The 57671-nt window shown below is 42.0% G+C and carries 48 protein-coding genes and 1 tRNA gene (1 of these 49 running past the window's edge); 21 read left to right on the forward strand and 28 right to left on the reverse strand.

Features of this window, described 5'->3' with window-relative positions:
- Positions 1-822: 822 nt before the first annotated feature.
- Complete coding sequence (locus ACFSYC_RS03650) at positions 823-2028, reverse strand: hypothetical protein (protein WP_377123638.1); 1206 nt, start codon at positions 2026-2028, stop codon at positions 823-825.
- A 350-nt stretch (positions 2029-2378) separates the two neighbouring features.
- Here ACFSYC_RS03650 and ACFSYC_RS03655 point away from each other — a divergent pair, with 350 nt between their 5' ends.
- From ACFSYC_RS03655 to ACFSYC_RS03695, 9 genes are all read left to right on the forward strand, one after another.
- Complete coding sequence (locus ACFSYC_RS03655; protein ID WP_377123640.1) at positions 2379-3980, forward strand: DUF6377 domain-containing protein; 1602 nt, start codon at positions 2379-2381, stop codon at positions 3978-3980.
- 433 nt (positions 3981-4413) lie between these two features.
- Complete coding sequence (locus tag ACFSYC_RS03660; protein ID WP_377123642.1) at positions 4414-7677, forward strand: SusC/RagA family TonB-linked outer membrane protein; 3264 nt, start codon at positions 4414-4416, stop codon at positions 7675-7677.
- A gap of 10 nt (positions 7678-7687) precedes the next feature.
- Complete coding sequence (locus ACFSYC_RS03665) at positions 7688-9256, forward strand: RagB/SusD family nutrient uptake outer membrane protein (RefSeq protein ID WP_377123644.1); 1569 nt, start codon at positions 7688-7690, stop codon at positions 9254-9256.
- A gap of 93 nt (positions 9257-9349) precedes the next feature.
- Entirely contained in the window at positions 9350-10705 is a 1356-nt protein-coding gene (locus ACFSYC_RS03670) for a Gfo/Idh/MocA family protein (protein ID WP_377123646.1), read from the forward strand.
- 16 nt (positions 10706-10721) lie between these two features.
- Positions 10722-11435 (forward strand): 3-keto-disaccharide hydrolase, encoded by a 714-nt coding sequence (locus tag ACFSYC_RS03675; RefSeq protein ID WP_377123648.1) that lies wholly within the window; start codon positions 10722-10724, stop codon positions 11433-11435.
- Between the two features lie 58 nt (positions 11436-11493).
- Positions 11494-12030 (forward strand): gluconate 2-dehydrogenase subunit 3 family protein, encoded by a 537-nt coding sequence (locus ACFSYC_RS03680; protein WP_377123650.1) that lies wholly within the window; start codon positions 11494-11496, stop codon positions 12028-12030.
- Positions 12030-13718, forward strand: a complete 1689-nt coding sequence (locus ACFSYC_RS03685) for a GMC oxidoreductase (RefSeq protein WP_377123652.1) — start codon at positions 12030-12032, stop codon at positions 13716-13718. Before ACFSYC_RS03680 ends, ACFSYC_RS03685 begins: the two co-directional genes overlap by 1 nt.
- A gap of 326 nt (positions 13719-14044) precedes the next feature.
- Complete coding sequence (locus ACFSYC_RS03690; RefSeq protein WP_377123654.1) at positions 14045-15163, forward strand: beta-propeller domain-containing protein; 1119 nt, start codon at positions 14045-14047, stop codon at positions 15161-15163.
- Positions 15164-15832: 669 nt separating this feature from the next.
- Positions 15833-16831 (forward strand): IS110 family transposase, encoded by a 999-nt coding sequence (locus tag ACFSYC_RS03695; protein WP_377123656.1) that lies wholly within the window; start codon positions 15833-15835, stop codon positions 16829-16831.
- Between the two features lie 672 nt (positions 16832-17503).
- Here ACFSYC_RS03695 and ACFSYC_RS03700 read toward each other — a convergent pair.
- The 4 genes from ACFSYC_RS03700 to ACFSYC_RS03715 form a co-directional block, all read right to left on the reverse strand.
- Positions 17504-18562 (reverse strand): IS110 family transposase, encoded by a 1059-nt coding sequence (locus tag ACFSYC_RS03700; protein WP_377123658.1) that lies wholly within the window; start codon positions 18560-18562, stop codon positions 17504-17506.
- 292 nt (positions 18563-18854) lie between these two features.
- Entirely contained in the window at positions 18855-19424 is a 570-nt protein-coding gene (locus tag ACFSYC_RS03705; RefSeq protein ID WP_377123660.1) for a hypothetical protein, read from the reverse strand.
- Positions 19421-20305, reverse strand: a complete 885-nt coding sequence (locus ACFSYC_RS03710) for a relaxase/mobilization nuclease domain-containing protein (protein ID WP_377123662.1) — start codon at positions 20303-20305, stop codon at positions 19421-19423. Before ACFSYC_RS03710 ends, ACFSYC_RS03705 begins: the two co-directional genes overlap by 4 nt.
- Positions 20302-20676 (reverse strand): plasmid mobilization protein, encoded by a 375-nt coding sequence (locus tag ACFSYC_RS03715; protein WP_377123664.1) that lies wholly within the window; start codon positions 20674-20676, stop codon positions 20302-20304. Before ACFSYC_RS03715 ends, ACFSYC_RS03710 begins: the two co-directional genes overlap by 4 nt.
- Positions 20677-21310: 634 nt before the next feature.
- Between ACFSYC_RS03715 and ACFSYC_RS03720 the strand changes: the two genes are divergently transcribed.
- Entirely contained in the window at positions 21311-22186 is an 876-nt protein-coding gene (locus ACFSYC_RS03720) for an IS110 family transposase (RefSeq protein ID WP_377123666.1), read from the forward strand.
- A gap of 272 nt (positions 22187-22458) precedes the next feature.
- Here the strand turns inward: ACFSYC_RS03720 and ACFSYC_RS03725 are convergent, their stop codons facing one another.
- The 5 genes from ACFSYC_RS03725 to ACFSYC_RS03745 form a co-directional block, all read right to left on the reverse strand.
- A complete protein-coding gene (locus ACFSYC_RS03725; protein WP_377123668.1) occupies positions 22459-23433 on the reverse strand; it encodes a DUF5712 family protein in 975 nt (324 codons plus the stop codon).
- 27 nt (positions 23434-23460) lie between these two features.
- Positions 23461-24012: a BfmA/BtgA family mobilization protein gene (locus tag ACFSYC_RS03730; protein WP_377123670.1), complete on the reverse strand. Its 552-nt coding sequence runs from the start codon at positions 24010-24012 to the stop codon at positions 23461-23463.
- A gap of 505 nt (positions 24013-24517) precedes the next feature.
- Complete coding sequence (locus tag ACFSYC_RS03735; RefSeq protein WP_377123672.1) at positions 24518-24778, reverse strand: helix-turn-helix domain-containing protein; 261 nt, start codon at positions 24776-24778, stop codon at positions 24518-24520.
- Positions 24779-24791: 13 nt separating this feature from the next.
- Positions 24792-25064 (reverse strand): helix-turn-helix domain-containing protein, encoded by a 273-nt coding sequence (locus ACFSYC_RS03740; RefSeq protein ID WP_377123674.1) that lies wholly within the window; start codon positions 25062-25064, stop codon positions 24792-24794.
- A gap of 157 nt (positions 25065-25221) precedes the next feature.
- Positions 25222-25677, reverse strand: a complete 456-nt coding sequence (locus tag ACFSYC_RS03745; RefSeq protein ID WP_377123676.1) for a hypothetical protein — start codon at positions 25675-25677, stop codon at positions 25222-25224.
- A 493-nt stretch (positions 25678-26170) separates the two neighbouring features.
- Here ACFSYC_RS03745 and ACFSYC_RS03750 point away from each other — a divergent pair, with 493 nt between their 5' ends.
- The gene (locus ACFSYC_RS03750; protein WP_377123678.1) at positions 26171-26470 is read left to right on the forward strand and encodes a peroxiredoxin family protein; all 300 of its coding nucleotides are present in this window, start codon (positions 26171-26173) and stop codon (positions 26468-26470) included.
- Positions 26471-26582: 112 nt separating this feature from the next.
- Here the strand turns inward: ACFSYC_RS03750 and ACFSYC_RS03755 are convergent, their stop codons facing one another.
- The 4 genes from ACFSYC_RS03755 to ACFSYC_RS03770 all read right to left on the reverse strand — a co-directional run bounded on the left by ACFSYC_RS03755 (position 26583) and on the right by ACFSYC_RS03770 (position 28893).
- The gene (locus ACFSYC_RS03755; RefSeq protein WP_377123680.1) at positions 26583-26885 is read right to left on the reverse strand and encodes a helix-turn-helix domain-containing protein; all 303 of its coding nucleotides are present in this window, start codon (positions 26883-26885) and stop codon (positions 26583-26585) included.
- Positions 26869-27219 (reverse strand): type II toxin-antitoxin system RelE/ParE family toxin, encoded by a 351-nt coding sequence (locus ACFSYC_RS03760; RefSeq protein ID WP_377123682.1) that lies wholly within the window; start codon positions 27217-27219, stop codon positions 26869-26871. The genes ACFSYC_RS03755 and ACFSYC_RS03760 overlap by 17 nt, the downstream gene beginning before the upstream one ends.
- 83 nt (positions 27220-27302) lie before the next feature.
- The gene (locus tag ACFSYC_RS03765) at positions 27303-28532 is read right to left on the reverse strand and encodes a site-specific integrase (protein ID WP_377123684.1); all 1230 of its coding nucleotides are present in this window, start codon (positions 28530-28532) and stop codon (positions 27303-27305) included.
- Between the two features lie 287 nt (positions 28533-28819).
- Positions 28820-28893: transfer RNA gene (locus tag ACFSYC_RS03770), tRNA-Pro, on the reverse strand.
- A 248-nt stretch (positions 28894-29141) separates the two neighbouring features.
- On the opposite strand from ACFSYC_RS03770, the gene ACFSYC_RS03775 reads away from it, so the two are divergent.
- The gene (locus tag ACFSYC_RS03775) at positions 29142-29936 is read left to right on the forward strand and encodes a hypothetical protein (protein ID WP_377123685.1); all 795 of its coding nucleotides are present in this window, start codon (positions 29142-29144) and stop codon (positions 29934-29936) included.
- 52 nt (positions 29937-29988) lie between these two features.
- On the forward strand, positions 29989-32754 hold the full coding sequence (locus ACFSYC_RS03780) for an outer membrane beta-barrel protein (protein WP_377123687.1): 2766 nt from the start codon (positions 29989-29991) through the stop codon (positions 32752-32754).
- Positions 32755-33042: 288 nt separating this feature from the next.
- Here the strand turns inward: ACFSYC_RS03780 and ACFSYC_RS03785 are convergent, their stop codons facing one another.
- From ACFSYC_RS03785 to kduI, 5 genes are all read right to left on the reverse strand, one after another.
- Complete coding sequence (locus tag ACFSYC_RS03785) at positions 33043-34194, reverse strand: aldose epimerase family protein (RefSeq protein ID WP_377123689.1); 1152 nt, start codon at positions 34192-34194, stop codon at positions 33043-33045.
- A gap of 14 nt (positions 34195-34208) precedes the next feature.
- Positions 34209-35003 (reverse strand): hypothetical protein, encoded by a 795-nt coding sequence (locus tag ACFSYC_RS03790; RefSeq protein WP_377123691.1) that lies wholly within the window; start codon positions 35001-35003, stop codon positions 34209-34211.
- A gap of 92 nt (positions 35004-35095) precedes the next feature.
- Positions 35096-36406, reverse strand: coding sequence for an MFS transporter (locus tag ACFSYC_RS03795; RefSeq protein WP_377123693.1), 1311 nt, complete (start codon positions 36404-36406; stop codon positions 35096-35098).
- A 57-nt stretch (positions 36407-36463) separates the two neighbouring features.
- The gene (locus ACFSYC_RS03800; RefSeq protein ID WP_377123695.1) at positions 36464-37282 is read right to left on the reverse strand and encodes an SDR family oxidoreductase; all 819 of its coding nucleotides are present in this window, start codon (positions 37280-37282) and stop codon (positions 36464-36466) included.
- Between the two features lie 17 nt (positions 37283-37299).
- Complete coding sequence (gene kduI, locus ACFSYC_RS03805; protein ID WP_377123697.1) at positions 37300-38130, reverse strand: 5-dehydro-4-deoxy-D-glucuronate isomerase; 831 nt, start codon at positions 38128-38130, stop codon at positions 37300-37302.
- A gap of 59 nt (positions 38131-38189) precedes the next feature.
- Between kduI and ACFSYC_RS03810 the strand changes: the two genes are divergently transcribed.
- Positions 38190-38900, forward strand: coding sequence for a YhcH/YjgK/YiaL family protein (locus ACFSYC_RS03810; RefSeq protein WP_377123699.1), 711 nt, complete (start codon positions 38190-38192; stop codon positions 38898-38900).
- A 1-nt stretch (position 38901) separates the two neighbouring features.
- Here ACFSYC_RS03810 and ACFSYC_RS03815 read toward each other — a convergent pair whose 3' ends face one another.
- Together ACFSYC_RS03815 and ACFSYC_RS03820 are read right to left on the reverse strand one after the other, a co-directional pair.
- Positions 38902-39285: a DUF3037 domain-containing protein gene (locus ACFSYC_RS03815; protein WP_377123701.1), complete on the reverse strand. Its 384-nt coding sequence runs from the start codon at positions 39283-39285 to the stop codon at positions 38902-38904.
- A complete protein-coding gene (locus ACFSYC_RS03820; RefSeq protein WP_377123703.1) occupies positions 39275-40039 on the reverse strand; it encodes a HipA family kinase in 765 nt (254 codons plus the stop codon). The genes ACFSYC_RS03815 and ACFSYC_RS03820 overlap by 11 nt, the downstream gene beginning before the upstream one ends.
- A gap of 434 nt (positions 40040-40473) precedes the next feature.
- Here ACFSYC_RS03820 and ACFSYC_RS03825 point away from each other — a divergent pair, with 434 nt between their 5' ends.
- From ACFSYC_RS03825 to ACFSYC_RS03840, 4 genes are read left to right on the forward strand one after another with little or no spacing between them, the layout of a single operon-like run.
- Positions 40474-40980, forward strand: coding sequence for a DNA alkylation repair protein (locus ACFSYC_RS03825; protein ID WP_377123705.1), 507 nt, complete (start codon positions 40474-40476; stop codon positions 40978-40980).
- Positions 40980-41231 (forward strand): hypothetical protein, encoded by a 252-nt coding sequence (locus ACFSYC_RS03830; RefSeq protein ID WP_377123707.1) that lies wholly within the window; start codon positions 40980-40982, stop codon positions 41229-41231. The genes ACFSYC_RS03825 and ACFSYC_RS03830 overlap by 1 nt, the downstream gene beginning before the upstream one ends.
- A 9-nt stretch (positions 41232-41240) precedes the next feature.
- The gene (locus ACFSYC_RS03835; protein WP_377123709.1) at positions 41241-41768 is read left to right on the forward strand and encodes a GNAT family N-acetyltransferase; all 528 of its coding nucleotides are present in this window, start codon (positions 41241-41243) and stop codon (positions 41766-41768) included.
- A gap of 50 nt (positions 41769-41818) precedes the next feature.
- The gene (locus ACFSYC_RS03840) at positions 41819-42508 is read left to right on the forward strand and encodes an SGNH/GDSL hydrolase family protein (protein WP_377123711.1); all 690 of its coding nucleotides are present in this window, start codon (positions 41819-41821) and stop codon (positions 42506-42508) included.
- 184 nt (positions 42509-42692) lie between these two features.
- On the opposite strand, the gene ACFSYC_RS03845 is transcribed toward ACFSYC_RS03840, so the two are convergent.
- Genes ACFSYC_RS03845 through ACFSYC_RS03860 form a run of 4 tightly spaced genes read right to left on the reverse strand, consistent with a single transcriptional unit; the run spans position 42693 to position 47533 of the window.
- Positions 42693-43610, reverse strand: coding sequence for a glycerophosphodiester phosphodiesterase family protein (locus ACFSYC_RS03845; protein WP_377123713.1), 918 nt, complete (start codon positions 43608-43610; stop codon positions 42693-42695).
- Between the two features lie 25 nt (positions 43611-43635).
- A complete protein-coding gene (locus ACFSYC_RS03850; RefSeq protein WP_377123715.1) occupies positions 43636-44367 on the reverse strand; it encodes an MIP/aquaporin family protein in 732 nt (243 codons plus the stop codon).
- Positions 44368-44398: 31 nt separating this feature from the next.
- On the reverse strand, positions 44399-45889 hold the full coding sequence (gene glpK, locus ACFSYC_RS03855) for a glycerol kinase GlpK (RefSeq protein ID WP_377123717.1): 1491 nt from the start codon (positions 45887-45889) through the stop codon (positions 44399-44401).
- Positions 45890-45925: 36 nt separating this feature from the next.
- The gene (locus tag ACFSYC_RS03860; protein WP_377123719.1) at positions 45926-47533 is read right to left on the reverse strand and encodes a glycerol-3-phosphate dehydrogenase/oxidase; all 1608 of its coding nucleotides are present in this window, start codon (positions 47531-47533) and stop codon (positions 45926-45928) included.
- A gap of 134 nt (positions 47534-47667) precedes the next feature.
- On the opposite strand from ACFSYC_RS03860, the gene ACFSYC_RS03865 reads away from it, so the two are divergent.
- Positions 47668-48432, forward strand: coding sequence for a DeoR/GlpR family DNA-binding transcription regulator (locus ACFSYC_RS03865; RefSeq protein WP_377123721.1), 765 nt, complete (start codon positions 47668-47670; stop codon positions 48430-48432).
- Positions 48433-48654: 222 nt separating this feature from the next.
- Positions 48655-50529, forward strand: a complete 1875-nt coding sequence (locus tag ACFSYC_RS03870) for a six-hairpin glycosidase-like protein (protein WP_377123723.1) — start codon at positions 48655-48657, stop codon at positions 50527-50529.
- A 45-nt stretch (positions 50530-50574) separates the two neighbouring features.
- Here ACFSYC_RS03870 and ACFSYC_RS03875 read toward each other — a convergent pair whose 3' ends face one another.
- The 3 genes from ACFSYC_RS03875 to ACFSYC_RS03885 form a co-directional block, all read right to left on the reverse strand.
- Positions 50575-51651: a Gfo/Idh/MocA family protein gene (locus ACFSYC_RS03875; RefSeq protein ID WP_377123725.1), complete on the reverse strand. Its 1077-nt coding sequence runs from the start codon at positions 51649-51651 to the stop codon at positions 50575-50577.
- 123 nt (positions 51652-51774) lie between these two features.
- Positions 51775-55170: a DUF1080 domain-containing protein gene (locus ACFSYC_RS03880; protein ID WP_377123727.1), complete on the reverse strand. Its 3396-nt coding sequence runs from the start codon at positions 55168-55170 to the stop codon at positions 51775-51777.
- A 12-nt stretch (positions 55171-55182) separates the two neighbouring features.
- Entirely contained in the window at positions 55183-56457 is a 1275-nt protein-coding gene (locus ACFSYC_RS03885) for a Gfo/Idh/MocA family oxidoreductase (RefSeq protein WP_377123729.1), read from the reverse strand.
- A 212-nt stretch (positions 56458-56669) separates the two neighbouring features.
- On the opposite strand from ACFSYC_RS03885, the gene ACFSYC_RS03890 reads away from it, so the two are divergent.
- A protein-coding gene (locus tag ACFSYC_RS03890) for an aspartate kinase (RefSeq protein ID WP_377123731.1) crosses the window boundary here: on the forward strand, positions 56670-57671 show its 5' portion. 372 nt of this gene lie beyond the right edge of the window; the window shows 1002 of its 1374 coding nt (coding positions 1-1002); it begins with the start codon at positions 56670-56672; the stop codon falls past the right edge of the window.

Here is a 57671-nt window from a genome sequence, read left to right on the forward strand (position 1 = left end):
CTGGTCAGTTTGCCCCGGAATGGGGTGGTCAATTTGACGCGGAATCACTGGTCACATTCCGCCGGAATTGGGTGGTCAATATCAGCGGTATATCCAGCATGTATTTGCTTAGAACAATTTTACAGATTAAAAAGAGGGTGCGAAATAGGGCATGTAGAAGTTTGTATTAATATGGATTACTTTGAACTATAATTTTGCATTATCCATAAAAAAACCCTCTAAATCATACAATTTAGAGGGTTTTGATACTACTTGGTATCGCTTGTTGTCGGGATGGCAGGACGATAAATCCTTTCCGCAAATTACTATAAATCAATACGTTGATAGAGACTTTTTAGAACTACTCACTGTTTTACTCACATATTCTTTAGCAGTAATCGATACAAATATAATTCAATTTATTTGAAAATTGAAGGAGAATCCTACAAATTTGCGCAATAGAAATGGTTTATTCACACATCTAATAGGTTGATTTCAATTACCTTCTGTTCTGGATTTTTCAAATAAACATTTTAAATCATTTTACCTTTAAGTGTCTTGAATCGACCAGAAAAATCGAGGTTTTCATAGCGTGTAAGAGGCCATTGTTCGACTCCGATATTACCCACTTGATTATCAGTCTTTTAGGTTTAACTCTGAAAGTCTATTTTTTTTAGTCCGACATTAGTTCAACATTTTCCTTGATTTTTATCATGTTATTGACAATTGAATTCAAAATCAACAGTCAACGCATTAAAATGGTCAAAGTGTACTGGAACTAATTGACCTTAACCTCAAAACAGTACGATTAATGGCTCCGGAATATATAGATGAACATCATGATCAATTCTTAATGAACTCCAAATAAGCCAAATTATTTCCTGTATCATAATACATGGTGATTACCTGATCGCCAGTTTCTGTAAAAGTAATCGTACCAATTTCTCCTCTTGCCCATCCATGTGCGCTGCCCGTACTAACTGGGAATTTACCTTCGGCTTTGGGCTCATTGTTGACAGAAAATTTCAGGGTGCCGACCCCATTTCCGTAAAGTGCAATTATTTTATAGGTTCCGGCTTTTTGCACGTTAACATTATATTTTACCCATTCACCATTCGAGGCACCTCCAATGTATAATTGGTTAACTGGTGGATTAAATAAGTTGGAGTGAGCAAAATCGGCGAAGTCTTTGGTATATGAAATATCTACACCTTCGTCTTTTCGAAAATCCCAAAAATAACTACTTGCATCGGGTCTCTGATGATCTTTACCTTGGTTAAGAATTCCACTTAAGATATTTACAGGATCAGTATCGTGATAGCCTACTCCCTCCCCACCGGCATTGTAATAAGCGCATTCAACACGCCCGGGAATCAGCTGTGGTTTTAAAAGTGGAATATATTGAGACAGCCATGGGTTTGGCATAATCGTTCCCTTATCGAATGTAAAATGATCCAATTGGATATCATAATCGGCCGGATCCCAAACAAAGGTCATAAAATCGAAACCAGTTACTGAGGTACGGTCAGTCATTGAAGAACTCCCCCTCCAAACCATATCCTTAACGGGAATACTAATTCGATGCCATGCCCCATCAGCAAATGAGGAATCATACCTGCTTAATGGTATGGGGGCAGGATTAAGTTCGGTTACCGTAAAGAACATCTGTTTTGGCTTTTGAGGTCCGGTTACTTTAATATCGAAGGACACTGCATCGTATTCACTAAGATTAACCGATTTTGACTGCGGACCGGCCCATTTCCAGCCAAAGAAAGAATAAAGATAATTTTTAGTTTTGTTATGATAGTGAATAATTCTTTTTCCGTCAGCGTCAGGTTCATCAAGCTTGATGGATGAATTTGTTTCACCTTTACCAGTCCAGCCCTCGCCACCAGTAGCCGATTTGCTGTCCCAAACTAAAGTGCTTTTTAAATGGCTGCGCTCTTGAATTCCGTTGGCTTGTTGATGAGTTGCATCCGGCTTTTTAACAGCACAAGAGGCCGATAGCAACACCAACGTAATAAATGGATAGATTTTCAGGTTTGTCATAGACGATTTTTTTATTATAATTATATTAAATAAAATGGTTATAAAATCCACAGGAGACATTTAATAACGGATCCTACCGCGCTAATTTCCAATTCTACTGGGCTGGAAAAACAAATTTAAAGAATGTACGCTCAGAGTATCATGATGTGCAGCACGAAACCCTTAAAATCAAAATTTATAAGTAGTTAACATTCTTATTATTAATTTGTTATGTTTTGCATAATCAAGAAATGAGAGAGATATTTAGCCTCTTTGATAGTAATAAAATCGCAAATAAATGAGCTCAAAATAAAATTGTACCGGGATTTCGTAAATTAGTGTGAACTATGTAAACCAACTGCAAAAAGATTATGAGATTTTTTTTGTTTCTAATGATAGGCGTATTGTTATGTCATAACACTAAATGCCAGAATACCGATGACAATCTTTTACAAACACTGAAAAAAGAGATTTTCAAAATAAAGGTCTATGATCAGCAAAAGGATCAGAGAATTCTAATGTATAAGAATAAGTTAGCAAAATCAACTGAGGGCGATAAAGTCACGCGATACACTCTTCTTGATTGCCTATACGAAGAATACAAGAACTATAATTTTGATTCTGCGCATATCTATATCAGTAGGCTGCTAACAGTAAGTAACGAATTAAGAGACGAAAGAAAGCTTTATGAGACCAAAATTAAGCTGGGTTTAATCCAATTATCATGGGGTATGTACAAAGAAACCTTCGATTGTATCGCTGATCTAGCCAAACACAAGCTTCCTACTGATATCCGTGCCGACTATTATTCCTTGAAGTACAGGGCGTATCAAAATCTAGCTACCTATAATACTGATAAGTTTTATTCCGAAGCGAATCAACGGGAATCCGTTAAAGCACTAGACTCAGCAGCGCATTTATATCCAACAGGAACATATATGTATTACAAATCTGCGGCGCAGTTTCAACTTATTAGCGGGAAAAAGTCTAAAGCAATTGAACTACTTCGACAAGTCATCACCGATTCAAATGTGAATTATCAGCGTCGTGCGATGGCGGCATTTGACTTAAGTTACCTCGTTGGGGATAAAGAAAAAAGAAAGCTGATCATTTCAGCTGCGATTTATGATATGAGATCCTCGACTAAACAAACGCTCGCCACTTTTACGCTCGGAAAAATCCTATATAATGAAGGTCGCCTTGATGATGCACAGTTATTTTTAAAAACTGCAATAGAGCAGGCTAAGCTTTTCGGTAGTAGATTACATGAGGAAGAAGCGTCGATTCTTTTGGATCAGGTAACCGCGAAGATTTTATTGAATTTAGCAAATAACAAAAATCAGGCACTTAAAATAATGATCGGCCTTGTCATTCTAGCATTAATGGGCTTAACAGGAATTTCATTACTTGTCTATTACCAATTAAAGAAAGTTAGAATACGGGAAGCATTAGTGCAGGAAAAATACCAGCATTTGGATTCAATTAATAAAAGGCTCTTTGAGGACGCGCAGATTAAAGAGAAATACATCGGCTATTTCTTTAAGATCATATCGGGATATATTCTAAAACTTGAGAAAATTAAACGAAATACAGAGCGTAAATTGAAAGTACAAGATTATGACGAACTACTGAAATTAGCCGGGGAGATAAACATAAAAAAGGAACGTGACGATTTGTTTTATACATTCGACAACATATTTGTAAAACTATTTCCAAACTTCGTAAAGAGTTTCAATGCGCTATTGAATACTGAAGATCAGATCTGGCCAAAAGATCACGAGATATTAAATACTAATTTACGCGTATTTGCACTTATGCGATTAGGTATAAATGATAGTCAAACCATAGCAGACATTTTAGAAACTTCAATAAGTACAATTTACACCTACAAAAACCGCATAAAATCAAAATCTTTAGTGGACGGTAATGACTTCTATAGGGTGATTATGGATATTAAATTTGGCGGCATGTAAGATAACCACCTTCGAGAATACAACGATATTTCAGAAGGTTTAAGCTCAAAAGCCCGGCTTTAAATACCGTTCTTTAGCAACTTTGATATATACTTTTTGATAATTAAACTCGTACCGTATTGTAAATCAACTAATTACTATTAGTTTTTTTTGATTTTAATTTCTCCTAATGCTACGTTGAAGGTTTTGAACTAATCTATCGGCATTTTTGTAATTGCATACACGATGTGCTTTGCTATTACCAATTATTTACTCTCAAGTTTAACGCAAACTATTGACCGATAACAGGAAGGAGGCCGTCAAAGAGAAAGATACACCTAAAATCCAATTCCGGGAATGTTGAGATCACTCCCGGCATAATTAGCAGATGGGCGCTAACATGGATTAGAATTCAATCGCAAAATGTCAATTATACCATTTAATCCTAAATCAAATGTATACAATATTTACTAAAAATGAATGCAGACGAGCAACTGAAAAGCGGCGAAAATATCTGCATTTAAATTATTTTATTATCGCCGTAATGGCATCTGCACCATTGTGCGTGAACGCTTTGGATTTGCCAAATATAAACGCAAGGGAAATCAATTTTAGGTCTACCCAGGCGATGGCAGCAACAGTGTCTGGAAAAGTCTCCGATAGCAAGGGACAAGGCATCCCTGGTGTTACTGTTGCGGAAAAAGGGAGTAACAATGCAGTCATAACGAACCCAAGTGGTGAGTATCAGATCAAAGTCAGTGGCCCTGACGCTGTATTGGTTTTTTCGTATGTGGGTTTTGATACCCAGGAAATAAAAGCATCAGACAAAACAGTACTTAACGTTGTGTTATCAGAAAAAGAAAACGCATTAAATGAAGTTGTGGTTGTTGGTTATGGTAGCAGGAAAAAATCTGATCTTACCGGCTCTGTAGCTAGCATATCTGCAGAAAATCTAAAAGGAAGGGCAATTGTAAATTTCGGCCAGGCTATGGCGGGCCAGTTGGCTGGTGTGCAGGTTCAGCAAATTAATGGTGCACCAGGGGGGGAAGGACTGGCTGTGAGAATTCGTGGTACCGGCTCTATCACTCAATCTAATTCACCATTGTATGTGGTGGACGGATATCCAATGGAAAGTGGTGCTTTTCAATTGATCAATCCTGCGGATATTGAAAGTTTGCAGGTGTTGAAAGACGCGTCATCCACCGCAATTTATGGTTCAAGGGGAGCGAATGGCGTAGTTATCATTACAACCAAAAAAGGCAAGGTCGGACAATCCGTTGTCAATATCAATGTGTTTAGAGGTTACCAAAATAAAACTAAAATTATTCCGGTTTTAAACAGAGATCAGTATGTGCAATGGTTCATCGATGGCCGTAACCAGGCTTGGCTTGATCAGGCAGTGATCAACGCTGACCCCAACAAAATGCCACACTCGATCAATGACGCAAATAGTAGAAGAAATTTATATCCAAGCGCTAGTTCTCTTTACGTTATCCCTGACGGCACAAATGGCTACAAATACAATTTTTTAGACCCGGCATCGGTTTCGCAAATGCCTGACAATAATTGGCAGGAGCAATTGTTTCGATTGGCAAAAATGGAACAATATGAGTTATCTGTTACAGGGGGGACGGATAAAACAAAATATGCTTTTTCAGGAAGTTTTGTGAATGAGGATGGTATTATCATCAATACAGACTATAAACGGTTCAATTTCAGGAATAATATTGAAACACAAGTAAATAGCCGATTGAAAATTGGTTTTAATTTAAATGCGTACAGTTCTAATGGAAATGAGCAAGTTAACGGTAGGTATTCACCTCTCCAATTCGCATTGCAGCTACCACCGATCTTTGATGTGCGTAATGCTGATGGAACTTACGGTTCCATGGTAAGGAATCCCGAGGTTTTTGGCGGTGATGTAGCTAACCCCATTGGCGTAGCCGAACAAATAACCACTTATCGAAAAAAGTATGGATGGTTAGGCACAGTATATGGAGAGCTTGACATAATAGCAGGCCTGAAATATCGTATCAATGTTAATGGCGGTATTCAGGATAATAACCTGAAAATCTTCGAACCTTCAACAGTGGATTTGGATGCCTCGCGCGCACCAAGGCCAGCAAGGGGGGTAAATGAGCGAAATACCAACTACGATTGGGTAGTAGAGCAAACCCTTTCCTATAATAAAAAATTAGCAGAAAAGCATGACTTAGTTTTGTTGGGCGGTTTCTCAGCGCAAAAAAACAGCAATGATTACATGTATGGAGAAGCAAGAGGGTTTCCTAATGATAATATCCATACACTAAACGTTGGTACCATGTATCAGCTTAGCAGTACGGAATCTCAATATTCGATGATCTCGTACTTTGGGCGGCTTAACTATACATTTGATAATCGTTATTTATTAACAGGGACGGTACGTACTGACGGATCATCGCGTTTTGGACAGAATAAAAAGTGGGGCGTATTTCCATCTGTATCCGGCGCATGGCGTGTTAGCCAGGAAAACTTCATGCAAGGGCTATCTCACACAGTTAATGATTTGAAATTAAGAGCCAGTTACGGTATTGCGGGTAACAATCGAATCGGTAATTATTCAGCCATCGGGTTATTAAATACGTCATTTTATCCTACCGGGGGTGTTTTACAAAATACTGTAAACCCATCCACAGTACCTAATGATGACTTGGGTTGGGAAAAAGTATTACAAAGCAATTTCGGTATTGATGTAGGCCTTTTTGACGATAGGATTAGGCTTGAGGCTGATTACTATAACAGTAAATCAATTGATCTTTTGCTGAATGTTCCTGTGCCAACAATAACAGGTTACACTACCCAAATTCAGAATATAGGAAAAGTACAAAATAGAGGATTTGAATTTTTGCTAACAACGCGTAATCTGGAAGGCAATTTCAAATGGTCAAGTAATTTTAATATATCTTTTAACAGAAACAAAGTTCTTGAAGTGGGGCCGGGTGGCCAACCTATATTTGGTGGGGCTGCAAGTGCAAATAATACCTTCATTACCTTGCCTGGCCAGCCTATTGCAAGTTTTTATGGTTATGTGTTTGAGGGCGTTTTTACCAGCCAGGCAGAATTGGATAAATACCCTCACTTACTTAGTGATAAAATTGGTGATGGACGCTACCGCGATGTTAACGGCGATGGTAAACTTGATCAAACCGATAAAACCTATATTGGTAATAACCAGCCCAAATTCACAGGCGGTTTTAGCAATAATTTTTCTTACAAAAATTTCAGTTTGTCTACTCAATTTGGTTTTTCCTATGGTGCAAAAGCATTTAGTTTCTTGAACCGTTTGGTAGGAATCTATCACGGCGACCGGAATGGTTTGCTGGAACAAGTCGATCGTTGGAGATCAGTGGATCAACCGGGAGATGGCATGCATTTTAGGGCTACACGGAACCCAATCGGTTTGCAACGTGACCCGTCATCAAATTGGGTTACAGACGTTTCGTATTTGCGTCTTCGCAATGTGACACTTGCATACGACTTCACGAAAGACTTAACAAAGCATCTTAGAGTCAATGGATTGAGAGTTTACATGACTGGTCAGAATTTGATCACCTGGACAAAATATATAGGTTATGATCCGGAAACGAGCAGCGAGGGAGACGGGCTTAGTCGTGGTGGTGACTATTTAGGTTATCCAACAGCCCGAACATTGATTTTAGGTCTAAATATCACTTTTTAATTGAATAGAGATGAAAAAATTAACATTTGTCGCGTTTAGCATAATGCTGCTATTTTCGTGTAAGAAAAACTTCATAGAATTAAACCCGCCATCTAACCTAAATTCTTCAGGATTTTATAAAACAGAGAGCGACATGAACCAGGCAGTTCTATCTGCCTATGCAGGTTTAAGAAGTATATACAACAACACCTTGGTTAAACTGGGGGAAATCCGTTCGGACAATACAACTTATTCATGGCTTTCGGGCAGTCCGGCTGATGATAATGGGATTGACATATTTTCAGCGCCGCTTTTGCCCGAGAACGGCTTTCCTACAAGCTGCTGGAACAACTCATACAATATAATTCTCAGGAGCAATATTGTCATAGCACGCATCGATGGTGTAACTTTTAAAGACGAAAAACTTAAAAAGCAATATATTGCTGAAGCCAAATTTATACGAGCACTGACTTACTTTTGGTTAAATCGTGTTTTTGGTGGTTATTCTACCAGTAACAATCTTTTAGGTGTTATCAATGTGGAAAAGGAGATCACTTCAGCCGAGGCGTATCAATTGACACGATCAACCTTACAAGGAACTTATGATTTAATTGTGGCTGATCTTAAGTATGCAGAGGAAAATCTGCCTGCCAATTACGCTGGCAACGATTTAGGTCGCGCCACCAAATGGGGCGCCAAAGGCTTGCTCAGCAAAGTATATATGACTATGGCTGGTTACCCTTTAAATAAAGGGAGTGAATATTACACGCTTGGCCTTCAAAAAGCCGAAGATGTGATCAATACATCGGGTGCAACATTGGTAGCAAGCTATGCTGATTTGTTTGATGTAACCAAGAAAAATAGTGCCGAATCGCTCTTTGAAGTTCAATATCAGAAAGGTAGCGCGAACGGGTCTGCCGGGAGCCCTTGGAATAATGACTTTGCGCCACGATTTTCAGATAAGGAAGTAGTCTTAGTGGGTGATAAAGGAGGAACTAATGCGCCAACAACCGATATGTCTAAAGCTTACGAGACTGGCGATCCCCGTAAATATGTTTCAATGAGGGATAGCTGGATAAATGCCAAAAACGGAACTATTCAAAATGAAAGGTATGTAAGAAAATATTACGATGTAGCACTAACAGGAAGCGACAACAGTAACAATTGGATTGAGTTGCGACTGGCCGATATATACCTTTTAGCAGCTGAAGCATTAGTGCGTACAGGTGGCGACCATGGGAAGGCCATTATATACATAAATAAAATTCGTCAACGAGCAAGAAATACCAAGGGTGACCCATCAATCACTCCTTCTGCGAATCTTCTTAAAGATTACACAGTTGGTGATTTTGCTAATGATGATGCCATATTGTTAGCGATTGAAAAAGAACGCCGGCTGGAACTGGCTTTTGAAAATCACCGCTGGTTCGATTTGGTAAGAACGGGCCGTGCGAAGGATGTAATGGTTGCGGAACAGGCTGCGGATGGTTATACTCCGTTTACTTGGAACGATAACATGTTAGCCTATCCTATCCCAACTACCGTAATGCAGGCAAACCCAGGAAAAATTATCCAAAATCGTGGTTATACGCAATTTTAAATAATAACTGCAGGATTTAAAACGTGCTATTTTTAAGTCCTGCAGAATTACAATCAGCTATATCAAATAGTATTAAATACAAAAAAATATATAATGGAAAAACGCAGAGAATTTATAAAAAAAGCGGCAATAGCTGCCGGCGGCATAGCAATAGGAACGAAAACTTTTGGCTTTACGGCTAAGAGTTATAACCGGATTATAGGAGCGAATGAGCGCATTAATGTAGCCATAATAGGCCTAAATGGTCGGGGAGGCAGTATGTGTACAACGTTTGCCAAACAAGCTAACTGCCTGGTAAATGTTGTCTGTGACGTTGATTCGCGCACTATCCCTAAAACCCAAAAAAAAGTTCAGGATGCCAGTAAACTTTCAGAAGCTCCCAGAGGGGAAGGGGATGTTCGCAAAGTCATGGAGGATAAAACGGTCGATGCGATATATATAGCCACCCCGGATCATTGGCACGCACCGATGACTATTATGGGATGCCAGGCAGGCAAACATGTTTATGTAGAAAAACCAGTAAGCCATAACCCGCACGAGGGAGAACTGGCTGTTCACGCAGCTCGTAAATACAAACGCATTGTCCAAATGGGTGCGCAACGGCGGTCTTCTCCGCTGGCTATCCAATGTGTAAATGAATTACACGGCGGCATAATTGGTCGGGTTTATTTAGCTAAAACGTGGTATACAAATACACGTAAATCCAATAATTTTACACCGGGAAAAGTGCCATCATGGTTAAATTACGACCTTTGGCAGGGCCCTGCACCACGCAAACCGTATCTTGATGGACTAATCCATTACAATTGGCATTGGACTTGGGATTATGGAACCGGTGAGGCATTAAATAACGGAACACATGAGGTTGACTTAGCTCGTTGGGGGCTTGGTGTTGACCTGCCTACTCGCGTAACCTCTGTTGGCGGACGCTACCAGTTTAAAGACGATTGGCAAACACCAGATACGCAAATCATTACCATGGATTATCCGGGCCGCGTATCGCTAGTGTGGGAGAACAGGAGTTCGAACGGTCGTAAAATTGAGGGTTCAGACCGAGGTGTCATTTTTTATGGAGATAATGGAAGCCTTGATACAGACGGCGAGGAATACACCTTATACGATTTAAATGGCAAAGTTGTAAAACAGATAAAAAAAGAAGGCGCTGCCGCAGATGCCGGGTTGGACGGTCGCAATACCGCCAGCCCAAGTTTAGGATTAGACAGCTTGCACGTAGCTAATTTTCTGGATTGTATAAGGGATAATAAAACGCCCAATTGCGATGTTGAACTGGGGCATAAAAGCGTTTTAGCAATGCAATTAGGAAATATTTCCTGGAGATTAGGCCGTGATCTGCATCTGGATCCAAAAAATGGTCATATCCTAAATGATGCTGAAGCTTTAAAATTATGGACACGAACCTATGCTCCAGGCTGGGTTCCAAAGGTATAACTTTAATAATTAAAATATGAAAAGAACAATATTAACGTTTCTAATTCTTACCACTTTCGCTTTTGCTTATAGTCAGGTAAAAAAGGATAACACATTAACAAAAAAAGAAATCCGTGATCATTGGAAATTATTATTCGACGGCACTACTACATCAGGCTGGACAAAGGGCGACGGCTCCGCGGTAATTGTTCAACCCGGTGCCTGGGAAATCGAAAATGGCGCTTTGGTTTTAAAAAAGGGTGCCAAAGGAGGGGACATTTATACTTCCGACGAATATAAAGACTTTGAATTTACTGCTGACTTTAACATTGAATCTGGAACTAACACAGGCATCAAGTACCTTTTTCAAAAATATGAACAAGGTGGCAACCTTGGTTGCGAGTTCCAGATTATAGATGATGTTCTTGGCGAAGACAATAAACTGCCTAATCATTTATTAGGTTCCCTTTACGATGTTTTGCCACCCATCGAAGCTAATAAAAAGATTAATCAACCGGGTGAATGGAATAGTATACGTATCTTGGTAAAAGGCAATAATGTACAACATTTTATTAATGGATTAAAAGTGTTGGAGTATACACGTGGCAGTGAAGAATATCGAGCTGGCGTAGCCAAAAGCAAATTCAGCAAGGTCCAACCATTATTTGGAACGGTAGAAAAAGGCCGTTTTCAATTACAGGATCATCATGGCCCTGTTACCTACAAAAACTTAAAAGTGAGGCCACTTTAGCTTAACATATAGCAAGGCAGTAAATTGAATGTATTGCCTCGCGTTTTATAGATTATAAATGATGAACAGAAGGATTTGGATAAAGCAGCTAATGCTTGCCGGTGGGGGTATATTATTATTGCCGGCTTGTGTGAACGATGAAGGGGCGGTATCTGTACCTCTCAAAAATATTTCGATAACAAGTAAGCAAGAGCTGCTATTGGCCGATATTACCGAAACCATCATTCCCAAAACAAATACACCAGGCGCAAAGGAGCTTAACCTGCACCATTTTGTTTTAAAAATGTTTGATGATTGTTATGATGCAACGAAGCAAGCCGGCATTGTAGCAGGCTTAAAGCAGTTTAATGATTTTGCAAAGGATAGTGCCGGCGATAACTTCATCGCGTTAGCGACAAATAAAAAATTGCAATTGCTAAAAACTATTGCTAAGGATGCCACGGTTAATGCCGACCTGAAATTGTTTTTAACCGAAACACGGAAGCTCACCATTAAAGGCTACAGCAATTCAAAATATGTATTAACAAAACTGCGCCCGTACGAGTTAGTACCGGGCCGTTTTCATGGTTGTGTACCCGTAAATAAAGCCGTCTAATGATCGATATAGTATATGATGCAATAGTAGTTGGCTCGGGCATGTCGGGCGGCTGGGCCGCCAAGGAGCTTACCGAAAAAGGCCTCAAAACCCTAATGATAGAAAGCGGCCGCGACGTACAGCATCCTATAGATTACCCAACCACCAATATGATGCCCTGGGAATTTGAACACCGGGGTAAATTGCCGCTTGTGGTTGCAAACCAATACAAATCCATGCGCAAGCATTTTTTGATGGACGAAAGTACAATCCATTTTATTAAAAAGGACGCCGAGCAGGAATACATACAAGATAAGCCTTTTGACTGGATACGCGGCAACCAGGTAGGCGGCCGGTCGTTATTATGGGGCAGGCATACCCAGCGTTGGAGCGATTTTGATTTTGAGGGCCCTAATCGGGACGGTTTCGCTATAGATTGGCCTATACGCTATAATGATATTGCGCCCTGGTACAGCCATGTAGAGAAATTTATAGGCGTATCAGGCAATAAGGATGGGCTAGATATATTGCCAGATGGCGAATTTTTGCCACCTTTTGATATGACCTGTATCGAAAAGCACTTCAAAGAATCGGTTGAAAAAAATTATAATGGCAGGCATGTAATTATTGCCCGCTCTGCCAATATTTCGACACCCAACCAAATACATTTGGATCAGGGCCGTGCACAATGCCAGCGACGAGATCTTTGTTCACGCGGCTGTCCGTTTGGGGGATATTTTTCAAGTAATTCCTCTACCATACCCTGGGCAAAAAAAACCGGGAAGCTTACCCTGCTCACCGATTCGATTGTTGAATCGGTAATTTATGATAAAGCACTTGGGAAAGCCACAGGCGTAAGGGTAATTGATAAGCATACCAAAACCATAAAGGAATATAGCGCCAAAATAATTTTTGTGAACGCTTCAGCATTGGCTACCAACTTAATCTTGCTCAACTCCAAATCAAAACGTTTTCCTAACGGGTTGGGTAATGATAGTGGGCTGATGGGTAAGTTTATTGCTTTTCATAGCTATCGTGGTATTGTTTCGGCTGAGTATGATGGTTTAAAAGAATCGACCACGGATGGCCGCAGGCCAACAACCAGCTATATGCCGCGGTTCAGGAACGTACACAAGCAGGAAACCGACTTTTTACGGGGTTATAATGTAGAGATAGGTTCATCTCGTCCAGCTTACCCCGTGGGCGAGGAAAACGGCGAGGAGCTGAAAAGCAACTTGTTGAATACAGCGCCTGGCAATTGGTCTATCTACGCCAAAATGATGGCCGAAACCATACCCAAGGAAGTGAGCCACATAAGTTTAGATCCGGTTAAAAAAGATAAATATGGCTTGCCGCAATTGCGCGTTTCGATTGAGTTTGATGACAACGACGAGAAAATATTGAAAGATTTTTTTACTGAATTTACCGAAATGTTTACCAAAGCGGGCTACACCAACATTAAACAAATTGATACCGAACGCAAACCCGGCAATGAAAATCACGAAATGGGTGGCGTACGTATGGGCCACGATCCGCAAACATCATTGCTTAATAGTTTTAACCAGCTGCACCATTGCAAAAATGTATTTGTTACTGACGGGGCGTGCATGACATCGACTTCGAGCCAAAACCCTTCAATTACTTATATGGCACTAACTGCCCGAGCGGTTGACCATGCTGTGAGCGAATTAAAAAAGGGAAATATATAAATGACTCTGAACTCTGCACAATAGAAATTTCTACTATTATTTGCAATAGATGCAAATTTCAGATTATACCGTTAAATTTTTTTTTTTAAAAAATAGTTAGTAGATAGGCTTTTATAATTGCCTAAGGGTCAGGTTAAGTTAAGGTTTAAATCAAATTTGTATAAAATTAACTATATATTAAACAGTAAAAGCATGCTAAAGAACTCTCCGATAATTGCATGTAGAATTAATGGAACATCCGTTAATAACCTATCAAAAAATTGGACGGTCTAAACGCATTATTTTATAAAAAAACAGTAAAATTACCGTTCAAATAATTAAAGATCATGAATATTTTAAAAATTAGTCTTCTATTTGGCTTATGTGTGATGGTTTCTTCGAAATCTCTTTTTGCCCAAAAAATAGGTAAAATGAAGCGAATTTCTAAAACAGCTTCTACCTCAGCTACGCCATGCATGGATGTTCTCCATCTTTTTACAGCTGCCAACGTTCCTGCCTTGGCTCCGGAAGAAGAATTTGCGCCATTGGTTTCGTCTACTGATGAGACACCGCCCAATCTACCGGGCAAAGGTTTAGCACAACACACCATGTTATACGCAGGGGAAAATTGCGCTAGAATGTTTCTTGTAAAAGATGGGAATGTAATATGGACTTACAGTACTGGCAAAGGAGGGGAATTTGACGATGTTTGGATGTTGTCTAACGGTAATATCCTATTCAGTAAAATGCAATACGTTGAATTAATTTCTCCCGATAAAAAAGTGTTGTGGAGATACGATTGTAATAATTCAAACGGTGCCAAGCACACAGAAGTTCATACCTGCCAACCTATAGGTCTAGACAAGGTTATGTTTGTAGTAAACGGCCTTCCTCCCAAACTAATGATCGTAAATACTAAAACTGGGAAAGTAGAGGTTGAACATGAGCTTCCTTATATCCAACCCGCAAATCCAAAAGACATACATCCACAGTTTAGGCGGGCCAGGGTAACGGCTCAAGGCACTTACCTACTTTCTTTACAAAATTTGGGGATGTATGTAGAATTAGATAAAAATTTTAAAGAAATATGGCGCTACAAAACCACTACGCCTTGGGCAGCTCTCAGGTTAAAAAATGGCAACACCCTAATGACTGATGAAGTGGAATGGACAACGCGTGAAGTCAATAGTAAAAACGAAATTGTGTGGGAGTTCGACTGCAAAAAAGACTTGCCTGCTGAATATCAATTTGTTGCTGCGCCGCAGACCTGTACTCGCTTAGCCAATGGAAATACCATTTTTGCTTCGCAAGGTAGAGGAGGTAAAGGCCCGCAATTAATCGAAGTAACAAAAGATAAACAGGTGGTTTGGGTATTGCGCGACTGGAAAACCGTTAGCGGTTGTACAGGTTTGCAGGTGTTAGACGACCCAGGTATTCCCGAAATGCCTGGACAATCAGAACATTAGGTGGATATTCCGAAACCATTGATCACTTCATTCCGAAACGGCGAACAATTGCTTCCGAAACACTTTAGCCCTGTCAATTCCTTGATTATTAACTACCATTTTGTAAGGTGATTAGACAAATCGTTTTTCTGAATCCTACGGAATCGCCTAGGTAAGCGTTTCGGAAAATACATGTATAGTACCATCGCCGGGAGGCTCTGCGGTGCTTTCCGAAATATTGGCCGGGATAGGATTGCGGACGATATTTTAAAGGCCATGAAGGCTGCGGATCATGATGCTCGGAATTTTACCACACTACCCATTTTCAACGCTTAGGCACCAAAAGCGAAAGGCGGATGAAATGTCAAGGCCCTTTAGATTTGCTTTGTGATTATTATCGAAAGTATCTTGTTGACAAAGAATAAGGTGAACCAAGTCAAGGCCCAGTTTAAAGACCTATGCTTCGTATTAGTCCTTATTCCAAGTCCTTTAGGTTTTCTTTGTGATTACTATTAAAACTATCTTGTTGACAAAGAATAGGGTGAACCAAGTCAAGGCCCAGGTTAAAGACCTATGGCCCGTATTAGTCCCTGTTCCGAGTCACAAGTCGATGTCAATGACAAGTTAGAATTTTAGACAGCAGGTCTTATAAAGGTTTTAGTCTGAGTACATCACATTAATTTATTTAGTATGAAATACAAAGTATTTATCGGCATCGATGTATCAAAGCTTACTATTGATGCCCACCTGCACGGAATCGGTGCTTCCAAAACATTCAGTAACGAGGAAAAAGGATTTGCTTCGTTTTTAAGTTGGGTAAAAAAGCATAGTAAGCATTCGGAACATGCGGAGATGATCATATGCTTCGAGCATACCGGTATGTATTCAATTAAACTTGCCACCTATCTTAATGATATCGGAATCCCATTCGCTATGCTTCCTGCACTTCAGATCAAACAATCTATCGGAATAAGACGAGGAAAGAATGACCAGATTGATGCGCAAAGAATTGCTGAATATGCATGGCTACATCGCGAAACCATACAGGCAACTGTACTACCGGCCAAAAGTATTCTCAAACTTCAATCGCTGCTTACATTACGAAATCGTCTGGTATGTGATCGTGGCGGGTATGAAGCCACATGGAAAGAACAGAAAAAAGCATTGGAAGGAAAAGAGCATAAGGAGATATTTCAAGTTTATAAAAGTCTGATACAGAACCTAACGGTTCAAATTAAAAAGATTGAGGAACAAATAAAGGCGGTTATAGAAAGTGATGAAGGAGTCAAAATCAACTATCAATTACTAACCAGCATTAAATGCGTAGGGCCAGTACTGGCCGCAAATATGATTGCTTATACTCACAATTTTACCCGTTTTTCTACCTGGCGAAAGTTCGCCTGCTATGTGGGAACCGCTCCTTTTGAGCATCAGTCTGGCACCAGCATAAAAGGAAGAACACGAGTCAGTAGTTTATCTAACAAGCAGCTAAAAGAATTAATCCACATGGTTGCTATATGTGCCTGCGCATATAATCCAGAGATGAAAAGCTATTACAAGAGAAGGGTAAGCGAAGGAAAAAATAAGATGAGTACGCTAAATGTTATACGCAATAAGATTATTTCCAGAATGTTTGCCGTGGTCAATCGCGGCTCGGGTTATGTGGATCTGATGAAATATGCAGCTTAGAGCTTATCGTCTTAACTCTTAAACAACTTCCCCTTATTTTGGACGGGTTCTGTCAAGGGCAGCGAAGGGCGGGCCTGTGCGGCTGCGCTGTTTATGTACCCTTGAAAGGTTCCGGCCAAAATGAGAATTTTGTTGTCGAGTTAAGATGAAGAAATATTATTTGGAAAAGTCTTAGAATACGAAGCATCGCTAAAAAACAAAACACAATTGCTTCGTTTATATAGCCTCCTATGTAAAGCTTTATGTATAAAAATGGTTATTTTTCTATAATTGTGCAATATTTTTTCATTTTTTTCTTTGCCAGCCTTCCGTAAAGGCAATACTATCCACCGGCAGTAATAACTGCCATTAATTAAAGATTCACCCCATGTTTCTCAGCCTCCTATTTGCGATCATCCGGTTAGGAGCCGCCAGCATTCATTATGGGTTTTTATAAAAGGTGCTGCCTACTTGACGTTGCAGACTGTAAAAACAGCCGCAGGCTATATGTTGCAGTCACCTTTTTGCTTGTGTGCAACAGCTTGGCTAATAACAGCTGCCGGGTATATATTGCAGTCACCTTTTTTCTTTTGAGCACAAATGGGAAAATCTTTTTATTGTTGTTATTGTTTGTCGTGTTAGTATGTGTGTAAACTCGAAGAGTTTTCCATATACTAACACGTATCCGCCATGCTAACCAGGCTCGGCAGTACTTTCTTTAAGGCATGTTTTATAACCGTCTCCTGTTTTGATCACATGCCACATCCTACGCAAAAGTTTATGGGCCACTTTGATAATTATCTTGTTCGGTTGTTTTCCGGTATGGCTTCTATAATATGCCTGCATACTGGGGTCGCGTCTAACGGACACCCATGCACTTTCTATTAGATAGCTTCGCACCAAACTTTTAGTACGATAAGTTAAACCTCTGATTTGGACGGTTTCACCTGAACTGTAAATACTGGGGATCAGGCCTACGTAACTTGACAATTGATCGAACTTTCTAAACCTTCTAATATCTCCTAACTCTGATAATATACCAATGGCGATAACGGGTCCTACACCAGGAATAGTCATTAGTAATTGATAGTCATTGTTGAAGCACGCTGTGACGTACTGCCGTAGATCTTTGTTTATAGTCAGCCATTCCTGACGGACAAATGCCAAATGCCTTAACTTACTTTGTAAGCTGGAATGACCTGTAACATATTTCCACTCAATATCCTGTATCCACGTTGTCATTTCCTTAGTCCAGTTTGCATTCTCAAATTGCGATGGAAATTTAATGCCATAGTATAGTAGTTCAGCTTTGATCTGGCTCTTAAGTTTACGCATAACCTTGGTCAGGTTATTTTTTTGTCGGAATAAACTTCTAAGCTGTTCTCTCTGCTCATCAGGTACGTGTATTCCCGTAAGGTGGCCGGATTGTAGTTGTTTTGCCAAGTTTCGACAATCCATCTTGTCATTCTTTTGATCCTTGTTTTTTGCACTTTGTGGTATATCAGATGGATTGAGAACTTTGACTTTCCATCCTGCCTGTACTAGTTCCCGATAAGGAGCAAATCCACAACAGGACGCTTCGTAACAACATTCAACCGGATAATCTTTGAAATGCTGATTCACGTATCCAATAAGTTTATCAGGTTCCGAAGGCATGTTGAACGTTTTATGTTCAAACAGATCAGTCCTGATACTTACTGACCAGCTCTTTTTATGAACGTCTATGCCGATGAATAACTGTGGCGTTTGCATATGCTTAATGTTTTATTTCTAACAAAGCTTTTACATATATGCTTTACATTTCAGTCCGCCGGTCGGTAACTTTGCCGGACGCGGTGAAATGGAGATGTTTTTATTCTTGGGTGGGAAGGGCAAGTGTGTTGCGAACCTTCACTCTTGCCGCGCGTAAGGCAAAGCGGGTGAAGGAATGATCCCGGATACCAGGATTCATGAATGAACCTGCTTTGCCCGAATGGGGGGTGTCTTTAATCAATGAGTCTGATTTTTTAATGCTTTCAAACTATCTGCTTCACTTTCGAGCTGTTTAATACGCAACTCCGTTTCCTCCTTTTTGATACCTTTCTATGCTATCCGTCCTATAGCTGCTAATGTCAGCGACCTTAAAACTATCAAGGTCGTTAAACATCTCTTGTTTGCCATTTTTATCCAATTTAATATAATTCCAATACCACCACTTGCGGTAACGGGTGTTCTCGCTATTCATATACCAATAGCGGAAACCAAACCTGCTGATAAAGCCAATTGTTAATGCCAGGGCTGTTAAAATCATAAAACGTTTGCCCATAATCTTTAAAAAGCTTTTACCGCCATCCTCCGGCAATACCAATATGCGATTTTTGATGAAAAGATCATTAAGCTGCCTTTGAACCGAATTTTTTGTGGTGGTAAAACCATCCGCTATAATTTTGTGTACGGGTAATAATTCCGGCGCGGGGGCTGTTACCTGTATATTTTCTATCTTGCTTTTAAAGCCGTCTACTTTTTTAGTGAGTTCTTCAACCTTTGCAGGTAATACTTTAACTACCTCTTTTACCGCTTGTAATTCTTTGGTGAAATCCTCCATCACCGAATTAAAATTTGTTTCGTTTATCATAATCTAAATCCTCCCGATTGTTTAATCTGCTGTTCTTCTTCTTTTTGTTTTAATTGTTCTTGCTGCTTCTGCTGCTGAATCACCTCCCTTAGCTGTTGTGCCATACTTGGCTGTTGTTGCTGCTCTTGCTGTTGTTTCTTGTTTAGTGCTAATTGGTTTTCAATCTTCAATAATGGATAACCAACCTGGCTGCCCTTAAACCTGACTACTTGTGCATCTGTAAAAGCGATACCCCGGCCTAATTCAATTTCATAGCCCTTTGCGGTAATCTTATTCTGAAATTCTTTCATAGTCGTAGATTGCTTCAAGAATTTAGCAATGACTTCTTTTAATGCTTCTTTACGGATGTCCTGCCGTGGCAGCATCCTTTCTTCTTTAGACAGGAATTTACGCGGGCTAAGTACCTGTTCCAATTGGTGCTTCTTTTCTATGCTCCGGCAGAAGTTGGCTATTCTCTTATAGTTATTGCTATCGGATACTGTCTTGGCATCATAACCAACCCTATTAGCCACAATATGTAAATGCTGGTGCTGCCGGTCGGCATGCTCTATAACCACGTATTGGTTATTTTCAAATCCAAAGTCTTTAGCCATCTGCTTACCAATGTCTATTTTATCCTGGTTACTTAACTGGTCTGAATGGGCAAAGCTTAAAGAGGCATGCAATACTGGCTTAGATAGCTTTGGGTTTAAATACCGGACTTCATTGAACTGCTGTATCAATTCTTTTTTATTACCGAAGCATTGATTAAAGCAAATAACCTGCGCCTGCTTTTTCTCTTGTTCTATCTCCTGCAAAGCTTTACTCTGTTGTAATCTGCCTTCATGCAGGTAGTTCAAACATCCCCGGAAACTTTTTCCTGTACTTATCTTACCGATCATTGTAAATAGGCCTTAATATCCGTAACTACTTGTTGCAGGCTTGTGCTTTGCTGGTTGAGCCTTGCCCGTTCAAGAACGCTTAATTCATCAAAGCTATTTCGCTTTTTAGCGATCTGATTAAGATTGGCGGCTATGTGGTTTAGTGTTCCCGTTAACTGTAATACCTCTCTATTCAAAGTTTTAACCCCGAATTTTACCGCTCCCTTCAAGCCCATTTCCCGCAAGTATTCCGATACGCTTAAACCAACCTGCTTAGCCTTGTTCTCAATCTGCATCCCCTCAAAAAAGGAACACTTAACGGAAAGTGTTCGCAACCGCTTTACTTCTTTCGGCGGCCTGCCGCGTTTGTTATTTTTTGGCTTTTCCAACATCCTTAAATCCTTTCCTGTCTTAAAAATCTCCCCATGAATGCGATAGCATGAATGGGGCCAGCAAGTTTTGGTAACACCAAAACATAGCTCATACTTTAGCAGAGTAATTCAGGAGATAGGTTAATGAGTAACTAACACAAACCTGCAGCACCATAATCATGTGTATGCTTAGCAAGATCTTACCATCCCGATCAGAGGCTTACAAGAGACAGAAACAAGAGTACCGAACATTAACCTGCAGCAATTAACAGGTTGTATGCATAGCGAGATATCACCTTGTTTTTGTAATGTAAACAGGAGGCCCGGCCCGAGAGTACCTAACATAGCTTTGCAGCGAGCTTATTGCATGCCTAGCCAGATATTACCTCCCCGGTCTCCTGTTTCTTTTATTTGTATTTGATTAGTAAACAATAAGATATTGATATAGAGGGGGAACGGCAGTAGAGCATCCACATAGCTAGCAGCATCATAGATGATGATGTATGCCTGAGCAAGAACTTACCATTGCCGGGTTCTTATCCATGAGTCTCAATAGTATTTTAAGCCGGGGGATGTATGCCCTGAGCCTGTGTAGAATATGAGTATAGACTGTGGGATATATCTCTCTGTTTCGATTTTCTATAACAATTCAATTATGAGCAAAAAAGCAACATTGAAACAGTGCCTGGGCATTGATGTATCCATGAAAAAGATTGATTGCTGCCTGTCTTTCTATACAGAGGACCTGAAGATCAAGGTGGTGGCAACCAGGGGATTTGAGAACAGCCCCGATGGGTTTATAAAGCTCCGCGAGTGGCTAAACAAGAAGCAGGATAATGGCCTTGCTTTGTATGTCAACATGGAAGCGACCGGCACCTACCACGAAGAAGCCGCTTATTTTATTAGCGGCGTAGGTTACCGGTCAAGCGTTATTCAGCCCACTAAAGGTAAGCAGTACGCGAAGAGCCTGGACGAAAAGAATAAAACAGACAAGATCGATGCCGCTATGCTGGCTCGTATGGGACTGGAAAGGGAACTTACACTCTGGAGCCGGCCCAATGAAACATTGCGCATATTAAAAAGGATGAGCCGTGAGCGCATCGGCCTGATCAGGGACAGGAATGCTTTAACCAATCAGCTACATGCGCTGAACCATTCTTTCGATGCTTTTGCTGATAGCGTGGAGCGTTTAAAGGAACGCATCGCTTTAGCCACCAAACAGCTTGGCGATATCGAGCTGCAAATGCGTAAAGTGACAGAAAGCGACCCTGAGCTATCGAAGAAAACCAAACACGCCATTACGATCCCGGGAATCAACTTTGTCACAGCCATTACCGTGATTTCCGAGACCAATGGTTTTGCTAACGTCGGTAACCGGCGGCAGCTGGTCAGCTATGTAGGCCTGGATGTGGTCATGAAAGAATCAGGCACGCTAACCTGGCGGCCCCATATATCTAAACGGGCAATGCCTACATCAGGGCAGGATTATACATGGCTGCTGTCAGTTCTATTATTCACAATAAAACCCTGAAGGCTTATTTTAACCGGCTGAAAGATAATGGCAAACCGGGAAAGACCGGTATCGCTGCCCTGGAAAGAAAGCTGCTGGTACTGATCTATACCCTTTATAAGAACGGTCAGGATTATAACCCGGATCATAGGTAACGTAAGATCTGGGACTGCCTTTTTTAAAAGGAATAGGCCGCAGAGCGGGCTATAGTAGATGGTCTTTGCCCTAATGGTAGGTCATAACCTCTATGCTGTAAAGATAAGTATTATTCTGTTTTTATAATACAGCTTGGTTCAGCGCGTGATCTGCTGGCCCTGTGATCTTTTCTTCCTTTTTTTCTTTTGCTCGGAATCACTCTCCGGGACGATATTAGCACCAGGCATATACAAAGGTTCCAGCATGACTTCCAGAAAACCCGCCGCTGTCTTACCTGCTGCGGCGAGCATACCGGCAGTAGTCTGAAACAAACCTTCCGCAATACCCTGGGCAAGTTCGTTCGCCACCGACCTGCTTTGGTAATTCTGCGAAGCGCCTTCGGTCAGTACGCCCAACTGCTCACGCTGGGAGAGCTTGCCGTTCTTCTGGACATTGGCGTAAGCCAATGTGTCTTTAAGCTGCCTGTCAAATGAAAACAAACTGTCAAACAGTGTTTCGCCGCTCTGCTTGAAAGCCACCCGGTCAAACTGGCCCATCTTTTTGGAGTGCTCCGTGTTCTTTCCCCGGGACGTGTTCATGGGGCTAAGCTTGATCTTATTGGTGGCATCCTTGCGGCTGACAATGACCTGTACATGCATCTGTTCACCCTCTTTGCGCTCGCCCCGTTGTTTCAGGCCGTGTTTCACCTCAGGGTCTTTGTGGCTGTAGTAACGGTGGTTTTCCAGCTTGGCGAACCATACCAGGTCTTCGTGGCTGTTCACACCATCCCGGTTGAAGTTTCGGGCATAGGCGTCCATCACGCGGACGGCAAACCCTTTCATTTGTTCTCTGGCACCATCCCCGCCATATTGCTCTTTTAGAAACGCGATCTCTTTCTGGCTTGGGCTGATATTGACCAGGAAGAATTTGGCATCGTCCCTGCCCAGCTTGGCGATATTGCTGTCTATCTTCGCTTTGACCTCGTAAGGTTCGATCCTGATCTGTTGGCCGGTAAACCAGTATTCGGGCTCCTGTTTGTGATCGAGCCTGTTTTCTTTTTCGAGATAGTGCACCAGGCCTCCGCTGCTGCCTTTATTGGCAGCTTCCTTGTTGTCGGTAATATTGATAAACATACAAGCTTCCTATTACTGATCTATTACTTACAATAAACTGATCTGCGCTTTGGTCACGGCGATCAACTCTTCTTTTTCCCTGCCAGATGTCATCATTCCAAAAGCATCCCTCGACTTAATATAACTGTCCAGAATGAACATAAACTGCGACTTGAGGGCTTCCTTACTTTTAACTCCTTTTTGCATCGTGTCCATGATCATCCCGATAGCGTTCAGCTTCCCGTCCTGGGTATTTTGATTATTCAGCAGATCAGTATTGGCCTTTAGTATTTGGGTGTTAAAGCGTTCGATGATCTTGCCTTGCGATACAGACACCCTGTCCATCTCCGTTTTGATCGGTATGAGCAGCATATTTTCCTGGCTTTTGATAAAACCGATGTATTGCTGGTGGTTCTTCATCAGCGTATTTTTTAACAGCTCATCATTCAGGTCAAGCGGATCTTTCTTGCTTTTGTAAAAGTAATCGACCATCTGGATAAAGACCTGACGCTTCGTGCGGCCCAATTTCAGAGCGATCTTTTCAAACTTCTGGTCAACCATAATAGGGTATCTCACTGATCTTACATTAATATCTTCCATTGTAATTTTTTTTAAACGCGCTTAGTTGTTCATACAGCTGTGCAGCTGTTCCGATATGCAGGATACCCCCGAGTATCCTGTTTTCTTTTCTTTCATAGGCAAAAACGTCCTAAAGTATCCCCGGAGGATACGCAAAACCCCCGTAGCGAAGCGTAGGGCAAGCAAAGTAGGGCTCCGCCCAACTTCCGCTTGCTTTTTTCAATTCCTGAAAAAACAAGTCTTTTTCGCTATAGCAAAACCCCATTCCTGGATTGAGGAAGGCCGCTTACTGATGGCCTCCCTCAAAATAAAATCAAAAAAAAATTGCTTTTCATAATAGTATCTGGCTCCCACATCCGGGCTAAAAGCCCCTCGTGTTATACCGATACTTCGTATTGGTTCGGGCTTGTCATTTGCGCTTTGGTTCTTTAAACTCCGGGGCTTTGCCCAGAGTACTTACCGATGCTTCGCGCTGGTTGGCATTGCCTTCGCCAATTGCCGCTCCCTGCAACCCTCATATCTTTAATCATTGCTGGCCGTCTTCCAGTAATTTTTGGATATCTTCCAGTTTGTAATACACCATGCCACCGACCTTGGTATAACGGAGCGTTCCATTAACTCTCAAATTCTGCAAGGTGCCTGGCGAAATGTTTAATAGCTTCCTGACCTCGTAGCTTTTCAGCCATTGTTTACTTTGTCCCTGACCGGGTTTTATAAGCCCCTTGATCTCGCCTAATAAATTCTCAATCCTCCGTAAATCCTCTTTGGTGATAAATTCGATGTTCATCTTTCCCTCCTTGTTAATTTTTAGTTTTTTGTTGCATGATTGCGAGTACCTCGCTCTTTTTGAAATACACCCGTTTGTGCAGGCGCAAAAAGGGTAACCCCTTTTTCATCCAGTCCGTTACTGTCACCAAAGACACGTTTAATTCTTCGGCCAGTTCCTTTTTGGACAATAGCCGTTCTTCCTCCTGCCGGGGCGGGCTATCGCCTTTCTTAAAATGTTCCTGTAATTCTGCCCTGACTGCATCCCTGATACAATGGCTTAGGGCTTCGTAATTAATTATTTCCATGCTGCAAATGAAAGCAGAAAAGCAGCGCATGGCTGACCTTCAAAAATTTGAAGGTCAGATTGGAGGGGTTTTTTAAAAAATAGATTAACAATAATGTATTGTAATACAATTAGTTGCTAAATGGTGGGAATTGATTTAAGTCTGATAGACTTGAATTTTACAAACTTCTTTTTTTTGCAGGAACGATGGTGAAAAGCTGGTCTTTAGCTGGTATATCTCTGTATTTCGTTTTGTCGGCACTTTCTTTCAGTCCGAAGAATGGAGTTATGCTTTGTAAACTGATTTCTTTCCCGCCAACGCGAAAGTATCTTGCAATCATCTTGCACCAAATATTCAACGTACTACCTGTAGCAAGGTGCTTGCTGTCTTCCATTTTCAAATCCCTGATCTGTAATATGAGGTGATATAGTGTTTTGTGCCTGCCTTCTCGAACATCGATAAAGTCTTTGGGTTCCAATTCCCTAAGCTTTGTGTTTTCCTCCTTTAGCTTTTTATTTTGGGCGATAAGTTTAGCGATCTCTTCTAATTGACGTTTAATTGTTTCGGCATCCGTAGACTGAATGAACCATTGGTCAATTGTATTGAGATAACCTAAAAACTCCTGTAATTGCATGCGGTTACGCCGCTCCCGCGGGTGTTTGGAAGTATAGCGATCTTTATTGACCAGCTCGCTTGTAGCGTCAGTGATAATTTGCTTAACATGCGTAAAAAATTCCTGTTCACTGGCATCGGGATAATTGGCTAAAAAGAATTTAAGTTGATGCTGGTAGAGAATCGGATATTCACTCTCTTTTTGGTGTATAGCCGGTAAAGAAAGTGGTTGTCTTCGTTATCTTTTGTCCAAGGCAAGGGAAAACCCACGTCATTGGTATTCTTATTAAAGTCGAACACCTCCCTATGTTTGAAATATTGTGGTCTCATAATTATTGTAGATAGATTACAAATCTAAGGAATCATTGTGGGAAGCCAAGTGCGGCTATATAACCTCCAATAATTGGATAGTTAAATCTTGTTAAATAGCTGTGCATCCGACTAATAGCTTAACTATTCGTCGTAGTTTGGCTGAAGATAGTAACTAATATCACTAACTAATTTAATTAACCGCAATGATGGTGTTGGATTTTTATTTTATTGGGTGTTCGGGCTGCATGGCTTCTATAAACCCACTGAACGCTATTTATGAAAAGTACAAAAACAAAGATTTGATCATAGCAAGCCTAACTGAAAGAGATAGTCAAAAGGCTGTTCTTGACTTTGAGAAACGGTACAAGATCAGGTATCCAGGTTACATCAATGCCGCTGAATCCGTAAAATCATATCATGTCACAACCTTTCCCACTTTTTATTTTATTGACAAAGAAGGGAAAATTGGAAGTGTATTTGTTGGCTTTACTGATAATTTTTAAGAGAAGGTAATTTCGGCAATTGTTAACCTGTTAAGTAAGAAATAAAAAAAATCTTTGCATGGAAAAAAACCTATATGACTACAATCTTGTAAAAGTTTTTAATCAGTTAAACTTACAATTTAATTGATAGCTCAAGATGTCCGCCCAATCCTATTTCTATAATCTTCCTTAAAGTGGCTACCCGTACATCCTGTACATCATTTTCCACTTTGGATATGTAGGCTTTGGTTGTTCCGCATTTATCAGCCAGTTCGGTTTGTGTCAATCCTTTGGCCTTGCGGGCTTCGTGAATTAATGCACCTAACTTAAACTCTTCAAAGCCTTGTTCAAATTTTTCCCGTTTTGGTGTTCCTTTATGACCATATTCTTTATCAATAAAGTCGTCCAGCGTAATTAAATTATCGTTTTTCTTCATGGTATAACTCTTTTATTTTCAATGCCGTTTCAATTTCCTGTTTGGGTGTCTTTTGTGTCTTTTTTTGAAATCCGTTAGCCAGTACAATTAATTTTCCTTTCTCAAAAAAGCAAAATATCCTAAAAATATCATTGCCCGATTGAACCCTTATTTCAAACAATCCTGCTGTACCCTCCAAATGTTTTAAATAGGTCTCAGGAACTTGCTGTACTTCCTCGATCAGTTTAAACGTCCAAATGATCTTATCTTTAACTTTCTGTCGTTGCTTTGCTAAGAATTCCGGGAAATACTGCTTATAGATTGTTATGGTTCTAAATTTTATAGTTGCGCTCATAACTTATACAAATATAAATAAAGTTGCCTAAAATGGCAACTTTATAATTTATGATATTATTCTCTCTCTTATTTGAATTGACACTACTGGTTAGCCATTCGCTTTTTTAGGTTCTGCATATCCTCGCTAAGTTTTTGTTCTACCACCTTTGCATATACTTGCGTTGAGCGTATCGTAGTATGTCCAAGCATTTTACTTACTGATTCTATCGGAACTCCGTTGCTTAAAGTTATGGTTGTGGCGAACGTATGCCGGGCTATGTGAAAGGTAATTGTTTTATTGATATTACATAGATCGGCTATTTCTTTGAGATACGCGTTTGTCTTTTGATTGGAAATAACTGGGAATAGCGTGCCGTGATTAGCCGCTTTAGGATGGTCTTTATACTTTTTTATCAATTCCTCGGCTTGCGGCAATAACGGGATACGCACATCGATGTCCGTTTTCTGTCTACTGGTGATTAGCCAGTCGTTCCCATCTATTCCTTTAACGATATTCCCGGCGGTAAGGTTCATAGTATCTATATAAGCCAATCCTGTGTAACAACTGAATAAGAAAAGGTCTTTAACGACTTGTAAACGCTCAATAGTGAACATTTTCTTTTCAATGGCTGATAGCTCTTCCTTAGAAAGATAAAAGCGCTCCACCTTATCAAAATGCTGTTTATAGTTTGCAAAGGGATCTTTTGCAAGCCAGTCCATCGTAACCGCCATATTAACCATCTTGCATAAGTGTTCAATATGTTTCATAATACCATTGTTATGTAATGGTTTCTGATGGTCTTTCGGTTGATGCCTGCTTAAATAGGTTTCAAAGTCCAGGATAAATTTGTAGTTCAGTTCGGCAAGGCCAATATCGTTTCGATGATATTTTTCCTTTAAAAACTTTGCGATGTACTTTTGCGTGGTATAGTAGTTTTTCATTGTACCATCCGCCAGTTTTTCTTTCATTTCGGTGTTATGGTATTCACCAAGCTTAATCAAAGTGATCTCATTTTCATCTGCGCCCAGGAATAGAGATTTTACGGCATCAACGGTAACCACTTTTTTCTGTTGTACTAACTGGTGATAACCATCGGCAATTAAGGTACGTATCCTTTCGATATGCTCATTAAGTTTCCGGGTTTCGTCCTTAGTTCCACGTGCCTTTCCTTTGGCATCGTCCCAATTTTGCGGGTTAACTTTCTTTTTTAAGGAGATTTCACACCGTCTGCCGTTAACGGAAATACGCGCAAATACGGTTGCCTGATCGTTTTTTTGTTGTTTGGGTAGCCTGATCACAAACTGAATACCAAATGTGTTGCTGCTTCTCATATCAATCTATTTTATGTTAATTTGATAATCAATGATGCAGATGATGAATTTCGCTCACATAAACAGAGATTAAAACGCACCAAAAAACATCAAAATAAACGATATAAATATTTGATAATCAATTATTTATATCGAATTGTGTGAGCGAATTTAAATAACTAAAATCACTCACGCAATTGCTCACATCTTCTTTGATATTGATTGGGGTTTCTTGGTATGAAATAAAACAAAAAACCCGCAAATCAGTGTGATTTGCGGGTTTTTAAACCAATTTGACTGGCTATCAGTCGGGATGGCAGGATTCGAACCTGCGGCCTCCACATCCCAAATGTGGCGCGATACCGGGCTACGCTACATCCCGATTGGGATTGCAAAAGTAGGATTTTAAAACATCTTTGCAAAAGTTTTTTAAAAAGAATTGAAGATATTTTTTATCTGCCTGATTTAGTGGATGTAAAAATTTAAGTAGGCGGGAAAAACCTTGCTAAGCACCCAAAAAACATGACTTGTGCAACAATCGTGAGACATTTAAGCAACATTTATATGACATTGAAATAATAACTAAACTTCGACGTAATTTCACGGTCAATCAGTTTAAACAATCATATTATGAAAAAATATATTTTAATGTCGCTTTTCGCGGCAGCCTGTGTCTCGCAGGTTTCGGCGCAAGAAAAACTCAAAAGTGTGCAGGAAGGTAGTGTTTTAGCGGTAGCTAACGCCAAAATTGACGGTAATATTTCTGAGTGGCAAAATGATTTCAAAGCCTATAACAAATCAGTTAAGTTATTTTACAGTTTATCAAACGACGATAAATATCTATATCTGGTAACCAAGTCGACAGACCTTGTCAATAATAGAAAAATTGAACTGGGCGGTATCACCCTTAATGTAAATACATTAAACAAAAAGAGTGATAAAGACGCCTTCAGCGTAACGTTTCCTTCTATTAGCAGGAGTGGTCGTGGCGGTGGTGGTGGAGGCCGTGGCCGTAACGGAGGTTTTGGTAACGGTAACCGCGGCGAAGTTATTTCTGACTCTGCACAAAAAGCGATGACAGAGGAGGCTCACAAAAATTTTATCGCGTCTGCTAAAGAAATTAAAGTGTTAGGGTTTAAAGATATAACTGATACGCTAATATCTATCTATAACGAATACAGTATCAAATCAATGGTCGGCTATGATACTACCGGCGCCATGGTTTGCGAAATGGCGATCCCATTGAAAGCTCTTGGGCTATCGGCAGCAGCTCCAAAAGAGTTTGCTTACCAGATATTACTTAACGGCCTGCAACTACCAAACGGTGGTATGGGCGGCGGCGGCCGTGGTGGTCGTGGCGGCGGCTTTTCAGAAATGACAGCTCCCACAGACTTTTGGGGTAAATATGCTCTCGCAAAGAAATAAGATAACCTATATATTATTGTAATACTTTTTCATACCCCTCTGATCTCCAAATATGAGAACACTTTTAGTCGCTTTAATATTCATTACATTATCAGGCAAATTATTTGCACAGCAACCTGTACCGCCACCACCCCTACCTTTTAGAGAAGTAAGCGGCGTGGTTAAAGACGAAAAAGGCGAAACGGTGCCGGGCGCCACTATAACTTTAAAATCGGTTTCTGATACCATTAACACCTCTAGTAATGAGGATGGCATATTTGTATTTAAAAATGTAAAAAAAGCGGCTTTTAACCTTACCGTAACCAACATGGGATCAGAAACTTTTTTAAAGAAGTATTTGAATAGTGACGTTGCAAAAAAACTGGTTCTTGACCCTATTACTTTAAAGCCTTCTAGTAACCAGTTAAACGAGGTTAAAATTAACGGTACGCCAAGTATTGTTTATAAAACAGATACTGTTGAATATCGCGCTTCTGATTATAAAGTGCGCGAAAATTCTACTGTAGACGAGTTGTTGAAGAAAATGGAGGGTATGGAAGTCGGTACTGATGGTTCATTAGTTCACCAGGGGGAAAACGTAGTACAGGCTAAATTAAACGGTAAAGTTTTTAGCGGCGGTAGTATTGCTCAGGCTATAAAGAACCTACCAGCTGATATTGTTGAAAAAATACAGATAGTTGATGATTATGGAGACCAGGCTGCACGTACAGGGGTTAAAACCGGCATGCCTAATAAGATTTTAAATATCACGACGAAGCCTGACAGGTCAGTAGGAACTACAGGTCGTACAACTTTACAGGCAGGTAGCCATGGTCGCTATAACGCTAATATATCATTGCAGCGCATAAACGCCAACCAGGTAATTAATATTATTGGTAATATACGCAGCACTGTTGAAGGGATCGGCGGCGGTAATCCGGGTACCACTGATTCAGGCTCACCGTCTATCAGCTATCGCGATCAATGGAGTAAAAAAGTACAGGTTAATACTAACTTCTCCAGTAACTATAACCATAACGAATCGCAAAATATGCGATATGGTTTTGATAACGGCAGATTTGGCCCTACAACATTTTCGGAAAACGGAACCAACGAAAGCAAAAGTAAAGGCATGAATGGGAGTTTCCAGATAGAAATCCAGGCCGACAGCTCAAACTTTATACAAATCTCTCCAAATTTTGGCAAGTCATCATCATCAAGCAATAGCTTTTACAGACGTGACCAGGTTGACGACTTTACCGATACGGCCGGTAATTCATTATTTCAGCACCGGTTAAGTGTAGGTACCAACTTTAGTTCAAACGACAATAAGAATTTTGGTATTGGAGGTTTGTTTGTACATACGTTTAAACCCAGAAGAAGTATCTCCATCAACGTAAATGCTTCTCGTAACGAGTCTGAGTCTAGCGGTGGATCAGATAAAACCTACAACTATTTTGCAGATAGCACTCAAAATATTCCACTTACATCATTAGACTCTGCTATCAATATTCTTACCCGTCGCAACAATAACAGCAACTCTATGGGTGCCTCGGCTACTTATACTGAACCTATAAGCTTATTATCATTGTTAGAGTTAAGATCAGAGTTTAGCCGTAATAAAAATGATGTTCAATCATTACAATATGAAGACAACGGAAGCGGTGTACTAACGCTACGCCAAGATCTGAGTAACGTTTTCAATTATAGTGTTACGCAATCTCGTTATAATGCCAGCTACCGGTATGATGGTAAAAAAGTTCAAATGTCATTAGGAGTAACAGGTATAGCTTATAATTTAACAGGGGCCCGCATTAACAACAGCACTGGTCAATACGCTAACAGTTCAAGGTCTACTTTCAAGGTTGTACCGTCATTCAGGTTCTCATATATGTGGACACGTACCCAAAGGCTTCAATTAAATTACAATGCCGGTAACAGCCAGCCCGACTTTCAACAGATACAGCCATTTACGGATCGTACAAACCCGTTAAACATTGTTATAGGTAATCCTAATCTAAATCCAGCGTTTAATCATTCCATCAATGGCTCATACAATAATTATATTGCCAATTCTAGATTTAATATTTCATTAAGTGGTTATGCTAATTTTTATCCCGATAGGATAACGAACAATACCCTTATAAAAGTAGTTAACAAAGTCTTGATCCGTGAAACGTACTACTTGAACCTTGATGGGTCGCATTCGTACGGCGGTAACTACGGTGTCTCTAAACAGTTGGACGACAGACGGTATAACATCTCTTTAAACGGTGGTGTTAACTATGATTTTAATACAGCTTTGGATAACAACCGCTTGTATCATGTTACAAGCTGGCGTTTCAACGAAAGATTTGGCCCGCGTATTAATCCGAATGATAATATCGAAGTGAACCCATATGTCGGATATAACCTAACCCGTACGTTTACCACGCTGCCAAGTGGGCGTTCAACGCTTTATCAAACTTTCAGGTTTGCAATTGACGGCAGAATGTATTTTAAACAAACCTATCAATTTAACTATAGCGCATCAAAAAACTTTGTTAAAGGTATACAAAACAGTACAAACCCATTTGTAGTTAATATGGGTTTCCAGAAAGAGTTCCTGAAAAAACGCAACCTGGTATTTACGTTAGATGTGTATGACGTATTTAACCAAAACAACTTTATTCGGCAAGACCCTACCAGTACGGGCGGTCAAATAAGCACCATATCGAGCACTTTAAGCCGTTATTTCATGGCTGGCATACGCCTTAACCTGCAAAAATGGAGTGGCAGGCCGCAGCGTAATGGTAAAAACATGCAGCGCAGAGGCGACGGTAGCTTTATCTACAATTAAACGTTCTCTCATTACATAAAAAGGCTCATCGTTTATAGCGATGAGCCTTTTGTTTTTGAGGGTGATTCAAGTACATATTAGCATAGTGATAATGTAAGGAAAGTCACCTTCTAAATGTCAACAGAAGCAACATGAGCAATCAAACGCGTCCAAGATGCGACCACGTTGGTATAAATGCCTTCTCAACTGTCAAGTTATCAAAAACCACAACAATGTTGTTTAAGTACAGCGCAAAAAAAGGCCGGATGACAATAAATCATCCAGCCTTTATAGCTTTTTAATCGGCTATTATTTCAGTTTTGAAAAATTATAATAAGACGATGTTTTGTAAACCTCACCTGGTTTTAAAGTTGTAGTTGGGAAAGATGGCTGATTGGGCGAGTCAGGAAAATGCTGCGTTTCCATACAGAACGCAGTTCTAAAATCATCTTTGCTGCCACCTTTAAAGGTGTTTTTACTTTGCATAAAGTTACCGCTGTAAAACTGTAAGCCCGGCTCTTGAGTATATACGTCCATAATAATGCCGCTTTTGTCGCCCACAACTTTAGCTGCATGCATAAAGCCGCCTAATTTAGCACCACTTAAAACATAGTTATGATCATAACCGGTACCGTTTTTTAATTGCTCATTCTTATCATTAATACGTGCGCCAATAGTGGTTGGTTTATTAAAATCAAATGGCGTACCAGCTACAGCGACTATCTGGCCAAGCGGAATAAGCGTTGAATCAACCGGAGTATATTTATCGGCGTTGATTTGTACCATATGCTTTAGAATGGTGCCACTACCCTCGCCATTTAGGTTAAAAAACGCGTGATTTGTAAGATTCATCACCGTTGTTTTATCGGTAGTTGCCTCGTAATCCATGTGGAGCTCATTATCGTCATTTAATGAGTAGGTAACTTTGATCTTAGCGTTGCCGGGGAAACCACCTTCCATATCTTTCGACAGATAGGTGAATATAATAGTATTGTCTCCCTTTTGTTCTGCATCGAATATAACGTCCTGGAAGCCTGGCTTACCACCATGTAAGGTGTTAGGGCCATTGTTTACAACCAATGTATATTCTTTTCCCTCTAAAGTAAACTTGCCTTTAGCAATACGATTACCGTACCTGCCGATAGTAGCGCCAAAATATGGTTCGGTTGATTTCTTAAACTCTTGCGCAGTTTTAAAACCTACTATGACGTCGGTCAACGTATCACCTTTATTAGGGATAAAAAGGCTGGCAATACGGCCACCATAATTGGTAAACACCGCGCTTACGTTATTTTTATTTTTAATGATATAAAATGATGTCTTTTTACCATCAAGCGTATCAGAAAATGCTACAGTATCTGTTTTAACGGTGTCAGTATCTGTTGTTTTGGTTGATGAGTTACATGCGGCCAAAAGCAGCATGCAGGCCGGTAGAGCACCAGCGATAAATTTTAGCTTCATTGTTTTTAGGTTATTTATGGTTTGTTTTTGGTTTGTTTTTTCAGCCAGTTGATAAGGTCTTTTGCGGCGACATCATTTTGGTAGATCGCGGGTAGCCTTCCATTTACATATTCGTTGTACAACCATGGGTCGCCAACTGCAAATACAACCCCCTTGCCGTGCGTTACCGTAGCGGCAATAACAGCACTATCATCAGCCGATTTGATAACGCTTTTAGCAGCGGCGTTATTTAGGCTTATGCTACATACATCTTTTAAAAATACTTTGGGTTTTGATGGGAACACTGTGGCGTCAATAAAAGACGCTTCGCCATCTGAGAAATGCTTATCATCAATAACATGGTTAGGCATGTCATTATTAAAATGCAAGCCGAACTTATTGGCCAGAATATTAAAAACAGGCAAATTGGTGTTTACACTATCATTAGCCATCATCACTAAAACTCCACCGGCCTTTACCCATTTGGCTATTTGCTCGGCAGCGTCTGCAGTAATTAAGTTAGGGCTAGCAGTTTCCTTTTTTGTATCAGGATCTACGATAATGTAAACAGCAGTATTTTTAAGTTTAGCGACGGTAGGGGTCTCGCCTAAGGTATCTAACTTAAAGCCGGCATCGGTAAACCATTCGCCCCATTTGCTAAAACCCGGGTCTGTCTTATCGGTCCACAAATAATGAAAACGCTCTGCTCCTGTTCTGGTTTTACGGGTTTCATGATTGAAATAGGTATCCACCGTTACGGTTTGCGCAAAAGCCGCCGGAGTTATCTTTAACAAAAAAATCAGCGCGCAAACAAAATATCTATTTGCCATAGAACAGGTTATGTAATTATTTAAGAGGTTTTAATTGACCATGATGCTTGGCATCATAAGTAAAGGTAATTAAAACCTCTTAAACACCTATTTTATTTTGCAATCGCAATAGGTTTCATACGTGGCACCAGGAAATGCATGATAGTCCAGGCCAAGAGGTATGCACTGCCACACACTGCAAACATAATATAGTAGGCAACCTCTATTTTACCAATACCACGGTAATACAAAAATAAGTTTTTTTGCACTGCCCATGATAATAACACGCCACCCAGAGAGCCGAACATACCACCAATACCGGTAACCGTTCCAATAGCATTTTTAGGGAACATATCAGACACCGTAGTAAATATGTTTGCACTCCAGGCTTGGTGTGCTGATGCTGCTAAACCAATCACCAATACCGCATACCACATGTTGATATTACCCAATAACTGCGCAAAAACGATAGGGATAACCAATAACGCATAAATAAACATTGATGTTTTACGGGCCTTAAAAGTAGGCCATTTATTACGTATAAGCGCCATGGGCAGCCAACCACCGGCAACACTACCAAATGTAGCGATGATGTAAACCGTAGCTACGGGTAAAGCAATGTCGGTACCTTTTAGCTGATACTCGCTTTGCAAGAAATCGGGCAACCAGAAAAGATAAAACCACCATATAGGATCTGTTAGGAATTTACCTACTACAAAAGCCCAGGTTTGCTTAAAACTAAGAAGCCTACCCCATGATATTTTTTGAGTCTCTGCTTCCGCAGAAGCTTTTGTGGCTTCAGGGTCAGCATTGATGTAGTCAACCTCGGCCTGAGTCACTTTTTTATGTTTAGATGGCATTTGATACATAAAATACCAAAATATCAGCCATATAAAACCGCTAGAACCTGTGATAATAAACGCCATGCGCCAGCCCCATGCGGCAGCTATGAAGGGCACGCTTAATGGTGCTATGATAGCACCGACGTTTGTACCCGCATTAAATATACCTGTTGCAAAGGCGCGCTCTTTTTTAGGGAACCATTCTGCTACTGTTTTGATAGCTGCGGGGAAATTGCCGCCTTCACTAACACCTAAAGCGGACCTAACTACGCTAAAGCCAAATGTGCTGCCTACAAAAGCATGGCATACGGCCGATACACTCCACCAAAAAGTAGCCAAAAAATAACCAACCTTAGTACCAAGCCTATCAATTATGCCGCCTGCAACCAATAAACCTAACGCATAGGCTATTTTGAAGGCTATCTCGATATCAGCGTAATCGCCATCAGTCCAGTTAAACTCTGTAGTAAGGTTTGATTTTAATAGGCTGATAACTGCCCGGTCAAGATAATTGATAGTTGTTGCAAAAAACAACAAGGCGCATACCACCCAACGGTAATTGCCTATTTTAGCTTCAGTCATAATTGGTTTATAAAAGATGGGCGTTTAGCCGCCACAATATAGCACTATGCAGCGGTATTAAACACCACTAAATACAGAAAATCCCCCATCAACGCAGATCATTGACCCTGTAACAAAAGCTGATGCGTCACTTAATAGCCAAACTAACGCACCTATCAATTCATCCGGGTGACCAAAGCGCTTAAACGGAGTATTTCTTATTACGCGCTCTCCCCTGTCTGTGTAGCCCCCATCTGGCTTGGTTAACAGGTTGCGGTTTTGTTCGGTAAGGAAAAACCCCGGCGCAAGGGCGTTCATACGGATAGCATCGCCATAACGGTTAGCCAGTTCCACAGCAAACCATTGATTGTAGCAATCAACCGCTGCTTTACCCATGTTATAACCCAACACACGCGTTACCGCGCTTTTTGAGTTCATAGATGATATGTTTACAATACTGCCTTTACCAGTTGTTTTAACAATAGCTTCGCCAAATATTTGTGTGGGTACTATAGTCCCCCAAAGGTTTAATTCGGCAACCTTTTTCATACCTGCCAAATTCATATTAAATATATCCTGATCGGGTAATAACACACCTTCGGGCATGTTACCGCCCGCACCGTTTACTAAACCATCTATACGGCCCCATTTAGCTATTACTTTATCTTTTGCAGCTTTAAGAGCATCTTCGTCCATGGCATCGGCAATAAGGGCAATCGCTTCGCCGCCATTAGCATTAATCGCTGCAGCGCGCTCTTCGGCAACCTGCTGATTACGGCCCAATATACCCACAGCACCACCTGCTGCAGTTATACCGTCAATAAACGCCTTACCTAATATGCCCGTGCCACCGGTTACAACAATTACCTTACCTTTTAATGAGAAGTTATTTTCCACTTTGATGTATTTTATAATTATTTAAGATCAACAATATTTACCGGGTCCATATCGGTATAGTCAAGATTTTCTCCCGCCATGCCCCATATAAAACTATAGCTTGCCGTACCACTGCCCGAATGTATGCTCCAGGGCGGTGACACAACAGCTTCGTAATTTGCTATAATGATGTGCCGTGTTTCATCACCCTGGCCCATATAATGAAATATACGCTGGCCATCGGGGACGTCGAAATAAAAATAGGCTTCCATACGGCGGTCATGTATGTGAGCCGGCATGGTGTTCCAAACACTACCCTCGCTTAAAATGGTAAGCCCCATTACCAACTGACAGCTTTGTATTCCATCGGCGTGAATATATTTATTAATAACACGTTTATTAGCGGTAGATGAGCCGCCTGCATTAACTTTAATAGCATCCTCATTTGCCAATAGCGTGGTTGAATGAGTAACATGCGCCGGGCATGATAAAAGGTAGAATACGGCAGGATTGTCGCTATAGGCACTAGCGAATGTGACACTTTTAACACCTTTGCCTATGTATAAGCAATCCAGCTTGTTGACATTATAAGTCTGACCATCGACAATAACAAGACCATCGCCTGCTACGTTGATAATACCAATTTCGCGGCGTTGCAGAAAGTACTCGGCACGCAGATTTGGATGATTTTCAAGTTCAAGTTGCTGATCAATGGGATTAGCCACACCTACAATCATCCTATCATAATGCGTATAAGCACAGTTGATCTGGTTGGGTTGAGCAAGGCCGTCAAGCAAAAAACGTTCGCGTATAGTTTGGGTTTGGTAAGACTTGAAGTCCTCCGGGTGTACACTATAAATAGATCTCAAGACAATTTAGATTTGGTTACTATTGGCAATACTACAACTTATCGGCTAATTAAAAAGCATTGCCTTTAATTTTTTACGCAAACGATGCAGGTACCGACATTTTTACACCAGGGAATATCGGATTGCAAGCAAATACTTGTATCATTGAGTATAGAAACAATTATGCCAATAGTGGCGCCAACTATCCCGACATGAAAAAAACATCTATTTTTACAATAGCTTTATTGGCATTAATCTGCTTTTTTACTACAACAGCCCTAGCGCAAACCTCCAACTGGACAACCAGCGGGCGCAAGCTAAACCTCTTCCCCGGGCTAAATAAAGCAGAGTTTGCCAAACAAACACAAGTGAACAAAGTGTACTGGGATAAGGCGATGGCCTTTCTAGCTGCTACCAATATTGATACACTGTCTGTTGGCAAACATGTTATTGATGGCGAGAATATTTTTGTTTCTGTAAGCGAAGGCCCTACTAAGGAATACGATAAAACAAGTTGGGAGTCGCACCGCAACTATTTGGATATTCATTTGATGATTGTGGGTAAGGAGCGGATAGGCATGATGGACACAGCTACGGCAACTGTTACCAATGCTTATGATGCTGCCAAAGACGTAGCGAATTACGACCTAAATACTAAAGGCAACTACTATGTAGCCGATCCCAATACGCTGCTTATCTTCTTTCCACAGGATGCCCACCGCCCAAGTATCCATGTTGATGCGTACGATAAAGTTAAGAAACTGGTATTTAAGATCAGGGTAGCGCAGTAACCTATAACACCAGTTGCGCATGCAACTTCTCAAGCATTTGCTGGGGGTCTATACATAGGCCGGGATGCACTTTTGATGCCTGTACCACCGTACTGCGCGTAGCTGTCAACCAACGGAAACGCGACGCTTCGTCCATGCTAGCTATGGGGCCGCCATCCTTGCCGCCATGGGCAATCAGCTTAAACGCTTGCAGGTTGACTTTGATTTGCTCGGCTTCATCCGGATTGGTAAAACAGCAGATCTTTTGCTCGTTAACGGTAATGATAGCCTGGAGGTAGTTAAGCTTTTTGCAGAACAGTACCACCCCAACATTCATAAACTCTTCGCGCTCTACCCTGGGTACAACGCGTACTACGGCGTACTCAAAAACGTGTTTACCCGGCATGTTGTGCTTCTTTTATGATTTTATCCGATGCCGCTATCCGCAGCAATAAAAACTGAACATATACTTCCCTGCGTTGTGCGGCTTCACTTGGGTCTTCGGCCAGCCATTCGTCGGGTATTAGCGCGGCTACGTCTCTTATTACGGTTTCATCTACGATGGCTTTAAACTCCGCGTTTACCTGCTCAAGTTCGGTAGCACGGGTAAGCAGCACATGGTCTTTTATCATCCCAAATGGCCGAACTGCCTGCTCTTTCCAGTTATCCCACGAGTGATGGAAATACAGCGCCGCACCATGGTCTATGAGCCATAACTCTTTGTGCCATATCAGCATATTGGTATTGCGGGCGGTACGGTCCACGTTGGTGATCATACAATCCAGCCATACTATTTGCGATGCCAGCCTGGCATCTACAGGCGTAACCGCCGGATCAAACGTGATAGCACCCGAAAGGTAATGTAACGCTAAGTTAAGCCCCACACTCGCTTTAAGCAGGTCCTGTATCTCTTCGTCCGGTTCAGTACGGCCAAACGCTGCATCAAGGTTGGCAAATACCAGTTCAGGGATCTTAAAGCCTAACACCCGGGCCAGTTCGCCACCTATCAGTTCGGCGATGAGCGCTTTTACGCCTTGCCCCGCTCCGCGAAACTTAAGGACGTACAAAAACTCATCGTCGGCCTCGGCTATGGCGGGCAGTGACCCGCCCTCGCGTAGGGGCGTTACATATCGTGTTACGTTTACGGTGCGTAGTTCCATATCAGGGCTTAAAACTACTTAATAATCTTATAAGGGTTAACGTAATTGTGCAAATAGGCAGCCGCTTGTTTCACGTGTGTGTGACACAAGTGAAACAGATGAAACAAGATTTTAGATTAAAATACTGACAGTTAGGTATTTGCAAAAATGGAGTGAAACAACATGAAACAAGATTTTCGATCAAAATGCTGATAATCAAATAGATATAAAACAGGTAAATTGCGCAGTTTTGAAACAAAAGTCAGGTTTTTTAGTAAATGAAATGGCGTTTTAAGTAACCTTTGCTGCTGTGGCTTGGTTTTATAAATTTCCAGAAGCCCATAAACTCACCAAATCGAAGCTTTTTATTTGGATCTCCCTACGATATATCGATCAGATTCCTACTTCATATCAGCTAAAATTCGGTAAATAGGCACTTAAAGTTTAGCAAAATCATGGCTTTCTATAAACTTGATACACTATCTTTATTAGAAAACAAAGTATTGATGACCGTAAACGATATCATGGCCGAACTGCAAAGCTTCGGCGACGAAAAGATTAAAACCCTGTTACTGAAACATGGTGTTAAAGAGCCTTTTTTTGGTGTCAAGATCGAGTACCTGAAATCCATTCAGAACAATATCAAAAAAGATTATCAATTAGCCAAAGGTCCGTACGCTACCGGCAACGCCGATGCCCAATACCTTGCCGGATTGATAGCAGACGATAAGCAAATGACTAAAGCCGATTTGCAAACCTGGGTTGAACAGGCACTGTCGAACAATATTAGCGAATATACTGTACCATGGATTGCTGCCGAAAGTAATTACGGCATTGAAATGGCGCTTGAATGGATCTACTCAGATCAACCACATATCGCTGCTGCCGGATGGTCTACCCTATCAAACACGGTATCGCTTAAGCCGGCAACGAATTACCTATTTCAACTTTGCGCGAGCTGATGAGCAATATTGTGAGTACCATACACCAGGCCCCCAACCGTGTTAAATACTCCATGAATGGTTTTGTAATTGCGTTAGCCTGCTACGTGAGCGAGTTAACCGAAGAAGCAAAGGTGGCATCCGAAACAATAGGCGCGGTAACCATAGACATGAATGGCACGGCCTGCAAAACACCTAACATAGCCGACCAGATTTTAAAGTTGCAAAATCGTGGCAGCCTGGGCAAAAAGAAAAAGACCGTGAAGTGTTAGCTTTGCTGCGTGATTAATAACAACATCAATGTACAGAGCGTTAGCCGTACGCAACTCGCTGAGCTAACTTATATCAGTCGTAAAACTTTTTTAGATGCATTTGCGCATATGAATAATCCGGATGATCTGACGGCTTTTCTTACGAATCATTTAACCAACGAGAGTTTAAGTATTGAAATGGCTGATCCAAATTCTGAGTTTTATTTCGCGATGGAGGATAGCGGGCCAATAGCCTATTTAAAAGTTAATACCGGCGATGCGCAAACCGAGTTAAAGCATAATGATGGTCTGGAAATTGAACGCATCTATGTTTTAAAAAATCATCAGGGTAAAAAATTGGGACACCGGCTTATTGCAGAAGCTATTAAAATGGCCAGGCAAAAAGATAAAACCTATGTTTGGCTGGGTGTGTGGGAGAGAAATGCTGACGCCATCCGTTTTTATCAACACAATGGCTTCGCGATATTTGACAAGCATGAGTTTAAGATAGGCAACGATAATCAGACTGATTTAATGATGAAGCTCAAACTAGATTAACGCTCACCATCAACTTGCATTTTTAATCAATTATTAATTAAATTGCCTGCATGAAAACAAGACTAATTATAACCTCACTGCTATTAGTAGCCGCAACGGCGGGCGCACAAAACAAAGATTGGCCGGGCATAGGCCGATATGAGAAAGCTAATACCAACACGCCGCCACCTACCAAAGGCAAGGTACGCGTGGTTTACATGGGCGACTCGATCACCGATGCCTGGATCAATAACGATTCGACTTTTTTTAAAAGCAATAATTACGTTGACCGTGGCATAAGCGGCCAAACCACCGGGCAAATGCTGATCCGTTTTCGCCCGGATGTAATCAACCTTAAACCTGATGTAGTGGTAATTTTGGCCGGCATTAATGATATTGCAGAAAACAACGGCCCATCAAAACTGGAAGATGTAATGGGCAACATTATATCCATGGCCGAATTGGCACGCGCTAATAAAATCAAAGTGGTGCTATCTGCAATACTACCTGCGGCGGCTTTTCCATGGAAACTAACTATTGATCCCAAAGAAAAAGTAAAAGCACTTAACGAGATGATTAAAAGTTATGCCGGTAAAAACAACTTTGTATACTTAGACTATTTTACCCCAATGGCCGACGAAAACAGGGGCCTGCCTAAATCACTATCAGGCGATGGTATACACCCTAATCTTACCGGTTATAAAATCATGGAGCCATTAGCCCAAACGGCTATAGCGGCGGCCTTGAAAGCGAAGCAGTAACCGTGTGACAAATTTTAAAGTTATGCCCCAGCAGGGCTACCGCTTTGTAGCCATTAGTAATACAAAATAAAATGCGCCGGAGGTGCTACCCTTATCTACAGTTGGGTTGCACCTCTGGCGCCTTTTTTATAGGTAATGATATCTTCTACAAAGAGGTAGCCCCTGCCGGGCATATTAGCTTTTATTACAACGCTCTGAAAAAGTTCGGATAATCTGTAATAATTCCATCCACACCCAACGCTTTAACCGCTTTCATGTCGGCAACGGTATTTACTGTCCACGGTGTTATCAGGATGCCCTTATCGTGGCATTTTTTCACCATATCGGCAGTTACCAATTTATAGGTTGGGTTGTAAAACGTTGGGTTAAAGCCAAGCTTGGCAATATCGCCCTCAAAGGTTGTTGTTTTGTCTGACGTTAAATAGCCCAGGGCGACATTAGGGTGCGTACGGTGCAATACCTGTAACGGGCGCATATCAAACGACTGCATAATTAAACGGCTGCCCAACTTTTTGGTATCCAGTTCGGCCATTACTATCTTCATAAATTCCTCCGGCGCGGGTTGATCAATACCGTCTGTTTTTTCTGCCGATTTAACCTCGATTAGGAAGTAAGCCGGAGCCATTTTATTAGCTTTTGTATAGGCATCTACCGCGTCCACCAACTCGCCCATTAAAGGCGCATAGGTTTTCGTGCGTTTTTGTTTAGGATAGGCCGGGTATGGTTTAGTGCCGATATCAAATGATCTTAACACATCGTAGTTGTTCTGATAAAAAGTATACTTTTTACGGTCGCCCACCGGGATTGGACCGCCGTCCGGCATCAGCGTATAATCAGGATTAAATGATTCATCATGATAAACAATTACTTTACCGTCTTTGGTAATATGCACATCTATCTCTACCGTATTAGCGCCTTCGGCCAAACCAACTTCCATAGCCGGTATTGTGTTCTCGGGCATTAGCCCGCGGGTACCACGATGCCCGATTTTAAAAAATGATGGATATGTCTTTTTTTCAGCAGCCATTTTTGTGGTCTTACAGGCAAATAATGCGCATGCGCCAATTACTGCAATCACCAGCGCCTTTGTTTGATTTTTCATGTATAAATGTAGGTCTATATATTTTTTAAGCTTTTAAAAACAAGTACAAACCCGCCGCCAGGCCCGAGCCTATTATTGGCCCTACAACCGGTACCCAGGCATATGCCCACCCAGTGCTGCCCTTTTCTGGGATGGGTAAAATGGCATGCACTATCCGCGGACCCAAATCTCTTGCGGGATTAATGGCGTAACCAGTTGTGCCGCCCAGCGACAGGCCAATGGCCCACACCAGCAAAGTTACAGGCAAAGCACCTAGCGAACCTAAGCCGATCGGTGTTTTGTCTACCCCCAACTCGCCTTTGGTAAAGTAAAATATCACAAACAGCAGCACAAAAGTGCCTATTACTTCGCTGATGATATTTGATACCGGATTTTTTATAGCCGGGGATGTGCAGAACACAGCTGCTTTCAATCCGGGATCTTTTGTAGTGTTAAAATGGTCTTTATACATCAGGTAAACCAACACCGCACCCAGCATTGCGCCGGCAAACTGAGCAGCTATAAACATTGGTACTTTAACCCAGGCAAATTGCCCGGCAATTGCTAACGCGATAGTTACCGCCGGGTTTAAGTGAGCGCCGCTGTAAGGGCCTGCTATAACTACCCCGGCAAAAACGCCAAGCGCCCAACCGGTAGTTATAACCATCCAGCCCGAATTATGGCCTTTGGTGCCTGTTAAAACAACATTTGCTACTACCCCGTTACCCAGCAAAATAACGAACATAGTGCCGATCAATTCGGCCGTAAATTCTGACATATCTTTTAATTTAAGGTTATCTTAATATTATTTATAACTCGGTCCATACTTTTAAAGCAGCTACCGCTTTGTTCCAGCCTTTTACCATTTCGTCGCTATTAAGGTCGGCATCAGGTTCAAAACTGCGGTTTATCTGCCATTGCTGCTGTATCTCGTCAATATCGCTCCAAAAACCGATAGCCAGTCCGGCCAGGTAGGCCGCGCCTATGGCAGTAACCTCAGTTACCTGGGGGCGTACCACATCGGTCTTTAAAATATCGGCCTGAAACTGCATGAGCAAATTATTAGCTGTAGCGCCACCATCAACCCTAAGCTGTTGGATCTGCGCGCCCGAGTCGGCCTCCATGGCTTTTAAAACTTCTAAGGTTTGGTAAGCGATACCCTCTAAAGCCGCCCTTGCAATGTGCGATTTATTGGTACCGCGCGTTATACCGAATATAGTACCACGGGCATACTGGTTCCAATGCGGGGCGCCAAGGCCTGCGAATGCAGGCACTAAATAAACGCCGCCACTGTCGGGCACTTTAGCCGCCAAAGCTTCTACTTCGGCAGATGTGGCTATGATCTTCAGTTCATCGCGCAGCCATTGTACAACGGCGCCGGCAATAAATATGCTACCCTCTAGCGCATACTGCACTTTGTCGCCAATCTTCCAGGCGATGGTGGTAATCAGGTTATTTTTTGATATGATTGGCTTGTCGCCGATGTTCATCAGCATAAAACAGCCTGTGCCGTAGGTGTTTTTTACCATACCCACCTTGGTACACATTTGGCCAAACAGGGCGGCCTGCTGGTCGCCTGCAATCCCTGCGATCGGAATTTTGGCAGCCAATACATTACCGGCTGTTTCGCCGTAAACTTCGCTGCTTGATTTTACTTGTGGCAGCATGCTTGCCGGTATGCCAAACATTTCCAACAACTCGCTATCCCATTCCAGCGTGTTGATATTATATAGCATAGTGCGCGACGCGTTGCTTACATCGGTAACGTGTACCTTGCCTGCAGTCATATTCCAAATCAGCCAACTATCAATGGTGCCAAAAGCCAGCTCACCGGCTGCAGCTTTCTCTATAGCACCGGGCACGTTGGCTAGTATCCACTGTATTTTAGTAGCTGAAAAGTAAGCATCCAAAATAAGCCCCGTTTTTTGCTGAATAATTTTATCAGCGCCCGTTGCTCTTAACTCGTCGCAGTTTTCGGCGGTGCGGCGGTCTTGCCATACTATGGCGTGATAGATCGGGTCGCCGGTTTTACGATCCCAAACCACTGTTGTTTCGCGCTGGTTGGTGATACCTATGGCGGCTATGTCTGTCGATTTCAGGTTAGCTTTTATCACCGCCTCGGCAGCTACAGCAGCCTGGGTAGACCATATTTCGCGGGCATCATGCTCCACCCACCCCGGTTGGGGATAAATTTGAGTAAACTCTTTTTGTGCCATGGCAACTATGCCCCCCGCCTTGTTAAAAACAATAGCGCGCGAACTGGTAGTCCCCTGGTCTAACGACAAGATGTACTTCTCCATTTAATTATATTTTGGTTTGGTTATTGGTTGGTTTATTTACAAATATATTTTTTCTTCGCACTTATCGCCTATTAAATATTGGTTTGCTAACGCGATAAAAAAATCAGTTTGGTCTTCCCTCCATTTGATATCATACCCAAGTTCGTCGGCCATCAACTCGGCAACCTTTGGGGCCAGCTTCATAGCCGCCCGGGCGTCTAAAAACAGTATGCGCAGCCGTCTTGCCAGCACATCCTCTACCGTTCTGGCCATTTCGTTTTTAACGGCCCAAACAACTTCAGCACGCAGATAAGGCAAAGCTTCGTCGAGTTTCTCGTCCAATTCCGGCCTATCTATAATCATTGCCCTTATCAGCGCTGCATCAGCTCCAAAAACAGATAGGTGGTCATCAACAGGCTGATTGACACACCCGTGTATCTGTAAGTTCCGTGTAACACAAGGACGAGGCGCTAAGCCTACTGTCGTGATAACTTTATCGATCACATCTTCGGCCATTTTGCGATAGGTTGTCCACTTGCCGCCAGTAATAGTGATCAAGCCGGACTGGTTGACGATTAATTTATGGCTGCGCGATATTTCTTTGGTTGCCCCGGTGTCCTTATCAGGCGCGGCTAAAGGGCGCAGACCTGCGAAGACCGATAAAACGTCGTTACGGCGGGGCGCTTTTATAAGATACTGACCGGCGGTTTCTAAAATGAACCTTATTTCTTTGTCTAAAGCAACAGGCTCTAAACTATGGCTATCCAAAGGGGTATCTGTTGTTCCAACTAAAACGTGTTCATGCCATGGCACGGCGAATAGCACCCTGCCGTCAGCAGTCTTGGGAATCATCAACGCTTTATCGCCTGCAAGAAAAGATTTGTCGAGCACCAAATGTACACCCTGACTTGAGCGCACCAATGGTTTGCTTGAAGCGGTATCCATTTGTAAAATCTCGTCAACAAAAACGCCGGTAGCGTTAACCACCGCTTTACCCTTTAGGTGATACGCTTTACCACTTTCGATATCTGTTGTTATTACGCCATTAATTTTGCCGTTATCAGTTTTGATCAAACCTGTTACTTTAAAGTAATTAAGTAGCGAGGCGCCTTGTTCTGCGGCGGTTTGGGCCAGGTTTATAGCCAGGCGGGCATCGTCAAACTGACCGTCCCAATATTCTATACCTCCGCGCAATCCTTTTATTTCTATTTCCGGGATATAGCCAATTACTTTATCACGGCTCAATAATTTAGATCTGCCGAAACTAAACTTTCCGGCCAGCCAGTCATATAGTTTTAGTCCGATGAAATATTGCAGCTTTGTAAACAAGCTATAACATGGTATAATAAACGACTGACGTTTAACTAAATGCGGTGCGTTTTGCAAAAGCAAACCACGTTCATGCAGGGCTTCATAAACCAACCCTATATTGCCTTGAGCCAGATAACGGACGCCGCCATGTACCAATTTGGTACTGCGGCTTGAGGTCCCTTTTGCAAAGTCAGCTTGTTCTAATAATAATGTTTTGTATCCGCGCGACGCAGCATCTACAGCGGTACCTAAACCTGTAGCGCCGCCGCCAACGATAATAAGATCCCATAGATCAGTGTTATTTAACGCTGCAGAAAACTCGCCCCTGTCAAATGCCAATTTCTTACTATTCATTTCGTTTATGCCTATAAATACCTCGAATTGTTGCAAAACGAAATATTAAACAATAATATGAAATATTTGAAATATAAAATGATTGTTAGGAAAATGCCCGATTTGTGTTAATTTGCGTTTACAAACACAGCTAAATGAGTAACCCTACAGAACGTCACCAGTATATTTTAAACCAAATACAGCAAAAGGGCAATGTTAACGTGCTCGATCTTTGCAGTGAGCTGGAGGTTTCATCTGTAACTATCCGAAAAGATTTGAAACTTTTGGAGGACAAAAATTTCCTCTTCCGCACGCATGGGGGCGCAACACAAAGTAACCCCTACGCGACAGACAGGCCGGTAAATGAGAAAGAAAAACTGCAATCTGCAGAAAAATTAAAGATCGGCGCAGCCGCAGCCAAACTGATACAACCGGACGATTCGATACTCATCGCGTCAGGCACCACAGTGCTGTCATTGGCGCGGAGCATTCAGCCTATTGGCAATTTAATAGTTATTACCTCTGCACTCAATGTGGCCCTTGAGCTGATCAATCATCAAAATATAGAAGTATTGCAGTTGGGCGGTATATTGCGTAAAAGTTCATCATCGGTTATTGGCCCGTACGCCGAGCGCATATTAGCCGACTTTTTTTGCAGCAAGTTTTTCCTGGGTATTGACGGTATAGACCTTGAGTTCGGCCTAACTACTACCAGCGCCATGGAGGCACACCTAAACCGCCAGATGATGGCAGTATCGCAGAAAACAATTGTAATTGCCGATTCCACCAAATTTGGCAAACGTGGCTTTGGCAAGATCTGCGGGATGGACGAGATCGACGAGATCATTACTGATAATGGCCTTGCCCCCCACTTGGTTGAACAGCTGGAAGCCATGGGTGTAAAGGTTACCCTGGTGTAAATAATAACACATATCTATACAATAATTATAAAACGCTCTACTTATAAAAAGCTATGCCGCGCAGCAATTCGGTAATCAAGATTTTCCTAACGATATTTATATTATTCGCTATTGTAGCTGAGGGCCCATGCCAGGACCTTAGCCAACAAAATGAGATTTTTTGGCATACTAATACTGACAAAAGTATCACCTGGAATTTAACTACTGAAAACAGGCTGCCACATGACGATATATATGGAGATGTCGGGATCATTGGTATCAGGGATAATCAGGTACAAAGTAGGCAGAAACAAACAAGTGCAAATTAGCCGGGATATTATCTTTCCGCAGTTACGCAAATACACCAAATCAAACGAATCAATGTACCGGGCGTATCTTCGTAATGAATATGCCGATGAAGTTTTGCCTACAATTACTGTTTCACAAAAGAAATTTGAGCCCGGCATTTTAGATTCTATAAGGATAAACGGAAAAATCAGTTTTTATTTTAAGGAAAGAAATGGCATCAGATTAGTGCGATCATTTTTTCCGGCTATGGATAGCCGCTGTTTTGTAGAAAAGTGGAGTTTGATCAATACCGGAAAAACTGCCCAAACATTGACCATTGGCGCTACAGCCTTTAACCAGCAGGAAGAAGGCTGGCTTGGGACTTATTACCGCAACATTTTCAGCGATGCCGCAAGCAACGTAACAATAATGCCCGGCGAAAAATACGATTTCGGTGTTTATTTCACCGCGCAATTGAACAATGAGGCAGCGCCGGCAACACAACTACCGGCTTTAGAGCACAACCGAAATTTATTTTTAGATAGCCTTGCAAACAACCTTGTTGTTAACTCGCCCAATAAAGTAATTAATACTTTGTTTTATTTTTCTAAAATAAGAGCAGCTGAAAGTATTTTTAAATCAAGATTAGGGTTGGTATATTCCCCGGGGGGTGGTAGTTATTATGTAGGGATCTGGGCCAATGATCAGGCAGAATATAGCGGGCCTTTCTTCGCTTACCTGGGTTATCAAAAAGGCATGCAGGCTGCAATGAACGCTTATCGCATCTTTCAGAACAATATCCCTAAAAATGGCGGTAAAATATGGGCATCGTTTGAGCTGGATGTGATGTTTACTTTTGGAGCACATGATCGTGGAGACGCAGCAATGATCGCTTTTGGCGCCACTCATTTTTTACTGACCTCGGGAGATCGTAAGAAATCCGAAGAGCTATGGCCACTCGTTGACTGGTGTCTTGAATACTGCCGCAAACGCGTTACTCCCGATGGTGTGGTAGCTTCTGAAAGCGACGAGTTAGAGGGCCGTTTCCCCACAGGGGCTGCTAATCTTTCTACATCATCATTATATTATGGCGCGCTTGTACAGGCCGCCCGGTTAGCCAAAGCAATGGGTAAACCCGGTACGCTGGTAGCTGATTATAACAAGCGTGCAAAAAACCTATCGGCTGCTATCGAGAAATACTTCGGCGCCAATATGGATGGGCTAAGCACTTATAAGTACTATAAAGAAAATACTACCCTACGAAGCTGGATCTGCCTGCCTTTAGCCGTTGGCCTTAACCAACGAAAAGAAGGAACATTGGATGCGCTGTTTAACAAACTATGGTCGCCCAATGGCGTACTTACAGAACTAAAGAATGATGCTGATGCTCCTAAAGTGTTTTGGGACAGGGGCACCCTATATGCTTTCAGAGGAGCATTTAAAGCGGGCGCCGCGGATAAGGCCTTAGAGCGGCTAATATCTTACTCGACCACCAGATTAACCGGTTTCCGGGTGCCTTATGTAGTTGAGGCCTGGCCAGAAAACGGAATGGCACACTTATCGGCAGAAAGTGCTTTGTATTGCCGCATATTTACTGAGGGATTGCTTGGTTTTGAACCTACAAGTTTTAACTCATTTAACTTGCGCCCTAATTTACCCACCAGTTGGGGCTATTTCGACATAACGCATATTAAAGCGTTTAACCGCACTTTTGATATTCACATTACACGGGTAAAAGACACGCTTCAAGTCACAGTTGCTCAGGACGGTAAAGTTACACTTCAGCGGCTAATAAAAAACGATACACAGTTGGCGGTAGTTCTAAAATAGTTAATGGCAGAACGCGTTTCCTCCGCTCCGCCACTAGTTTACAGTTTATAACAAGACTACCTGCCCCGTTTTGACAGACTCGTCGCAGGCAAAAGCGATGCGTAAGCTGTTTATTGCGTCTTCGGTTGGGTGGGTAAGATCTAAATCCTCGTGGATAGCTTTCAGGAAGAACAGTTGCTCCCTGTCGCACAGGCCCTGATGATCCGGCTCGTCGGTTAGATCAATAAACTCATCCGGTTTGGCAAACTCATCATTTTCGTCCAAATCAGCGTGGTGTACTTTGATGGACTCTGTTTTAGTATGCGCGTCTATATTGTCCGAATTTCCAACTGCTGCCGCTGTTTTAGCTACAATGGAAACTGCGCCTTTAGGGCCAAATACATCTTTTATAAAGAAAGCGTTATCGCTAACCATTGGGCCCCAGCCAGCCTCGTACCAGCCTATCGAGCCGTCTTCGAACCTAATTTGTAATTGACCGTAGTTGTAGTTCCAATCGGGTATATCATCTGTTAGACGTGCTCCAATTGCACTTACCTGTACCGGTTTACTGCGAGTCATCTGGCACATTACGTCAATGTAGTGCACGGCGCAATCTACAATCGGGCTTAGGCTTTTCATCAGGTTGCGGTGCACCGTCCATTTTGAGCCATGGCTTTGCTGATTTAGGTTCATGCGCATTACCAGTGGTTTGCCCATGCCTTGGGAGAGCTCGATGAACCTAACCCAGGAAGGATGATATCGTAAAATATACCCAACTACCAATTTTTTACCTGATTGTTTGGCTGCTTCTGCAACACGCTTGGCACCCTCCACAGTATCAGCCAGTGGTTTTTCTATAAACACATGGCAGCCTGCTTCAAACGCCTTTATGGCAAATTCTTCGTGCGTATCCGGATAGGTTGATATGCAAACAGCGTCCGGCTTTGTAGCATTCAATGCTTCGTAAAAGTCGCTGTATAGCGGGTAACCGCCGCCCAACTTTTGGTTAAGCACTACTTTACTGTTGCCGGTTGATACGATACCGCAAATCTCAAATCCATCCAAATTATGGTACGCCGTAGCGTGCGAAGCGCCCATGTTACCACATCCAACAACCAGTACTTTTATATTTTTTGTAAACATATATTATTTCTTATAATAATTCGCTGCCATTGTGAGCCTGTCGAACCATGCGTGCGATGGCCTCTCCAACCATCCTTCGACGAGCTCGGGATGATATCCATGGGCTCTTGCAACCCTAATTAATTATTTCTTACTCAAATCCTTTATCCTGATGTTTCTGAACTCCACGTCAGAACCATGGCCTAAAAAGGCTATGTGGCCACTGTCGCGTTGCAGGCCCGGGTGTTCCTTTTTATCAAGCGTACCGTTTTTGCGGGCATCTGTTATGTCGGCATCCAATATGGTTGTACCGTTCAGTATCACTTTTATTTTTGGGCCGTTAACAATCACTTCTTCATAGTTCCACTCGCCCGTTAGTTTTAGGTAACCACGTTTTGCAGCCGCGGTACCGTATATTGAACCATGATACTGATAAACATGCAGGTCTTTATGCATTGGATGCTCATTATCCAAAATCTGCAGTTCCATGCCGGTATAAGCAGCGTCGCCGGTTAACGGTGCGCGTATACCCAGGCCATTGTTAGCACCAGGGGTAAGCTTAAATTCAAATCTGAATACAAAATCGCTGAACTCTTCTTTAGTATACAGGTTACCCCCAGAACCTTTTCCCGGTTTAGGATTAATAGCCAGGTTTGCCGCACTATCAATAATGTAATCAACTGTATTTCCGGTCCAGCTAAACATATTTGTACCGTCAAATAACACCTTGTAGCCTTCTTTCTTTTCGTCTTTACTTAACTCAAATGGTTTCTCGGCAGGTAACTCTTTAATATAAATATCCCGGTAAGCCACCGGCGAACCATGGGCCTGCAATTCGATCTGCTCTTCGGGGAAGATAGGTTGTTTTCTGTCCCAATAGTTTTCAAGCATTACGTTATCGGTAACCAACTGTCCGTTTAGCCAAACAGTCACGCGGTCGCCTTTCATTAATATCCTGAACGTATTCCACTCATCCAGCTTGTTATCAGCAACCAATAGTGGCTTACTTGGGTTAGTCTGATTATTATATAAACCACCCGATCCAACCTGAGCGCCTACATTTGTACGGGCCAAATCCCAGATCTGTACCTGCGGGGATCCCCTTAAATAAATACCGGCGTCGCCCTGGCCCTTTTTATCGTCGATGATCTTCCAGTCAACCAGCATTTCAATATCGCGGTATTTCTTTATAGTAGCAAGATTATCGCCGTGGCTTTGAAAAACCAATTCGCCGTTAACTACCTTCCAGCTTTCTTTTGCGGCTGCGTCGGCTTTAGCCTGTGCCTCCCCCAATGTTTTAGCGTCCATTTTGCCACGTTTTAACGGGTCTGCTACCAAGCCTTTCCAACCCGTTAAATCCGTACCGTTAAACACTTTTACAAAGCCTTCGCCGGCTTTCATGGCAGCGATATATTTGGTAACAGCCGCTTTTTGTACAGCAGCTTTTGAGCCGGCAACATATTGGCTGGCTTTGCTCAGCAGCCCTTTAACTATTTCGCCGTCATAAGTACCGGCTATCGCGATATTGATCACTGTATTGGCAGCAGTTGCCTGTAGGTCTGCATCGTCTAAATACCGGCCTGCAAACAAGATTGAATTGTAGCATTTGGCCTGTTCAATATCCCGCAATATCTGTTTCTTCTGATCTACCGCTTGCGCGGCAGACATTGCCTCGCGCAGCTTCAATAAACGTTGTTCAGCAGTTTGTGTAGTGTTTTGTTTCACCGACCCCAGGTAAGCGCTTATCGTGGTACTTTGCAGATCAGCATCTTTAGTTTCTTTAGCTATTTTGATCAGCGCTGATGACGCGCCGCCATTAGGCCAAACTACCAGGGCATTTACCGCAGCTGCCTTGGTTTGGTCGTTACCGGCGGCATAACCATCGGTTACCGCTTTCAAAGCTTTCGGTCCGCCAATGGCACTGAGCATTTTATAATACAATGGTTTCTTAGCCTCGGGTGCCGCCGCCATTTGTTGCAGCACCATGTCCACTTTTTGATTTGCATCGCCAGAAATATTTAATACCGAAACAAGCGCATCCTGCACTGCCGATTCTTCCTCGGTAGCTTCATTTAACAAGGTAAACAAAGCAGGCGTATTGTCTGGAGCCGATACATGGCTTAAAGCTGTGTAAGCAGCATGGCGCGTGCGTGGGTTTTTACTTTTTAGCTGTGTATAAACTGTATTGTATTGCATAACAGCAGCACGAGAGTCTAAAATGTCTAATAAAGCAACCTGTACATTTTCTTTTGCCGTTGGGATGGCAGCAGCTATTTTTGTGGCTACACCGGCCCCTTTCATACGGGATATTGATGTGGTGATGAGCTCCATTTCGTCAGAATTAGCGGTTGCCATCAGTTTAATTAAATCGCCTAGTACCTGCTCCTGCCCTATGTTTACTGCTGCATTTATGGCATAAGTTTTAAGATTAAGATCTTTGCTTTTGGCCAGATTTAAAATAGCCGGCAAAGCCGCTTTGGTTTGGGTACTTTGCCCCAGCATGTATAGTATATCTGTCTTGGTACTGTCGTTAACGGTAGCCATCTTTTTTACCCAAAGCGCTGTTGTGGCCGGGGTTAAATAAGGCAGCGCATAACGTAAAGCAGCATCACGATACTGTTTATTGGCATCGCCTGCAGCGGTCAATAATACTTGCTGGCGGGCCACACTTGTTGCCACTAATAACTGCAACGCATTGGTACGCACATTCACTAAATCAGCTGACTTTGCTTTCGCGATAAGGTTATTGGCGATCTTTTGCACTAAAACCTTATTTCCATTTTTTAGTAACTGTTCGGCATAGATAAGATAAGCGCCGGTGGCATTCGTTTTTTCATATTTAAATCCTGCTTTTGCGGCAGCGGCCGCAAGTACGGGCTCTGATGATGGATCAGCAATTTGAGCCAGCGCATACATGGCTGTTTTGGCCAACGCGGCATCGCCATTGTTAGCCAACGCATTTATTGGCTTGGCGGCGTCTTTCAGCCTTACATCGCCTAAAGCTTCTATGATAAATAGTCTGGCTGTTCCGCTGGCTTTAGTCAACGCGGCTAGTAAAGCCGCGTTTGATGCCGCTGTATTTATTTTCGACAAAGCCCGGGCAGCCGGGTCGGCCAACTCGTTGTCTGTTAAATATGGCTGCAAAGCACTTACGGCATCGTTATTACCTACCAAATCAAACTGACTAATGATGAACGACTTATTTTGCTTGTCGGTCAGTTTTTGTAAAGCTTTGCTGTAAGCACTAACACTCATTTTGCGCAATTGCTCATTACCGGGTTGGGTAACATATGAGGTAAAGCCCCCTACAGCGTACTCAATTGACGCATTATTGCCTTTTCCCGGGGCGGATAAGCCACTGATAAGACTTACGTAGCCATCTTCGCCAAGGGCGGCTACCGCGCTCATGTTTTTCTTGAAAGACGCTGCATCTTTTGCAGGCATTTGTGCCAGCAGGCTGATTATTTTTGTATTGTCTTGCCCGTTAGCTACATGCTGTAACAGTATGGCCGCAGACAATATCAGGTATATTTTTTTCATTATTTCTGCTAATTATATACTAAAGGGTGCACGCATAGTAGGGTTAATGAGCCTGTTAGCGGCTTCATCATCAATAAACTCCAGTTTTACCGGTTCAAATTTTAATGAGCGGCCCAAACGGAGCGCAATCAATCCCATATTAACAAGCGTGCATGAACGGAAACCATTCTCCTCATTCAACGCAAATTTTTTGCGGGTTAAAACAGATTCTGTAAAAGTTGTGATTTGCGGCGCAGGCTCAGGGAATGCTGCCAGTTTACGCTCCATATCCGGAATGTCTGACTTAAAGCCCGGGTATAGTTTCCCTTTAGGCCCTTCAATGTAGGGCACGTTGTCTTTACCTTCTCCATCCAAAACAATTTGGCAACCATCAGCATAAGTATAAGTGATGCGGCGCCAGGTACCTACGGCGTCGGTATGTTGTTGCGGGGCATCAACCTCCACCGATACAGGGCTGGTATCGTCTTTACCTAAAAAGTATTGTACGGGGTCCATATAATGCTGGCCCATATCGCTTAGTCCGCCACCATCATAATCCCAATAACCACGAAAAGTTTGGTGAACGCGGTGCGCATTGTATGGTTTGTAAGGCGCAGGGCCGAGCCACATATCGTAATCTAATTCGGCCGGAACGACCTGCGGTTCAAGGTTCTCTTTACCTACCCAGTAAAACTTCCAGTCGAAACCGGTACCCTTACCTACCGTAACCTTAAGCGGCCAACCCAGCATACCACTGTCTACCAGCTTTTTTATTGGCTTAGACGGCACACCCATTCCATAAAACACTTCTTTAAACCTAAACCAGGTATTTAACCGAAACATACGCCCGTGCTGCTGCACAGCTTCTACCACGCGTTTACCTTCGCCAAGGGTGTGGGTCATTGGTTTTTCGCACCAGATATCTTTACCGGCTTTAGCAGCATCTACAGCTATAATACCATGCCAGTGCGGCGGGGTGGCTATGTGTACAATGTCAACTTCGGGCAGCTGTATTAGTTCGCGGTAGTCGCCAAAGGTTTTAACCCCATTACCCACCATTCCTGCGGCTTGCTCCAGGTGCTTTTTATCTACATCGCAAATGGCAACTACCGGTGTATTCTCGTAAACCAGGTGCCCGCGGCCCATGCCGCCTACACCTATCACACCTTTGGTTAATTTATCGCTTGGGGCTAAGTAACCTTTTCCCAGCACAAATCTGGGTACAATGGTAAAGGCAGCAATACCAATGGCCGACTTTTTAATAAAATCTCTACGCGGATTGTGAGGTTCCTGCTGTTTTGAGTCCATACGTTGATTAAATTGGCTTTGTTTTTAATTATGCAGCAACATTTATGGGTAGATTGGCGCTACATAAATCAACTGTAAATAAGCAAAATTGATCCACAAAAACAACTAAGTGTAATATTTACATCCTCACAAACCCTATTTAGATCGATATGATTAAAAACTTGGCACATGTTGCTAAAAATTGATAGATTCGGCCTTTTTTATATCGTATTATGTTGACAGTTGAGAAGATAGGCGGCACCTCAATGAGTGCCCTTCATGAAGTTATTGATAATATCGTTCTGTTTGAGCGCGAAGGCGACGCTTTGTATAATCGCGTGCTGGTGGTATCAGCATTCTCGGGCGTAACTAATTGGTTATTAGAAAACAAGAAAACTAAAGCTCCGGGTGTTTATCACCATATATTGTCAAACGAAGATTTCCACCAGCCCTTAGAGGAGGTGCTAACCCAACTAAAACAGCTTAATAAAACATATGAGCCGCTAGGGCTTGATCTGGCTACAGCCGATGCCTTTATTACGGACCACGTTGCTAAAGCACGTACCTATTTAGAAAGTGCTGTTGTTATGCTGGCATCGGGCTATTTGAATGAGGGTGTGCTTTTAGCCGCCCGCGAAATATTGGCGTCGATTGGTGAAACCCATTCTGCTTATGTTTTGGCCAATATTTTGGTTAGTAAAGGTGTAAATGCTAAACTGATAGATCTGAGCGGTTTAGACGACCAACGCGCTTTGACCATCAACGAGCGCATTAAAGACGCCTTTGCTCCTATCGACTTAAAGACCTGCATCTGTATCACCACGGGCTACACGAAAGGCACCGAGGGCATTATGCGCGAGTTTGATCGTGGATATTCTGAAGTAACCTTTAGCAAGATAGCCGAGATTTTAAAACCAGAGGAAGCGGTAATACATAAAGAATACCACCTGTCTACCGCCGACCCGGGTTTGGTAGGTGTCGAAAACGTAAAGCCCGTAGGGTATACAAACTATGATATCGCCGACCAATTGGCTGATGTGGGTATGGAAGCAATCCATCCTAAAGCATCAAAACCATTAGAGATAAGCGGCATTAACCTGCGTATTAAAAACACTTTTGAACCGGCGCATCCTGGTACGTTAATCACCCAGGACTATGTGTCAAAAGTTAAACGCGTTGAAGTTATAACCGGCACCGATAAGTTGTTGCTTGTAGATATTTACGACCCATTGATG

The sequence above is a fragment of the Mucilaginibacter antarcticus genome (genome assembly GCF_042686155.1).
GTDB lineage: Bacteria > Bacteroidota > Bacteroidia > Sphingobacteriales > Sphingobacteriaceae > Mucilaginibacter > Mucilaginibacter antarcticus.

Coding starts and splice junctions, on each gene's coding strand:
- ACFSYC_RS03650 (WP_377123638.1), bottom strand. CDS start 2,028: ATGACAAACCTGAAAATCTATCCATTTATTACGTTGGTGTTGCTATCG.
- ACFSYC_RS03655 (WP_377123640.1), top strand. CDS start 2,379: ATGAGATTTTTTTTGTTTCTAATGATAGGCGTATTGTTATGTCATAAC.
- ACFSYC_RS03660 (WP_377123642.1), top strand. CDS start 4,414: ATGTATACAATATTTACTAAAAATGAATGCAGACGAGCAACTGAAAAG.
- ACFSYC_RS03665 (WP_377123644.1), top strand. CDS start 7,688: ATGAAAAAATTAACATTTGTCGCGTTTAGCATAATGCTGCTATTTTCG.
- ACFSYC_RS03670 (WP_377123646.1), top strand. CDS start 9,350: ATGGAAAAACGCAGAGAATTTATAAAAAAAGCGGCAATAGCTGCCGGC.
- ACFSYC_RS03675 (WP_377123648.1), top strand. CDS start 10,722: ATGAAAAGAACAATATTAACGTTTCTAATTCTTACCACTTTCGCTTTT.
- ACFSYC_RS03680 (WP_377123650.1), top strand. CDS start 11,494: ATGATGAACAGAAGGATTTGGATAAAGCAGCTAATGCTTGCCGGTGGG.
- ACFSYC_RS03685 (WP_377123652.1), top strand. CDS start 12,030: ATGATCGATATAGTATATGATGCAATAGTAGTTGGCTCGGGCATGTCG.
- ACFSYC_RS03690 (WP_377123654.1), top strand. CDS start 14,045: ATGAATATTTTAAAAATTAGTCTTCTATTTGGCTTATGTGTGATGGTT.
- ACFSYC_RS03695 (WP_377123656.1), top strand. CDS start 15,833: ATGAAATACAAAGTATTTATCGGCATCGATGTATCAAAGCTTACTATT.
- ACFSYC_RS03700 (WP_377123658.1), bottom strand. CDS start 18,562: ATGCAAACGCCACAGTTATTCATCGGCATAGACGTTCATAAAAAGAGC.
- ACFSYC_RS03705 (WP_377123660.1), bottom strand. CDS start 19,424: ATGATAAACGAAACAAATTTTAATTCGGTGATGGAGGATTTCACCAAA.
- ACFSYC_RS03710 (WP_377123662.1), bottom strand. CDS start 20,305: ATGATCGGTAAGATAAGTACAGGAAAAAGTTTCCGGGGATGTTTGAAC.
- ACFSYC_RS03715 (WP_377123664.1), bottom strand. CDS start 20,676: ATGTTGGAAAAGCCAAAAAATAACAAACGCGGCAGGCCGCCGAAAGAA.
- ACFSYC_RS03720 (WP_377123666.1), top strand. CDS start 21,311: ATGAGCAAAAAAGCAACATTGAAACAGTGCCTGGGCATTGATGTATCC.
- ACFSYC_RS03725 (WP_377123668.1), bottom strand. CDS start 23,433: ATGTTTATCAATATTACCGACAACAAGGAAGCTGCCAATAAAGGCAGC.
- ACFSYC_RS03730 (WP_377123670.1), bottom strand. CDS start 24,012: ATGGAAGATATTAATGTAAGATCAGTGAGATACCCTATTATGGTTGAC.
- ACFSYC_RS03735 (WP_377123672.1), bottom strand. CDS start 24,778: ATGAACATCGAATTTATCACCAAAGAGGATTTACGGAGGATTGAGAAT.
- ACFSYC_RS03740 (WP_377123674.1), bottom strand. CDS start 25,064: ATGGAAATAATTAATTACGAAGCCCTAAGCCATTGTATCAGGGATGCA.
- ACFSYC_RS03745 (WP_377123676.1), bottom strand. CDS start 25,677: ATGCAATTACAGGAGTTTTTAGGTTATCTCAATACAATTGACCAATGG.
- ACFSYC_RS03750 (WP_377123678.1), top strand. CDS start 26,171: ATGATGGTGTTGGATTTTTATTTTATTGGGTGTTCGGGCTGCATGGCT.
- ACFSYC_RS03755 (WP_377123680.1), bottom strand. CDS start 26,885: ATGAAGAAAAACGATAATTTAATTACGCTGGACGACTTTATTGATAAA.
- ACFSYC_RS03760 (WP_377123682.1), bottom strand. CDS start 27,219: ATGAGCGCAACTATAAAATTTAGAACCATAACAATCTATAAGCAGTAT.
- ACFSYC_RS03765 (WP_377123684.1), bottom strand. CDS start 28,532: ATGAGAAGCAGCAACACATTTGGTATTCAGTTTGTGATCAGGCTACCC.
- ACFSYC_RS03775 (WP_377123685.1), top strand. CDS start 29,142: ATGAAAAAATATATTTTAATGTCGCTTTTCGCGGCAGCCTGTGTCTCG.
- ACFSYC_RS03780 (WP_377123687.1), top strand. CDS start 29,989: ATGAGAACACTTTTAGTCGCTTTAATATTCATTACATTATCAGGCAAA.
- ACFSYC_RS03785 (WP_377123689.1), bottom strand. CDS start 34,194: ATGAAGCTAAAATTTATCGCTGGTGCTCTACCGGCCTGCATGCTGCTT.
- ACFSYC_RS03790 (WP_377123691.1), bottom strand. CDS start 35,003: ATGGCAAATAGATATTTTGTTTGCGCGCTGATTTTTTTGTTAAAGATA.
- ACFSYC_RS03795 (WP_377123693.1), bottom strand. CDS start 36,406: ATGACTGAAGCTAAAATAGGCAATTACCGTTGGGTGGTATGCGCCTTG.
- ACFSYC_RS03815 (WP_377123701.1), bottom strand. CDS start 39,285: ATGCCGGGTAAACACGTTTTTGAGTACGCCGTAGTACGCGTTGTACCC.
- ACFSYC_RS03820 (WP_377123703.1), bottom strand. CDS start 40,039: ATGGAACTACGCACCGTAAACGTAACACGATATGTAACGCCCCTACGC.
- ACFSYC_RS03825 (WP_377123705.1), top strand. CDS start 40,474: ATGGCTTTCTATAAACTTGATACACTATCTTTATTAGAAAACAAAGTA.
- ACFSYC_RS03830 (WP_377123707.1), top strand. CDS start 40,980: ATGAGCAATATTGTGAGTACCATACACCAGGCCCCCAACCGTGTTAAA.
- ACFSYC_RS03840 (WP_377123711.1), top strand. CDS start 41,819: ATGAAAACAAGACTAATTATAACCTCACTGCTATTAGTAGCCGCAACG.
- ACFSYC_RS03845 (WP_377123713.1), bottom strand. CDS start 43,610: ATGAAAAATCAAACAAAGGCGCTGGTGATTGCAGTAATTGGCGCATGC.
- ACFSYC_RS03850 (WP_377123715.1), bottom strand. CDS start 44,367: ATGTCAGAATTTACGGCCGAATTGATCGGCACTATGTTCGTTATTTTG.
- glpK (WP_377123717.1), bottom strand. CDS start 45,889: ATGGAGAAGTACATCTTGTCGTTAGACCAGGGGACTACCAGTTCGCGC.
- ACFSYC_RS03860 (WP_377123719.1), bottom strand. CDS start 47,533: ATGAATAGTAAGAAATTGGCATTTGACAGGGGCGAGTTTTCTGCAGCG.
- ACFSYC_RS03865 (WP_377123721.1), top strand. CDS start 47,668: ATGAGTAACCCTACAGAACGTCACCAGTATATTTTAAACCAAATACAG.
- ACFSYC_RS03870 (WP_377123723.1), top strand. CDS start 48,655: ATGACGATATATATGGAGATGTCGGGATCATTGGTATCAGGGATAATC.
- ACFSYC_RS03875 (WP_377123725.1), bottom strand. CDS start 51,651: ATGTTTACAAAAAATATAAAAGTACTGGTTGTTGGATGTGGTAACATG.
- ACFSYC_RS03880 (WP_377123727.1), bottom strand. CDS start 55,170: ATGAAAAAAATATACCTGATATTGTCTGCGGCCATACTGTTACAGCAT.
- ACFSYC_RS03885 (WP_377123729.1), bottom strand. CDS start 56,457: ATGGACTCAAAACAGCAGGAACCTCACAATCCGCGTAGAGATTTTATT.